The sequence below is a fragment of the Exiguobacterium sp. RIT452 genome (assembly GCF_003598705.1).
GTDB classification, from domain to species: Bacteria; Bacillota; Bacilli; order Exiguobacteriales; family Exiguobacteriaceae; genus Exiguobacterium_A; species Exiguobacterium_A undae.
In genome coordinates, this window is the sequence record NZ_QXJB01000007.1 from 1 (window position 1) to 56,443 (window position 56,443).

Annotated in this window: 59 protein-coding genes and 5 riboswitches (1 of these 64 cut by a window edge); of the genes, 24 read left to right on the forward strand and 35 right to left on the reverse strand. The window is 50.7% G+C overall.

The features are described from left to right. A partial coding sequence (locus D3D03_RS16920; RefSeq protein ID WP_233550713.1) for a hypothetical protein occupies nt 1-321 on the forward strand: 321 nt, incomplete at its 5' end. Here D3D03_RS16920 and D3D03_RS13520 read toward each other — a convergent pair. From D3D03_RS13520 to mtnK, 13 genes are all read right to left on the reverse strand, one after another. Beyond that, nucleotides 310-1,221 (reverse strand): proline dehydrogenase family protein, encoded by a 912-nt coding sequence (locus tag D3D03_RS13520; protein ID WP_119923850.1) that lies wholly within the window; start codon nt 1,219-1,221, stop codon nt 310-312. The two genes, D3D03_RS16920 and D3D03_RS13520, sit on opposite strands and share 12 nt — an antisense overlap. A 92-nt stretch (nt 1,222-1,313) precedes the next feature. Continuing rightward, nucleotides 1,314-2,618 carry an NCS2 family permease gene (locus tag D3D03_RS13525; protein WP_026833976.1) on the reverse strand — a complete coding sequence of 435 codons (1,305 nt, stop codon included), beginning with the start codon at nt 2,616-2,618 and terminating at the stop codon, nt 1,314-1,316. 134 nt (nt 2,619-2,752) lie between these two features. Further along, nucleotides 2,753-2,854: riboswitch (purine riboswitch) on the reverse strand. 120 nt (nt 2,855-2,974) lie between these two features. Next, nucleotides 2,975-3,991 (reverse strand): acyltransferase family protein, encoded by a 1,017-nt coding sequence (locus D3D03_RS13530; RefSeq protein ID WP_119923851.1) that lies wholly within the window; start codon nt 3,989-3,991, stop codon nt 2,975-2,977. Between the two features lie 204 nt (nt 3,992-4,195). Next, nucleotides 4,196-4,732, reverse strand: a complete 537-nt coding sequence (locus tag D3D03_RS13535; protein ID WP_119923852.1) for a hypothetical protein — start codon at nt 4,730-4,732, stop codon at nt 4,196-4,198. Between the two features lie 285 nt (nt 4,733-5,017). Next, nucleotides 5,018-6,538 (reverse strand): glutamine-hydrolyzing GMP synthase, encoded by a 1,521-nt coding sequence (gene guaA, locus D3D03_RS13540; protein ID WP_119923953.1) that lies wholly within the window; start codon nt 6,536-6,538, stop codon nt 5,018-5,020. A gap of 129 nt (nt 6,539-6,667) precedes the next feature. Continuing rightward, nucleotides 6,668-6,769: riboswitch (purine riboswitch) on the reverse strand. 37 nt (nt 6,770-6,806) lie between these two features. Next, nucleotides 6,807-8,879 (reverse strand): transglutaminase TgpA family protein, encoded by a 2,073-nt coding sequence (locus D3D03_RS13545; RefSeq protein ID WP_026833979.1) that lies wholly within the window; start codon nt 8,877-8,879, stop codon nt 6,807-6,809. After that, on the reverse strand, nt 8,876-9,958 hold the full coding sequence (locus D3D03_RS13550) for a DUF58 domain-containing protein (protein ID WP_026833980.1): 1,083 nt from the start codon (nt 9,956-9,958) through the stop codon (nt 8,876-8,878). Before D3D03_RS13550 ends, D3D03_RS13545 begins: the two co-directional genes overlap by 4 nt. Further along, a complete protein-coding gene (locus D3D03_RS13555; protein WP_026833981.1) occupies nt 9,955-10,911 on the reverse strand; it encodes an AAA family ATPase in 957 nt (318 codons plus the stop codon). Before D3D03_RS13555 ends, D3D03_RS13550 begins: the two co-directional genes overlap by 4 nt. Nucleotides 10,912-11,279: 368 nt before the next feature. Then, complete coding sequence (locus tag D3D03_RS13560; RefSeq protein WP_119923853.1) at nt 11,280-12,305, reverse strand: ABC transporter permease; 1,026 nt, start codon at nt 12,303-12,305, stop codon at nt 11,280-11,282. Next, nucleotides 12,302-13,822: a sugar ABC transporter ATP-binding protein gene (locus D3D03_RS13565; RefSeq protein WP_119923854.1), complete on the reverse strand. Its 1,521-nt coding sequence runs from the start codon at nt 13,820-13,822 to the stop codon at nt 12,302-12,304. Before D3D03_RS13565 ends, D3D03_RS13560 begins: the two co-directional genes overlap by 4 nt. Continuing rightward, on the reverse strand, nt 13,819-14,901 hold the full coding sequence (locus D3D03_RS13570; protein ID WP_026833984.1) for a sugar ABC transporter substrate-binding protein: 1,083 nt from the start codon (nt 14,899-14,901) through the stop codon (nt 13,819-13,821). Before D3D03_RS13570 ends, D3D03_RS13565 begins: the two co-directional genes overlap by 4 nt. Nucleotides 14,902-14,920: 19 nt before the next feature. Beyond that, nucleotides 14,921-15,967 carry an S-methyl-5-thioribose-1-phosphate isomerase gene (mtnA, locus tag D3D03_RS13575; protein ID WP_119923855.1) on the reverse strand — a complete coding sequence of 349 codons (1,047 nt, stop codon included), beginning with the start codon at nt 15,965-15,967 and terminating at the stop codon, nt 14,921-14,923. Beyond that, complete coding sequence (mtnK, locus tag D3D03_RS13580) at nt 15,964-17,133, reverse strand: S-methyl-5-thioribose kinase (protein ID WP_119923856.1); 1,170 nt, start codon at nt 17,131-17,133, stop codon at nt 15,964-15,966. The genes mtnA and mtnK overlap by 4 nt, the downstream gene beginning before the upstream one ends. A gap of 78 nt (nt 17,134-17,211) precedes the next feature. Continuing rightward, a riboswitch (SAM riboswitch) is annotated at nt 17,212-17,314 on the reverse strand. Nucleotides 17,315-17,521: 207 nt separating this feature from the next. Continuing rightward, a riboswitch (SAM riboswitch) is annotated at nt 17,522-17,623 on the forward strand. A gap of 80 nt (nt 17,624-17,703) precedes the next feature. On the opposite strand from mtnK, the gene D3D03_RS13585 reads away from it, so the two are divergent. The 6 genes from D3D03_RS13585 (at nt 17,704) to D3D03_RS13610 (ending at nt 22,200) form a co-directional block, all read left to right on the forward strand. Next, nucleotides 17,704-18,894, forward strand: coding sequence for a 2,3-diketo-5-methylthiopentyl-1-phosphate enolase (locus D3D03_RS13585; RefSeq protein WP_119923857.1), 1,191 nt, complete (start codon nt 17,704-17,706; stop codon nt 18,892-18,894). After that, nucleotides 18,891-19,550, forward strand: a complete 660-nt coding sequence (locus D3D03_RS13590; protein ID WP_119923858.1) for a 2-hydroxy-3-keto-5-methylthiopentenyl-1-phosphate phosphatase — start codon at nt 18,891-18,893, stop codon at nt 19,548-19,550. The genes D3D03_RS13585 and D3D03_RS13590 overlap by 4 nt, the downstream gene beginning before the upstream one ends. After that, complete coding sequence (locus tag D3D03_RS13595) at nt 19,547-20,167, forward strand: methylthioribulose 1-phosphate dehydratase (RefSeq protein WP_026833989.1); 621 nt, start codon at nt 19,547-19,549, stop codon at nt 20,165-20,167. Before D3D03_RS13590 ends, D3D03_RS13595 begins: the two co-directional genes overlap by 4 nt. 16 nt (nt 20,168-20,183) lie before the next feature. Continuing rightward, nucleotides 20,184-20,723 carry a 1,2-dihydroxy-3-keto-5-methylthiopentene dioxygenase gene (locus tag D3D03_RS13600; protein ID WP_119923859.1) on the forward strand — a complete coding sequence of 180 codons (540 nt, stop codon included), beginning with the start codon at nt 20,184-20,186 and terminating at the stop codon, nt 20,721-20,723. 142 nt (nt 20,724-20,865) lie between these two features. Next, nucleotides 20,866-21,375 carry an arsinothricin resistance N-acetyltransferase ArsN1 family A gene (locus D3D03_RS13605; protein WP_026833991.1) on the forward strand — a complete coding sequence of 170 codons (510 nt, stop codon included), beginning with the start codon at nt 20,866-20,868 and terminating at the stop codon, nt 21,373-21,375. Between the two features lie 69 nt (nt 21,376-21,444). Further along, on the forward strand, nt 21,445-22,200 hold the full coding sequence (locus D3D03_RS13610; protein WP_026833992.1) for an MBL fold metallo-hydrolase: 756 nt from the start codon (nt 21,445-21,447) through the stop codon (nt 22,198-22,200). A gap of 55 nt (nt 22,201-22,255) precedes the next feature. Here the strand turns inward: D3D03_RS13610 and D3D03_RS13615 are convergent, their stop codons facing one another. Further along, nucleotides 22,256-22,906: a pentapeptide repeat-containing protein gene (locus tag D3D03_RS13615; protein ID WP_119923860.1), complete on the reverse strand. Its 651-nt coding sequence runs from the start codon at nt 22,904-22,906 to the stop codon at nt 22,256-22,258. Nucleotides 22,907-23,111: 205 nt separating this feature from the next. Here D3D03_RS13615 and D3D03_RS13620 point away from each other — a divergent pair, with 205 nt between their 5' ends. The 3 genes from D3D03_RS13620 (at nt 23,112) to D3D03_RS13630 (ending at nt 25,632) form a co-directional block, all read left to right on the forward strand. Then, nucleotides 23,112-24,437: a Y-family DNA polymerase gene (locus D3D03_RS13620; protein WP_119923861.1), complete on the forward strand. Its 1,326-nt coding sequence runs from the start codon at nt 23,112-23,114 to the stop codon at nt 24,435-24,437. Beyond that, a complete protein-coding gene (locus tag D3D03_RS13625) occupies nt 24,421-24,750 on the forward strand; it encodes a YolD-like family protein (RefSeq protein WP_119923862.1) in 330 nt (109 codons plus the stop codon). Before D3D03_RS13620 ends, D3D03_RS13625 begins: the two co-directional genes overlap by 17 nt. A 69-nt stretch (nt 24,751-24,819) precedes the next feature. Then, nucleotides 24,820-25,632 carry a ZIP family metal transporter gene (locus D3D03_RS13630; protein ID WP_035387680.1) on the forward strand — a complete coding sequence of 271 codons (813 nt, stop codon included), beginning with the start codon at nt 24,820-24,822 and terminating at the stop codon, nt 25,630-25,632. A 117-nt stretch (nt 25,633-25,749) separates the two neighbouring features. On the opposite strand, the gene D3D03_RS13635 is transcribed toward D3D03_RS13630, so the two are convergent. Beyond that, the gene (locus tag D3D03_RS13635) at nt 25,750-27,852 is read right to left on the reverse strand and encodes a heavy metal translocating P-type ATPase (protein ID WP_119923863.1); all 2,103 of its coding nucleotides are present in this window, start codon (nt 27,850-27,852) and stop codon (nt 25,750-25,752) included. 171 nt (nt 27,853-28,023) lie between these two features. Here D3D03_RS13635 and D3D03_RS13640 point away from each other — a divergent pair, with 171 nt between their 5' ends. The 5 genes from D3D03_RS13640 (at nt 28,024) to D3D03_RS13660 (ending at nt 31,735) form a co-directional block, all read left to right on the forward strand. Next, nucleotides 28,024-28,860 (forward strand): undecaprenyl-diphosphate phosphatase, encoded by an 837-nt coding sequence (locus tag D3D03_RS13640; RefSeq protein ID WP_026833998.1) that lies wholly within the window; start codon nt 28,024-28,026, stop codon nt 28,858-28,860. A gap of 107 nt (nt 28,861-28,967) precedes the next feature. Then, nucleotides 28,968-29,561: a LemA family protein gene (locus tag D3D03_RS13645; protein ID WP_026833999.1), complete on the forward strand. Its 594-nt coding sequence runs from the start codon at nt 28,968-28,970 to the stop codon at nt 29,559-29,561. Beyond that, nucleotides 29,558-30,295, forward strand: a complete 738-nt coding sequence (locus D3D03_RS13650; RefSeq protein WP_119923864.1) for a TPM domain-containing protein — start codon at nt 29,558-29,560, stop codon at nt 30,293-30,295. Before D3D03_RS13645 ends, D3D03_RS13650 begins: the two co-directional genes overlap by 4 nt. A gap of 48 nt (nt 30,296-30,343) precedes the next feature. Beyond that, a complete protein-coding gene (locus D3D03_RS13655; protein WP_255415538.1) occupies nt 30,344-30,577 on the forward strand; it encodes a DUF1294 domain-containing protein in 234 nt (77 codons plus the stop codon). A 195-nt stretch (nt 30,578-30,772) separates the two neighbouring features. Continuing rightward, complete coding sequence (locus tag D3D03_RS13660; protein ID WP_199700022.1) at nt 30,773-31,735, forward strand: EAL domain-containing protein; 963 nt, start codon at nt 30,773-30,775, stop codon at nt 31,733-31,735. Between the two features lie 50 nt (nt 31,736-31,785). Here the strand turns inward: D3D03_RS13660 and D3D03_RS13665 are convergent, their stop codons facing one another. Then, complete coding sequence (locus tag D3D03_RS13665; RefSeq protein ID WP_119923866.1) at nt 31,786-32,811, reverse strand: iron-containing alcohol dehydrogenase family protein; 1,026 nt, start codon at nt 32,809-32,811, stop codon at nt 31,786-31,788. Between the two features lie 142 nt (nt 32,812-32,953). On the opposite strand from D3D03_RS13665, the gene D3D03_RS13670 reads away from it, so the two are divergent. After that, nucleotides 32,954-33,778: an aldo/keto reductase gene (locus tag D3D03_RS13670; RefSeq protein ID WP_119923867.1), complete on the forward strand. Its 825-nt coding sequence runs from the start codon at nt 32,954-32,956 to the stop codon at nt 33,776-33,778. Between the two features lie 82 nt (nt 33,779-33,860). Here the strand turns inward: D3D03_RS13670 and D3D03_RS13675 are convergent, their stop codons facing one another. The 3 genes from D3D03_RS13675 to D3D03_RS13685 all read right to left on the reverse strand — a co-directional run bounded on the left by D3D03_RS13675 (nt 33,861) and on the right by D3D03_RS13685 (nt 35,382). Continuing rightward, nucleotides 33,861-34,616 (reverse strand): general stress protein, encoded by a 756-nt coding sequence (locus tag D3D03_RS13675; RefSeq protein ID WP_119923868.1) that lies wholly within the window; start codon nt 34,614-34,616, stop codon nt 33,861-33,863. A 122-nt stretch (nt 34,617-34,738) separates the two neighbouring features. Continuing rightward, complete coding sequence (locus D3D03_RS13680; RefSeq protein ID WP_119923869.1) at nt 34,739-35,056, reverse strand: DMT family transporter; 318 nt, start codon at nt 35,054-35,056, stop codon at nt 34,739-34,741. Next, nucleotides 35,053-35,382, reverse strand: a complete 330-nt coding sequence (locus tag D3D03_RS13685; protein ID WP_119923870.1) for a DMT family transporter — start codon at nt 35,380-35,382, stop codon at nt 35,053-35,055. Before D3D03_RS13685 ends, D3D03_RS13680 begins: the two co-directional genes overlap by 4 nt. 266 nt (nt 35,383-35,648) lie before the next feature. Between D3D03_RS13685 and D3D03_RS13690 the strand changes: the two genes are divergently transcribed. Then, nucleotides 35,649-36,206 (forward strand): GNAT family N-acetyltransferase, encoded by a 558-nt coding sequence (locus D3D03_RS13690; RefSeq protein ID WP_119923871.1) that lies wholly within the window; start codon nt 35,649-35,651, stop codon nt 36,204-36,206. Nucleotides 36,207-36,381: 175 nt separating this feature from the next. Further along, complete coding sequence (locus tag D3D03_RS13695) at nt 36,382-38,934, forward strand: C40 family peptidase (protein WP_233550715.1); 2,553 nt, start codon at nt 36,382-36,384, stop codon at nt 38,932-38,934. A gap of 55 nt (nt 38,935-38,989) precedes the next feature. On the opposite strand, the gene D3D03_RS13700 is transcribed toward D3D03_RS13695, so the two are convergent. After that, nucleotides 38,990-39,283, reverse strand: coding sequence for a putative quinol monooxygenase (locus D3D03_RS13700; protein WP_026834010.1), 294 nt, complete (start codon nt 39,281-39,283; stop codon nt 38,990-38,992). Nucleotides 39,284-39,361: 78 nt separating this feature from the next. Between D3D03_RS13700 and D3D03_RS13705 the strand changes: the two genes are divergently transcribed. Further along, entirely contained in the window at nt 39,362-40,534 is a 1,173-nt protein-coding gene (locus D3D03_RS13705) for a M20 metallopeptidase family protein (protein ID WP_026834011.1), read from the forward strand. 71 nt (nt 40,535-40,605) lie between these two features. Next, a riboswitch (SAM riboswitch) is annotated at nt 40,606-40,709 on the forward strand. A gap of 104 nt (nt 40,710-40,813) precedes the next feature. Beyond that, nucleotides 40,814-41,344 carry a peptide-methionine (S)-S-oxide reductase MsrA gene (msrA, locus tag D3D03_RS13710; protein ID WP_026834012.1) on the forward strand — a complete coding sequence of 177 codons (531 nt, stop codon included), beginning with the start codon at nt 40,814-40,816 and terminating at the stop codon, nt 41,342-41,344. A gap of 107 nt (nt 41,345-41,451) precedes the next feature. On the opposite strand, the gene D3D03_RS13715 is transcribed toward msrA, so the two are convergent. The 3 genes from D3D03_RS13715 to D3D03_RS13725 form a co-directional block, all read right to left on the reverse strand. Beyond that, nucleotides 41,452-41,931, reverse strand: a complete 480-nt coding sequence (locus tag D3D03_RS13715) for a DMT family transporter (protein WP_119923872.1) — start codon at nt 41,929-41,931, stop codon at nt 41,452-41,454. 23 nt (nt 41,932-41,954) lie between these two features. Then, a complete protein-coding gene (locus D3D03_RS13720; protein WP_026834014.1) occupies nt 41,955-42,383 on the reverse strand; it encodes a DMT family transporter in 429 nt (142 codons plus the stop codon). Between the two features lie 137 nt (nt 42,384-42,520). Next, a complete protein-coding gene (locus D3D03_RS13725) occupies nt 42,521-43,447 on the reverse strand; it encodes an NAD(P)H-dependent flavin oxidoreductase (protein ID WP_119923873.1) in 927 nt (308 codons plus the stop codon). An 84-nt stretch (nt 43,448-43,531) separates the two neighbouring features. Between D3D03_RS13725 and D3D03_RS13730 the strand changes: the two genes are divergently transcribed. Then, nucleotides 43,532-44,050: a gamma carbonic anhydrase family protein gene (locus tag D3D03_RS13730; protein WP_026834016.1), complete on the forward strand. Its 519-nt coding sequence runs from the start codon at nt 43,532-43,534 to the stop codon at nt 44,048-44,050. Between the two features lie 49 nt (nt 44,051-44,099). Here the strand turns inward: D3D03_RS13730 and paaX are convergent, their stop codons facing one another. From paaX to D3D03_RS13790, 12 genes are all read right to left on the reverse strand, one after another. Next, nucleotides 44,100-44,984, reverse strand: a complete 885-nt coding sequence (paaX, locus tag D3D03_RS13735) for a phenylacetic acid degradation operon negative regulatory protein PaaX (RefSeq protein ID WP_026834017.1) — start codon at nt 44,982-44,984, stop codon at nt 44,100-44,102. A gap of 76 nt (nt 44,985-45,060) precedes the next feature. Continuing rightward, nucleotides 45,061-45,831 carry an enoyl-CoA hydratase-related protein gene (locus D3D03_RS13740; RefSeq protein ID WP_119923874.1) on the reverse strand — a complete coding sequence of 257 codons (771 nt, stop codon included), beginning with the start codon at nt 45,829-45,831 and terminating at the stop codon, nt 45,061-45,063. Further along, the gene (locus D3D03_RS13745; protein ID WP_119923875.1) at nt 45,828-47,036 is read right to left on the reverse strand and encodes an acetyl-CoA C-acyltransferase; all 1,209 of its coding nucleotides are present in this window, start codon (nt 47,034-47,036) and stop codon (nt 45,828-45,830) included. The genes D3D03_RS13740 and D3D03_RS13745 overlap by 4 nt, the downstream gene beginning before the upstream one ends. Then, on the reverse strand, nt 47,033-47,902 hold the full coding sequence (locus D3D03_RS13750; RefSeq protein WP_119923956.1) for a 3-hydroxyacyl-CoA dehydrogenase: 870 nt from the start codon (nt 47,900-47,902) through the stop codon (nt 47,033-47,035). Before D3D03_RS13750 ends, D3D03_RS13745 begins: the two co-directional genes overlap by 4 nt. A gap of 54 nt (nt 47,903-47,956) precedes the next feature. Then, nucleotides 47,957-49,465, reverse strand: coding sequence for an aldehyde dehydrogenase family protein (locus D3D03_RS13755; RefSeq protein ID WP_119923876.1), 1,509 nt, complete (start codon nt 49,463-49,465; stop codon nt 47,957-47,959). 14 nt (nt 49,466-49,479) lie between these two features. Beyond that, entirely contained in the window at nt 49,480-50,256 is a 777-nt protein-coding gene (locus D3D03_RS13760; protein WP_119923877.1) for an enoyl-CoA hydratase/isomerase family protein, read from the reverse strand. Continuing rightward, entirely contained in the window at nt 50,234-50,557 is a 324-nt protein-coding gene (locus D3D03_RS13765; RefSeq protein WP_026834023.1) for an EthD family reductase, read from the reverse strand. Before D3D03_RS13765 ends, D3D03_RS13760 begins: the two co-directional genes overlap by 23 nt. A gap of 15 nt (nt 50,558-50,572) precedes the next feature. Further along, on the reverse strand, nt 50,573-51,067 hold the full coding sequence (gene paaD, locus D3D03_RS13770) for a 1,2-phenylacetyl-CoA epoxidase subunit PaaD (RefSeq protein WP_026834024.1): 495 nt from the start codon (nt 51,065-51,067) through the stop codon (nt 50,573-50,575). A gap of 14 nt (nt 51,068-51,081) precedes the next feature. Beyond that, entirely contained in the window at nt 51,082-51,867 is a 786-nt protein-coding gene (gene paaC, locus D3D03_RS13775) for a 1,2-phenylacetyl-CoA epoxidase subunit PaaC (RefSeq protein WP_026834025.1), read from the reverse strand. Beyond that, nucleotides 51,864-52,208, reverse strand: coding sequence for a 1,2-phenylacetyl-CoA epoxidase subunit PaaB (gene paaB, locus D3D03_RS13780; protein ID WP_026829362.1), 345 nt, complete (start codon nt 52,206-52,208; stop codon nt 51,864-51,866). The genes paaC and paaB overlap by 4 nt, the downstream gene beginning before the upstream one ends. A 13-nt stretch (nt 52,209-52,221) precedes the next feature. After that, the gene (gene paaA, locus D3D03_RS13785) at nt 52,222-53,193 is read right to left on the reverse strand and encodes a 1,2-phenylacetyl-CoA epoxidase subunit PaaA (RefSeq protein ID WP_119923878.1); all 972 of its coding nucleotides are present in this window, start codon (nt 53,191-53,193) and stop codon (nt 52,222-52,224) included. Nucleotides 53,194-53,210: 17 nt separating this feature from the next. After that, nucleotides 53,211-54,506: a phenylacetate--CoA ligase family protein gene (locus D3D03_RS13790; protein WP_119923879.1), complete on the reverse strand. Its 1,296-nt coding sequence runs from the start codon at nt 54,504-54,506 to the stop codon at nt 53,211-53,213. Nucleotides 54,507-54,828: 322 nt separating this feature from the next. Between D3D03_RS13790 and D3D03_RS13795 the strand changes: the two genes are divergently transcribed. The 3 genes in view from D3D03_RS13795 to pdhA are tightly spaced (at most 45 nt apart) and all read left to right on the forward strand, a layout consistent with a single transcriptional unit that may run on beyond the window. Next, nucleotides 54,829-55,224, forward strand: coding sequence for a thioesterase family protein (locus D3D03_RS13795; RefSeq protein WP_119923880.1), 396 nt, complete (start codon nt 54,829-54,831; stop codon nt 55,222-55,224). A 45-nt stretch (nt 55,225-55,269) separates the two neighbouring features. Beyond that, the gene (locus D3D03_RS13800; protein ID WP_119923881.1) at nt 55,270-56,412 is read left to right on the forward strand and encodes a Glu/Leu/Phe/Val family dehydrogenase; all 1,143 of its coding nucleotides are present in this window, start codon (nt 55,270-55,272) and stop codon (nt 56,410-56,412) included. A 14-nt stretch (nt 56,413-56,426) separates the two neighbouring features. Next, on the forward strand, nt 56,427-56,443 hold the 5' portion of the coding sequence (gene pdhA / locus D3D03_RS13805; RefSeq protein ID WP_119923882.1) for a pyruvate dehydrogenase (acetyl-transferring) E1 component subunit alpha. 1,036 nt of this gene lie beyond the right edge of the window; 17 of the gene's 1,053 nt are visible here — the first part of the coding sequence; it begins with the start codon at nt 56,427-56,429; its stop codon lies off the right edge, out of view.

The window sequence follows — 56,443 nt, forward strand, 5'->3', positions numbered from 1 at the left end:
GTTGTGACCGGAGTCACGTTGACGAAGCTTGCGCTTCATTCATTGTTTGTATCCGAAGATACGTTTTTTGCCTCATCGTTCAGTTTTCAAAGTTCGTCATTTCTTTTGCGTCGTGTTAGCGACTTCAATAGATTAACAGGTTCTTTCGATTATGTCAACCATATTTTAGAAAAGATTTTTCAGCCCCAACAAACCGTTTATAAAAGGCGTCTCGCTGGAACATTTATTAATATAACAACAAAATTCGACAAACACAAGCATTATTTCAAAAAAACTTTACAAAGGATCCAAAAACCCTTTGTAAAGCCTTTAAAGTCTTAACATACTGATTGCGGTAAAGACGATGTTTGCCGGTCGTTCCGCCAAACGTTTCATCAGGTACGTATACCAATCGACACCATGCGGCACGTAAATGACAACACGGTATCCCTCATCGACTAATTCCTTTTGACGATTCGGTCGCATTCCTTGCAGCATCTGAAACTCGAATTGATCGAATCCGATCCCCTGTTGATGCACAAAACGAATGATTTCTTGAATCATGTCTTCGTCATGTGTCGCCACCTGCGTATAACATCCTTGCAACAGGTTGTGTTTGACCAGTTGTAAATAGGTCGCGTCCACGGTTTCTTTTCGTTCAATATAAATATCTTCCGGACCGGTATATGCCCCCTTGACGACACGAACGGTGGATTGCAAGCGTTCGAGATCAAAACGTGTCCGGTATAAATTGGCTTGCAAGGCAATCCCGACATTTGAGAACCGCTGTCGCAACTGTTCAAAGACTTGGATGATCGTCTCACAAACAGCCTCTTCTTCCATATTAACTGTCACACGCATCCCAAACTGTTCTGCCTTTTCTAAAATCCGGGTCATTTGTGTAACCGCGATCCGTGGATCGAGTCGTAATCCGACGGATGTGAGTTTCAGCGAGACTTGAGCATTCAGTCCCTCCTCTGAAATTCGATGGATGACTTTAATGCATTCATCAGCGATCGCTGCCGCATCGCGTTCCGATTCAATGAACTCACCCAAACAATCGACCGTTACCGCCCGTCCATCTTCATTAAATGTTCGAACGGTGTCGATGGTTTCTTCCGTCCGTTGCCCACCGACAAAAAACGTTCCACCTAAAGGTAAACCGACTTTACGCGCCACCTGAATCAACCGTTCGTCCTCCGCCAAGTATTCAAAGACGGGACCTGTAATCTTTTCAATCATGGAAACACCTCCTCTTAGTCCCCTTTCCCTTGTGCATAAAAAAAACGCCTTTCTTCTATATAGAAGAAAGACGTCATGACAAACTGAAAGAATTAGTGTAACCAGATGAAGTACGCGAGGAATCCAAGCGACATCACATACATGATCGGATGGACTTCTTTTCCGCGTCCTTTTGCGATCATCGTAATCGGATAGAACAAGAATCCAAAAGCAATCCCGGTCGCGATCGAGTACGTGAGCGGCATCATGATGACCGTCAAGAAAGCCGGAACCGCATATTCGAACTTCTTCCAGTCAATCTGGAGAAGGGACGAAGCCATCAGTACACCGACGATGATCAAGGCCGGCGCTGTGACCGGTGCCGTGATGACGGCAAGTAACGGCGAGAAGAACAAGGCAAGTCCGAAAAATAACCCTGTAACGATTGCCGTCATTCCTGAACGACCACCCGCTGCGACACCTGCACTTGATTCAATGTACGAGACGGTCGTCGATGTTCCGAGGATTGAACCCGCAACTGTTGCTGTCGAGTCAGCGATCAAGGCACGACCGGCACGCGGGACTTTATTTTCTTTAATCAATCCTGCTTGGTTCGCGACGGCAACCAGTGTACCTGCCGTATCAAAGAAATCAACGAAGAAGAACGTCAGGATGACAATCGCCATTTGAACCGTGAAAATTTCGTTGAAGTGTAAGAACGCTTGGCCGAATGTCGGCGCGATGCTTGGTGGTGCTGAGACGATCTCACCAAGACTTGACGGAACCGGAATCAAACCAAAAATCATACCGGCGATCGCCGTCAAAATCATTCCGAAGAAAATCGCACCTTTGACACCACGTGTCATCAAGATGGCCGAAACCACTAAACCGAAGACTGCAAGTAATGTCGTTCCTTGACCAAGGTTACCGAGTGAGACGAGCGTGGCTTCGTTGGCGACGACGATACCACCTGTTTTTAAACCGATGAAAGCAATGAATAAACCGATTCCGGCAGCAACTGCCATTTTAAGCGGTTCAGGAATCGCATTGATGATCGTTTCCCGGATACCAGACGCTGTTAACACCATGAAGACAAGACCGGATACCAAGACACCGGATAAAGCGGTCTCCCACGGAATGCCCATCCCGATGACGACGCTGTAAGCGAAGAACGCGTTGAGTCCCATACCGGGCGCCAAGGCAATTGGATAGTTGGCGAGTAAGCCCATCGTGACCGAACCGATGATCGCAACGAGTGCGGTTGCGCCGAAGACTGCTCCGGCATCCATTCCCGCTTCGGCAAGCGTGTTCGGATTGACGAACAAGATGTACGCCATTGCGAAGAAGGTCGTCATACCGGCGATGAACTCTGTCCGCATATTCGTACCGAGTCCATTAAAATCGAAGTACCGCGCGATCGCGTTCTCCTTTGGTTTGGGTTGCTGCTGTTTCAACTGTGTGCTCATGGTTGCCCTCTTTCCAAATAAGCCGTCTCAAGAAACGAAAAAAACGGCAGTTACCTAAGCGGTAAAAGCCGTTTCGTTAAGCGCACACCAGAATCAGTGCACGCCGTAGTAGGAACCTTTAAGGTGTTCCTGTAGAGACTTCCGGGCCATATCCCCAGAATTATACGGCATTATTTTTTGTTTTTTAGTGGATGATAAAAATAAGAACAGACACATCGTAGCACGCACAAAATAGACGGTCAACCATAAAAGCGAAATTTAGTGGATTAAATAAACCGAACGTTCGGTTTTGGAAGCGTTTTTTTAGACTAACTGACTTTTTCCTTGTTTTTCTTCTCACGGTTAGTTTGCTTTAATATGTAAGGCGATAACTGAAAACGGATGGGCAATCTTCCCAAGACCATCACGAGGACTACCGCTAACATCGGAAGAAAAAGTACTCGTCCGATTGTGAGCTCATCAAAGTAAGACGCGGCGACCAGTCCTTTGACGAGAAAGCCGTGGAGAATATAAATCGTCAATGTCTTCGTTCCAAGATGGGAAAATACGAATGGTTTTCTCGGCAACAACGTAAAGAATGCCATGATCATCAGACACTGAATCATATACAGAACAAGCCGCAAGATTAGTCCAGTTTCATCTAACCCCATCTTGAAATATGAATTCGCTCCACTCAGCAAATCAAACTGAAAAAGGTTTGGCCATGTCCACATCATCAGAGCACTAGCCAGCATGACCACTAAAGCCATCCCGCGGTTCGGGAACACCTGATAGATGATCCATCCACGACGCTTGAAGTAATAGCCGAGCACAAAAAACGGAAAAAAGACGACAATGCGCGATAAGCTCCATGCCCAGCCGATTTGATCGATGTAGCCGGCTCCCAAGGCGGCCAGCATACTGACCAACAAAACGTGTCCGATTCCCATCTTGACGGATCGTCCCAGCCAAAGAACCGCCGGCAGCAGGAGACTCCAGACAAACATCGCAAACAGATACCAATAGATATAAGCCGGTTGTACCGTCAAGAATTGATATTGGTCAATTCCGATCCCTTTCATCACCGCTACAAATACCAGCTGTATCAGGATGAATAACACAAGATAATCCAAAAACAGTTTCAGCCCGGTTTTAAGAGTTAATTCCCCCTTTGTAAAATAACCCGATATGAAAATGAAAGCTGGCATATGGAATAAATAAATAAAATTAAATACACTTTCCAACTCTGGGCTTTTTGAAATAAAGGGCTCGATTATATGACCAAGGACTACTAAAAAAATCAATACTAATTTGGCATGATCGTAAACCCGATCGCGTCCGTTCATTACCTTCCTCCAACTCCTCTTTTCATCTGTTGATTGATATCTCTCTTTTTAAGTTACTAAAGTCTATATTTAAACACACGTTTTTTTGAAGAAAAGAAACAGAAATGTTGTAGACGCATCACGCGAAAAAGAAAGTAACTTACAGTCGCTCTTCCGATTGGAAACAAATTCTTAATTCATATGGAGCTTGTTCCTTATTGAAAGTTAACGTTGACGGAGTACTTCTTTAAAGTATTCTGCCAATAAGCCTTCTCCTTTAAATCGATCTTCTAAAACAGGTTGTATCTGCTTTAATTCATTCTTAAGTGTTCCATAGGTATTCGGGAAAGATCCTAAGTAAGAATATTTATATACAGGTTCCTCAGGATACAATTCATAAGCACGTTTTAACATAGAAATCCCTTTTTCTTCCCACTGTTCATAGTCACCAAAATAATCGGGAAACATGGAAATCATATAACCAAAACACCAGAGAAAATCCTCATTCGTCATAAAATGGGCTAAGCCGAAATGTGTGACTTCCTCCAGTAACGACTCTAATTCATCCATATCTACATCTGCATCTGTAATACCGAGCGGTCCTTGTTCGACTACGACATACCAACAAAAAAAGCCCAGTCGAATCACAGTTTTTAAGTCTGTGGGATTTTGCCGCCAAGAGTTTAGTAGATATGCTTTTGCTTCATTCCATTTCTCTTGTTTCTCTAATTTGTCGACTTCAGTCCATGTCCAATCAATCATAATTGCACCTACCCACTCCGTTTAATTATTCACTTCATATTATAATAGCAAGCACCGGATGCAATCTCGATCTGCTTGAGTTTGCGAGTTCAGTTTAAAGTCATCCAACAGTTCCATGATTTTGGTCACGAAAAAAGCCCCCTTTCATCCACAAGTTGTGAACAAAAGAGAGCTTCATTTTAAAAACGAATTGTTGAAGGTGAAACGAACTTCTTTTCACCTGTCCCCTTTAAAACATTGGTACGAAAGGCTTCATGAGACGATTCCCCTCAGCAAATCTAATTTTTATTCCCACTCAATCGTTGAAGGTGGTTTCGACGTCACATCGTACAGGACGCGGTTAACGTTCTGGACTTCGTTGACGATCCGAACCGAAATCTTCTCGAGCACGTCCCACGGGATGCGTGCCCAGTCCGACGTCATGCCGTCAATCGACGTGACAGCACGGATGCCGACTGCATAGTCGTATGTCCGCTCGTCACCCATGACACCAACTGAACGAAGCGGCGGCAAGACCGTGAAGTACTGCCAAATCTCGCGTTCGAGACCGGCTTTTTTGATTTCATCGCGGAGGATGAAATCGGATTCCCGGACGATTTCGAGCTTCTCGTCTGTGATTTCACCGAGGACACGGATTCCGAGACCTGGTCCCGGGAACGGTTGACGCCAGACGATTTCGTCCGACAATCCAAGTTCTTTTCCGAGTTCGCGGACTTCGTCCTTGAACAACGTGTTGATTGGTTCAATCAACTTGAACTGCATGTCTTCCGGTAATCCACCAACGTTGTGGTGCGATTTGATCGTTTGGGCCGTATCGGTTCCACTTTCGATGATATCCGTATAAAGCGTTCCTTGGGCAAGGAAGTCCATATCCGTTAACTTCGACGCTTCTTCATCGAAGACATACACGAATTCGTTCCCGATGATTTTCCGTTTTTCTTCCGGATCCGCAACGCCTTTTAACTTGTTCAGGAAACGGTCCTGCGCGTCAATCTTGATGACGTTCATGTGGAAGTGATCCGCAAATGTCTTCATGACACTTTCGGCTTCCCCTTTACGCAAGAGACCGTGATCGACGAACATACATGTCAATTGGTCACCGATTGCCGCGTGAATGAGTGCTGCGACAACAGAAGAATCGACGCCGCCTGAAAGCGCACAAAGGACTTTTTTGTCGCCGACTTCTTCTTTGATCTTCGCGATTTCGATTTCGATGAAGTTTTCCATCGACCAGTCGCCTGTACACCGACAGACTTCAAACAGGAAGTTCTTCAAGAGTTCTTTGCCGAACATCGTGTGGTTCACTTCCGGATGATACTGGACACCGTACATTTTCAGTTCTTCGTTCTTGATTGAAGCAATTGGGCACGAGACGTTTGTTCCATCGACGACGAAACCGTTTGGTACCGACGTGACGAGGTCACTGTGGCTCATCCAAACCGTCTGTTCGAGCGGCAGGTTCGCATACATTGGTGATGGATCGTTGAGTGTCAACGTCGCTTTTCCGTACTCGCGGTGTCCGGCACGTTCGACCGTTCCACCAAAGTGTTGCGACATCAATTGCATACCGTAACAAATTCCGAAAATCGGAATGCCGAGGTCAAAGATTTCTGGATCACAGCGGTACGCGTCTTCTGCGTAGACACTCCGTGGTCCACCGGAGAAGATGATACCGGCTGGTGCGATGTCTTTTACTTCCGCTGCAGTGATCTTATGCGAATGCAGTTCACTGTAAACTCCGAGATCACGGATGCGGCGTGTGATCAATTGATTGTACTGACCTCCAAAGTCGAGGACGAGGATCATTTCTTGGTCCAAATGTGCTTCCAAATCTATTCCCGCCTTTCCAATTTCATGCGTACCCCGATGAAAAAAGCCCACTCTTCCCCCATAGATAAAATGGAAAAAGAGCAGGCCGCTTCACAAAAAGTGTATACGAAGGGTCTGCTCCTTCATAGTCAGGTCGTTTAAGGTGACCCGGTAGAGACTCTCACGCCATATTCGCGAGTATATACAAAGGAGATGCATGTATGATTTACGTTGTTCCCATTGTAACTGTATCAATTCGAAAATATCAACCCTCTATCCGTCGAATGATATTTTCGAAATATTCACGTTTTTTGTCAGCGGATAACGATTCCCCTCCGTAGACCATCCGTTCATAGGCATCGGTCAACGGACGCATCGCATAGGTCTCGTAGTAACCGTCGACCTCGTGTGCAAGTTCGGCAAGCGTTCGTCCGTCCTTGTAGTGGAAGCCTTTTTTATCGAGACGGCGTAACAAGTAACGGTACATCCGTCGGTATCCTTCCGGACGATTTACCTGATTGCGGAAGAATAAAATCGCCGCTGTCCGCATCAACGCTTTGCGGAAGAGATAGAGGAACAGCCCTCCAACCACCAGACCGACAATCGGCCAAACCGGAATCGATTGTTGATCGTTTTGTGTCGTTGTCGTCGTCTGTTCTTCGTCCAACAGATTTTCCTGCGGACGTTCTGGTGTAGCGGTTTCCGTATCGGTTTCCGTATCGCGTTGCGGATTCGCCTGCTCGGTTTCATTGTCCGTTTCCTGATTGATCGTATACTGTCCGGCCCCGTCAAAACTGACGGTCGGCTCAAGCGGTACCCAGCCCGGTCCTTCAATATAGACTTCGACCCAGGAATGGGCATTTTTGTTCCGGACGGTGTAACTCGTCACGGCTGACCCGATGACATCGGAATCGCCTCCTGTGAACCCTTTCACCCAGCGTGCCGGAAGACCGGCCGCCCGTAACAGAACAGCTGCTGACGTCGAGAAGTTGTCACAGTAGCCGAGCTTCGTCTCGAATAAGAATTGGTCGACGTAATCTTGATTTTCTTCCGGTACGGCGACTTCTTCCGTATTGTATTCGAAGTTTTCCTGTTCGAAATAATTTTCGATCGCTTTTGCTTGATCCCACGGACTGTCCTCATCCGCGACGATCTCTGTCGCAAGATCACGGACCCGGTCCGGCAGGTTATCCGGTAATTGCAAGTAACGGTCTTGTTCCATCGCGGACAATGAAATCGGCTCGTCCGTCTGGAGCAGTTCTTCCGTGAATAACGGATACGTGTATTGAATCTGATAATTTTGTTGCCGTTCGGCATCGTCGAGATAAGAAATCTTTTGATTTTCCGGATCAATCAACAGGTTTTGCCGTTGCTCGTCTACACTCAAACGGACATTGTCCCCGTTGTAAGGAACAAACGGCAGTTCGCGCGACAGTTCAAAGGTCGCCCGTTCCTGTCGTGTTTCGACGTCATCGCCAAAGTGCGAGAAAAATCCACGGGAATCAATTTCCGGCTCGGATTCCGACAACACCCATCCTTTTCCGGTATAGATGTCTTTGGTCTCAACCCGCCAGTAGCGGCTCCCCTCACTCTCGACCTGGAAAACTTCCCGGTCGTCCATCTGAAACGGACCGCCCAACTGTTCATCGTTGTTGCCGTATCCGACCTTCTGGATTTGGCTGGACGATGTCCCTTCACTTTCAAATCCATCGGTCCAGTCGTACCAACTGTCCTGCCAGGTCGCTGTGATGACCGGGCTTTGAACGGCTGCGACCAGTGTCGCTCCAATGATCAACAACGCACTCATCGGTCGGACATACGACGCCTTTGGCCGTTCGCTGACTTCCGTCGCATAGAGCAACAGCAGCGCCAAGACGATCGGATAGATAATGAACTGTTCACCTGAATAGTCCGTCCACGTGTCGCAATAGGCAATAAAGCCGATCACACCAAGCGCGAGACCAAAGACGAACCCGCGATTCGGAAACGTCCGGCGCGCCAGGTAGCCGATCAAAAAGCTGATCAGTCCAATCGAGAAGGCGAATGCAGGGCGTCCCGGAAGCTCTCCGTTGATGACCCGATTGACGTCCCCTGCGATTTCCCGGAACAGATTCCATGGCGCTTCACCCGGGATCAAAATGAAATAAAACGACAGGAGCAGCGCGAACAGACTGCCCAGTAAAAACCAACTGCGCCGCAGATGTGACAACAACAGCGGTGTCAATAACAGCGGCAGGAAGGGAACAACACTCTCGAACGTCGTCAACTCAAGTAACGGCGGCATGAAGCTCGCAAACAGAAGTCCCGCGAGTAAATTCCAAATCAGTCGTCGTATCATCGGGTTTCCCTCCTCTCGGGTGTATAGACATGAACCGTCGCTTCCTGTCGGACTTTTGAAATCCACAACTCATTGTTGGATTCGAGGTCCGGTGTGATAAACAGGACGTTTCCGTTCAGTCGTAACGCTTTAGAAGAGTACTCCCACGACTCGATGAACGAGCGGGTCCGACTCGGTTGCGCCGTCATTAAATAATGGGTCAGCTTCGCGCCTTCAAGCGGCAACGACAACGACTGGACACCATGTCCGACGAGATGGATCCGGTAATTCAAATGACGTTTGTTCAGTTGATCCGTCGCTGCAGCGAGCATCGAGATGCTTCGTTCGAAGTCATCGTCACTCACCGTTCCTTCATCAAACACAATCGTCGTCTCGCGTTCCTGTTCCCGTTCAAACGTTTTGGTCATCAAGCCTTGCCGCTTTGCGGTTGCTTTCCAGTCAATCTGATTCATCCGGTCCCCGCTGACGTATTCCCGGACACCGACGACCGTGAAGGACGACTGCCGGAGATCAAGCGAGACCGGTGAGATCCCTCCGTCCCCACGGTCGTCCTCATGCGGCAGTTGCACGGCCAAGCGGGCAGGTTCCACCGCCAGATACGTTTCGACAGGATAGAGTTTTTTACGCATAAACAAACCGAACGGATCGCGAATTTCAAGCATACAACCGGGAATCTGATAGAGTCCCCGCCGAATCGACGGAATCATGTAGTCGATGTGTTCGACCTTTCGGTAATGTGCCCGTAACGGATGCCGGATATTGAGTTCTTCTTCACTCAGTTCCTCCGGTACAACTTCCGTCACTTCGACAGCGCCGACAAGAAACGGAAACTTCCGCCGGACTTTCAGAGAGACCGGAATATCCGTCCCGGCAATCAACATCTTGTTCGACACCTCACGCGTCGCAATCGCTTGCGTGACCGGCCAAATCAAAAACAGCGTCCAATAGATCGTCAATCCTGCCATGACATACAACAACAGGGACGCGACGTTTCCGCCGTCAATCCGGGCGTAGACCCAGAGTGCCGTGACCGTGATCAGCAAGACGGCATAACGCCAGCCGATTTGCCATCGTGTCATAAAGACTCCACGTCTTGCTGGATCGGCACGGCAACTTCCTTTTTCACCTGTTCCAAAATACGTTCGGCGGTCTGTCCATGATACCTGGCATCTGCCGTCAAAATCAGACGGTGTGAGAGCACCGGCGTCAACAAATGTTTGACATCATCCGGCAGGACGAAGGTCCGTCCTTCCATATAGGCCCAGGCTTGTGCGACCTTCATCAACGCAATCGAGGAACGCGGACTGGCACCAAGATAAAGTGACGCATGACTGCGTGTCGCTTGGACCAGTTGAACGATATATTTTTTGACCGGTTGCGAGACATGAACGCCCTTTACTTCTTCCTTCATCCGCAACAACTCGTCGCGGGTGATGACCGATTCAAGTGTCTCGATCGGCTCGTCCCGCTCAAACCGCGTCAACAGTTTCATCTCCTGCTGGAAATCCGGATACCCCATTTTGACCTTGATTAAAAACCGGTCAAGTTGGGCTTCCGGGAGTGGATACGTTCCTTCGTGTTCAATCGGATTTTGCGTTGCCATGACAAAAAAGGGATTTGGAAGCGTATGAATCTCTCCATCGACCGTGACATTCGCTTCCGCCATCCCTTCCAGTAACGCCGATTGCGTTTTCGGTGATGTTCGGTTGATTTCATCCGCCAGGACAATGTTTCCCATCAAAGGACCCGGCCGGTATTCAAACTGACTCGTTTTTTGATTATACATGGATACGCCCGTCAAATCGGACGGCAACAGATCGGGTGTAAATTGAACCCGTTTGAACGTCAAACCAATCGAACGGCTGAACGCCCGAACAAGCATCGTTTTCCCGACACCCGGTACGTCTTCCAGTAACACGTGCCCTCCGGCAAGTAATGCTGCTAAGGATTGCGTAATCACATTTTCTTTACCGATGATTACTTTTTCTACGTTGTCGATGATCGCTTGAATCTCCTTTGTATATGTTCGCATTGTCTGGCCCCTTGCTATTTAGTAGTTGAATTTTCTGACTTTTTATATCATCTCATATCCGCTGTTTCTTTTAAAGGAATACGGGTACCTCAATACGCACAAAAGGGGGGTCGCTGTTCGCGACTCCCCCTTCCTGCTTTCAGGAACGATCACATCTCGTAAACCGTTCTTGAGCCGTGCAATCTGCACGTAAAACACGTATCAATCCGTGTCTATTGTCATGTTGCCTTCGTCAAGTCCGGTGATCCTCTTCTCCTCGAAGCGACATGCGATCGTTCCCTATACATTGGTAATCATTCATGTGCATCACCATCCTTTCATATACTGAATATTACCGATTATATTAGAAGTTAAACCTACTTTTTTGATTATTTTTTCTGATAGCGGTAATAGGTCGAAGCTAAGGCCAGTGCCAGGACAGCTCCCTTGATGATGTTCAAGGAATAGTAAGGGACAGATAACATCACCAGTCCGTTTTCGAGCACCCCGACCAAGCAGGCTCCGACGAGTGTACCGACAGCATTTGGTTTCCCTTGTCCGGCAAACGACGAACCGATGAACGCTGCTGCGACCGCCGGCATCAAATAGCCGGATCCGGCGTTAATTTGCGACGAGCCGACTTGTGAAGCGAGGAGAATGCCTCCGACCGCTGCGAGCCCCCCGGCAATTACATAGGCCAGTGCCCGGTAACGTTGCACCGGGATTCCCGTCAAGTGTGCCGCTTCCGGATTTCCGCCAATGATGTATAAGAAGCGGCCGTGTCGTGTATGGTTTAAAAACAGATGCGTTACCGCAACGACGACCAACATGATGAAAATGATCCACGGCGCCTGACTGATTGTCAAAAATCCTTCCGGAATCATCCCGACCGTCGGTGTCCCGTCGAGCCGCGGCATCCCGGCACTGATCGATCCACCGCCGGTATACGTCATCGCTACCCCTTCAAAAATGAACATCGTCGCGAGTGTCGCAAATAAGTCGGGAATCTTGAATTTAACGATCAACAGCACGTTCACCAGCGCAACGCTTAAGGCAATCAAAATCGCCAAGCCAATCGACAAGCCAAGCGGGAGGCTGTACCAGACAAAAAATGATACGACGAGCGAACTGGCAAATGTCGCGGTTGAACCGACCGACAGATCAAAACCGTTGACGGTCAGCGAAACGGTCAAACCGATCGCAATGATCGTCACGATCGAGATGCTGCGCAAAATGTTGATCAGGTTCGCGCTTTGTAAAAAGCTTGGTGCCGTTACGGCAAAAAAGAAGATGAGTGCGAGGATTGCGAGGACGATCCCCCAATCATTCAAAAAGCGTAATATTCGTTTACCGGCCGGTTGCCGGTCCGTTTTTCGTTCCTGTTCCGTGCTTGGTTCGTGCAATACTTCGTTCATGACGTTGTCCCCCCTGTCGCGTATAACAGTAATTGCTCTTCCGTCGTCTCCGAGGTCTTGGTCTCGAACACGATTTTGCCGTCATACATGACATAAATCCGATCCGTCACCGTCAGCAATTCATCGAATTCACTGGAAGCATACAGAATCCCTTTTTGCTGTTCAGCCAGCTGATGAATCACGTGGAAGATTTCCCGTTTCGCCCCGACATCGACGCCTTTCGTCGGTTCGTCGAGCAGCAGGACCGATGCGTCGGCGAGGAGCCACTTACCGATCGCGACCTTCTGTTGATTCCCGCCCGAAAGTCCCGCCACGCGTTGCGTTTCATCCGTTGATTTAATCGCCAATCGTTTGATGATGTCCTTGGCGGCAGTCCGTTCCTGACCGGTCTGGACCCAACCGAACCGATTGACGAATTGTTTGAGACTCGCCGCCGTCATGTTTTGGTAAATCGGATCCGCGACAAGGATACCTTCTTTCCGCCGTTCTTCCGGAACCAGACCAATCCCGCGGCTGACGGCCTCGTGCGGCGACCGGATGTTTGCCGGTTCGCCGGCTACTCGAATCTGTCCTGCCGCAGTCGGAATTACCCCAAAAATCGTCTTACAGAGCTCGGTTTTTCCCGCTCCGACAAGTCCGGCAATTCCAATTACTTCACCTGCATGGACCGTCAAGGACAGCTGATCCAGCTGTCCCGTGACCGATACTTGATCAAGTTCGAGCAACGCTTGTCCAACGGGTCTTGTTTGCCGGTCCGTCTGTTGCAAACGTCTTCCGAGCATCTGTTCCACGATCGTCTCTTTCGTTTGCCCGACCAGTGCTTGGCGGGCGACCAGTTTCCCGTCACGCATGACGGAAATCGACTCACAGATCGTAAACAACTCCTGAAGGCGGTGTGAGATGAAAATCACGCCCAGTTGTTCACGTGTCGCCAGTTCCTTGATGACCCGAAACAGGTGCTCCGTCTCCCGCTGACTGAGTGGAGCCGTCGGTTCATCCAGGATTAAAAAACGGCTGTCTTGGACGAGTGCCCGGGCGATCAAAACCAACTGCTTGTCGGCAAGACGCAGTTCACTGACCCGTTGCCGGACATCGATGGAAGACTGGAGTTTCCCGAGCGCCTCCAGTGCAATCTGTTCAAAACGGCGTTGCCGGATGACCCCTTTGAGCTGTCCGTTCGTCAACAAATCGAGACAAATGTTTTCTGCGACCGTCAAGTACGAAATCAGTGCCGTATCGACCTCTTGGTAGACGATTTCAATCCCCGCTCGTTTGGCGGCACGCGGCGAATCAATCGTCAACGGCACGCCTTCAAACGAAATCGTCCCGTCGTACGAAGTATGCGCTCCCGCCAATACTTTCATCAGCGTCGACTTACCGGCTCCGTTCGCTCCGACGAGCGCATGAATTTCCCCGCGGCGCACGGAAAAATTCACCTCATCCAGCGCTTTGACACCCGGGAATTCAATTGAGATCCCGCGCATCTCGAGCCGGTTGGTCACATCGGACTGTGTCATTTCGAAGCATTCGCTTTCCGCAGTTTTTCCATCCAAGGTTCGTTGAATTTCTCGGACGTGCTCCAGCCTTTGATGATCGTATCGAGATTGTACATCGTCGTATCTGCTTTGAGTGCCTTTTGCTCGACTAATTTAGCATCCAGGTCAAAGCTGTCCGGTGTTTTTTCGCCGGCCAGTTTTTTCGCCAGCAGACGCATGTCCGTCTGTCCGATCAAGTGGGGATCGACGGCACTCGTTGACACCCAGTTGCTTCCTTTCTCACGCATCAAGTTAATGTCTTGGTTCGAGACATCGATTGAAATCAACGGGATTTCCTGACGTTTGTTATCTTTTAAGGATTTATAGGCGCCCTTGGCGACTTCATCCCACGCTCCCCAGACGGCATCGATGCTTCCTTTCGGATATTTGGCGAGAATCGCGTTCATCTTCGTCGCAATATCGCCTTGGACATCCTGGAAGTTCGTTGGTCCAACCGTTTCAAGCGTCTTGATTTTGCCATCGGCTTCGTACGTCTTATAGATTTCCTGACGACGGTCCAGCGGTGCAAATCCCGGACCAAACCATAATTTAATGACCCGGACCGGCTTGTCGTCCTTCACTTTTGTCACTTCATCGAGTGAAAGTTGCGCCAGTTTGTGATCATCTTGGAAGGTCTCTGTGATGCCTTTTAACGTCTGGTCTTTTTTCTTCGTCACCGTATCAAACGTCACGACTTTAATCCCTTTGTCGATTGCCGGTTTGATCATGTCGTAGGCATAATCTTCTTTTCCGTGCGAGATGATCAGTCCGTCATAATCCTGCTGAACGGCTTGTGCCACCAGTTCCTTGAACTTGACGTCATTGCCTTCGGAGATGAACGTGTTGACCTTAAAACCAAGCGCTTCCCCTTCTGACCGGGCACCGTCCAAAAATTGTTTCGTATGATCGTCGGATGCGAGATTGCGGATGACGGCAATCTTGACGTCTCCTTGGACACTTTCCGGGACACCGCTGATTTTTTTCGTCGGTGTCGCTTCACTATTGGCGCAAGCAGCCAGCAAGACCGCCGGTGCAAGTACAGCAAATGCTAATTTTTTCATCTGGATCTCCCCTGTCTGTTTAAATGGTCTGTTGTCCTACCGTCTGTTCGATCGTTTCCACACTCGGTCGTTCGATGACGCCCAGTTCCGTGATGATGGCAGTGATGAGTTCGTGCGGTGTCACGTCAAACGCCGGATTAAAGACCGGTACACCCGCAGGCGCCGTCACCTGTCCGGCAAACTGCGTCACTTCCGTCGCTGCCCGTTCTTCGATCTCAATCTCGTCGCCTGATAAACTCGTTAAGTCAAACGTCGACAGCGGTGCGGCGACGTAAAATGGAATTCCGAAGGCACGTGCGAGTAACGCCAGCTGGAACGTCCCGATTTTATTGGCCGTATCGCCGTTTCGGGTAATCCGGTCCGCTCCAACGATGATGGCGGTGATCTGTTTTTCCTTGATCGTATGCGCGACCATATTGTCCGTGATCAAGGTGACGTCAATCCCTGCCCGTTGCAACTCCCATGTCGTCAAACGCGCACCCTGCAACAAAGGCCGTGTTTCCGACGCATAGACGGATAACGGGATGCCTTGCTCCTTGGCGAGATAAAACGGGGCCAGTGCCGTCCCGTAAGCCGCTGTCGCAATCGATCCGGCATTACAAATCGTCAACACCCGGTCATTGGCCTGAAACAACTCCAAGGCATGCACGCCGATTTGCCGTGACGTCTTGGCATCCGCTTCATAAAGCGCCACCGCTTTTTGTTCCAGACGTTTCGGCAGTTCTGCAAGCGTCGTGGCCGAAACGATGAGCTGATTCAGTTCGTCGAGCACGTTCCGCAAATTGACGGCGGTCGGCCGGGTGGCCAGTAATTGGGCCGACACCGTCAGCAGTTCCTGTTTCACTTCGTCAAGCGATCCTGTTGTCCGAAACGCTTCCTGCACGAGGACGAAACCGCCGAATAAACTGATTGCCGGCGCCCCCCGGACACGCAGTTGTTTAATCGCTTCAATCGCCTGCGCCAAATCGTGAATGACTTCATACCGTTCTTCTTCCGGGAGACGGGTTTGGTCCAAGATCGTCACTGTTCCGTTTTCATAGATGATGCTCTGAACGAATTGACTCATCGGCTGAGTTCCTCCGTTACATCAAAGTTCCGCAGATCCGTAAACGTCTTGCATTCCGTCCGGCGTTTGATCAACGCAGTACCGAGGCGTAACGCATGACGTTTTCGTTCGAGACGAACGGTCGGATCGGTAATCTGTTCCAAGTCCGCGACCGGTGCCAGTCCGATCGTCCGGCGAATCAACTCGCATCCGGCAAACCCAAGCGCATCTTGTAAAATCGTACTGAGGACATCCTCAACGAGACCGTCCGCTGAACGGAACGGCTCCACCGCTTCCCGCTCCCACAACGCCTTGAACGTCGACGCAAACGTCAGCCAAAACGTATCGATGTCCTTGATCCGTTCCTCGCGCAACCGGTCATAGTCCGGATAAGCGGCAAAAAACAGATGGGCGATGAACTGACCGACATCAAACCCAAACGGACCGTAAAACGCGAACTCCGGATCGATGACCTTGGTTTCTTCCGCCGAGGCGAAGATGCTGCCTGTATGTAAGTCGCCGTGCAGCAAGGCATCACCTTTCGTGATGAACAGGGCTTCGAGCTTTGCGACTTCCCGTTTCAGCTCCGCGTCGTTCCAGATCCGGTCGACTTCCGCTTCCAGTCCTGCTTCAATCGTATTCGTTTCCGCATCATAAAACGGGTCCGTGAAAATCAGTTTCTCCGTGATGTCGCACAGATCCGGATTGTAGTACTGACGGGCGATCTGTTTTTTCGCGACCGGTCCGAGGGCAAAATCCGACGTATAAAACAGCGTCCGGGCCAAATACGAACCGATGTGTTCCGCGAGCAACGGATACTTTTCTCCCGCAAGCAATCCAGCCCGGACGATTGTCAGATGAGACAAGTCTTCCATCACCGTGAAGGCTTCTTCTTTGCTGGCATGATACACACGCGGGACAAACGGAATCGCGACTTTCGCGAATTCTTTTAACGCGGACTGTTCGATCCATGCCCGTTCGAGCGACAGCGGCCAGCTTTCACCGACGACCTTCGCATACGGTAACGCTTGTTTTAAAATCAGGTGCTGGTCCCCCGCATGAATCCGAAAGACCAGGTTTAAATTGCCGTCACCGATTTCTTCTGCCGTCACCGGTTCGTTGCCGATCAGACCGAGTGTCCGGACCCGTTCGATGGCGTCCTGTACTGTAAATGCTTGATATCCCATTCTGATTTCCCCCTTGATGATCACACGAAAAAACGCCCCTTTTCGTCAAAGAAAAGAGGCGCAGTAGAATACTCCGTCCTCTTATCTCTCAGACGAATGTCTGTTGGATGTAGCACCGTGCCGGATGGTCGGTTGCTGCGGCGTCTTCGGGCCAATTCCCTCTGCCAACTCACGATAAGAGTCATATGTAGTTGTCGTGTGGTTTGATGTTGATTTGAATACTACGTGCGCCGACCACCCTCTGTCAATTCCAAATTTTAGTGCAATCCGCTCAAAACGGAGACATCTATAGAAGGAGTATTTTCAAAAAAATAAATTTTCAAAATATAGTTTGACAAGTCCGGCATCTCATGTAAAAATTGCAATTAGATTTCACAATTTCATCCAATTCTTATCAAGAGCAGACGGAGGGACGAGCCCTACGATGTCGCAGCAACCGACCACTTGGCACGGTGCTAATTCTTGCAGCTAACACGCTGACAGATAAGAGTCCACGCGCAATTTTTCATGGTCTCTTGTCATTGACGAGGGACCATTTTTGTATTTTTTAACAAGGGAGAGACGACGATCATGGCGTACATTACCGCAACTTACCAACTCGGCGTGACCGATCAGTTACCAAAACGGGCAGAGCAAATCGCCCTCGGTCTGACGGTCGGCTCATGGACCGATTTGAATCATTTGGAACAACAACAGCTTGAATCCTTCAAAGGACAAGTCGTCCATACGGAAGAACACGACGGAAAAGGGTATGTCACGATCCGTTATCCGGAACACAACGTCTCACGGGACTTTTCGGCGATTTTGACGACCGTCTTCGGCAAGCTGTCGCTCGACGGTCAAATCAAACTGACGGATCTCCAGCTTCCCGCTTCGTTCACACCGGATTTTCCCGGTGCTAAATTCGGCATCGAGGGCGTCCGCCAATTGATCCAAGTCCATGACCGCCCCCTGTTGATGAGCATCTTCAAAGGCGTCATCGGACGGGACCTCGTTTTTTTACGGGAACAACTCGAAGCCCAGCTTGCCGGCGGGATTGATCTCGTCAAGGATGACGAGATCTTATACGACAATCCGCTGACACCCGCACTCGACCGGGCGCGGATCGGACGGGAAGTCCTCGATGTGCACTATGAACGGACCGGTAAACGGGCCCTCTATGCGATTACGTTGAGTGGTCCGGTCTTCCGCTTGAAAGAACAGGCGAAACGACTGGTTGAATCCGGAGCGACGGCACTCCTGCTCAACACGTTTACATACGGGCTCGATGTCTTGCGGGAACTGGCAGCCGATCCGGAAATCCCGGTCCCGATCTTTAATCATCCGGCGTTGAGCGGTGCCTTGATCGCCAGTCCCGAGTACGGGATTGCCGCCCCGGTCCTGCTCGGAACGTTGCCGCGGATTGCCGGTGCCGACTTGACACTGTTCCCGTCGCCGTACGGGAATGTCGCCCTCGCCAAAGACTTGGCCCGCGGAATTGCCGTCGAAGCGACCCGAATCGGTGAGACCAAAACGATTCTCCCGGTCCCGTCCGCCGGAATCCACCCGGGTCTCGTCGCCCAGCTTGTTCGTGATTTCGGCGTCGATTCCGTCATCAATGCCGGTGGCGGTGTCCACGGTCATCCGCAAGGTGCTGCGGCCGGAGTCATCGCTTTCCGCCAGGCACTCGACGCAGCACTGGCCGGCGAATCACTGACAAGTGCCGCCCACCGGCACGAGGAATTACGTGTCGCCCTCGATGCTTGGGGGATCACGAAATGACGATCCGGATTTTATGTGACTTTGACGGCACGGTAACGGAGCACGATAATATCATCGCCTTGATGCAGGAGTTCGCTCCGTCGGAAAAATTTGACCCGTTAAAACGAGGTGTGCTCGACCGGTCACTCTCGATCCAGTCCGGCGTCGGACAGATGTTTCAGCTGCTTCCGTCCAGTCAAAAACAGGACTACATTGATTTCTTGATGAAACGGGCGGTCATCCGTCCCGGCTTCGACACCTTGCTCGCCTTTGCCAAATCGAACGAGATTGACTTTTCCATCGTCAGCGGCGGGATCGACTTTTTTGTCCAGCCGATTCTTGCGGATGTACTGACGGACGAAGCGGTTTATTGCAACGGCAGTGACTTCAGCCAGGAGACGGTTCGAATCGAATGGCCGCATGCCTGCGACGCGGCCTGTACAAATCAATGCGGCTGTTGCAAAACCTCGATCGCCCGGAAGCTGAAGCAGGACGGTGACACGATCATCGCGATTGGCGACTCCGTAACAGATTTTGAACTGGCTAAGCAGGCGGATCACGTTTATGCACGGGATTATCTGATCACGCTGTGTGAACAGCACGGCATCCCGTATACGCCGTTCGAAAACTTTCATGACATCTTGAATCATCTCCAGACAAAGGTGGTGTACACATGACCTTCTTAAAACGATATGAAGAATTACGGGCCGTCAAACAGGAACTTGCAGCACGCGACTGGTTCCCAGGCACAAGCGGCAATCTCGCCATCCGGACAGCCGATCAACCGACTGAATTTCTCGTGACGGCAAGCGGGAAGGACAAACGGCAGGATACACCGGACGACTTCGTCCATGTCGACGCGTCCGGTCAACTGATCGGCGAACAGACGGGGCGTCCCTCTGCTGAAACGTTGCTCCACGTCGAGGTCTTCAACCGGACGACTGCCGGCTGTTCCCTTCACGTCCATACGGTCGACAATAATGTCATTTCGGAACTGTACGGCGACCAAGGCGAGATTCGGTTTGCCGGTCAGGAAATCATCAAGGCACTCGGCCGTTGGGAAGAAGATGCGGAAGTCCGTGTACCGATCATCCCGAACCATGCCGACATTCCGACACTTGCCGCTGCCTTTGCAGCGCATGTTCATGCCGAGAGCGGCGCCGTCCTGATTCGTAATCATGGCATCACCGTCTGGGCACCGACTGCCTTTGAAGCCAAAAAACAGTTGGAAGCATTCGAGTTTTTGTTCAGTTACACCTTAAAACTACAAACGTGCCGACAGGCGATTCATTAAAAAGGAGGAATTTACAATGGCAACAGTACTTTTCCAACAGACAAACGAACGGTATACGGATCAAAACGAGGTGTCTTCATTCCTTACCTCACGCGGTGTACTCTACGAACAATGGGACGTCTCGAAACTGCCGGCGGAGCTGGTTGAAAACTATACATTGACGGATCAAGACAAACAAACGATTCTCGATACGTTCCAAGCTGAAATCACGGATGTGTCAGAACGCCGCGGCTATCAGACGGCAGATATCATTTCGTTGTCGGATGCGACACCAAACTTGGACGAGTTGCTCGTCAACTTCCAGAAGGAACATCACCATACGGATGATGAAGTCCGTTTCATCGTCAGCGGTCATGGCGTCTTCGCAATCCAGGATGACGAAGTCGGTTATTACAACATCGAGCTGAACCCGGGCGATTTGATTTCCGTCCCGGTCAACACTCGCCATTACTTCACGCTCCAGGACGACCGTCAAGTCGTTGCCGTACGGATTTTCGTGACGACGGACGGCTGGGTGCCGATTTATGAAAAAGACGCACTCGAGACGACCAACTAAAAAGGATTTCTCAGGACAGACTGCTCCGCGGCTTCAAGCCCGGCAGTCTGTTTTTTTGCAATTCCTATCCTACAAACATGCCGCTTGTTTTCGTTTCCTCCTATATAATGAAGAAAAGACTCTCGAACAGGAGGACACGTTCATGATGATTCGACCCGTCCAGGAAGCTGACTTACCGCATATCCTCGCCATCTATAACGAAGGAATCGAAGACCGGATCGCGACGCTTGAAACGGATACCAAGGACCTGTCCTTCATGAAAGACTGGTATCAGGAACGGACGACACGTTACGCCGGTTTCGTCGCGTATGAAGGGACGACGATTCTTGGCTTCATCTCGCTTGATCCCTACAATCCGCGTCCGGTCTATCAATCCGTCGGTGAACTGTCTGTCTACATCACAAGAACCCACCGCGGTCAAGGCATCGGACGACAGCTCTTACGGATCATCGAGGAACACGCGATTACGCACGGATTCCATAAATTAATCCTGTTTACCTTCCCGTTTAATAAGCTGGGTCAAAAACTCTACATCCGGTCCGGATTCCGGATCGTCGGGACGTTTAAGGAGCAAGGCATGCTCAACGGATACTATGTCGATGTTCTGGCGATGGAAAAGCTGCTTCCGAAGACGATTGACGATCAGATATGATTAGTCCGGCTTCCGAATGGGAAATGAACGAACAGTGAAGCATTCCCAGACAGGAAAGGAAGACTGCCCATGGACATTCAACAAATCCGTAACGCCACACTCGTCGTCACCTATGCCAACCAAGTATTTTTAATCGATCCGTTTCTCGGCGAAAAAGGAACCTTACCGCCGTTTGGTCAAACGCCAAACGCCGTCCCGAATCCGCTCGTCGACTTACCGGTCGACGTCTCAACGTTACTTGATCCCGATGCGATTTTCGTGACGCATCTGCATGCCGACCACTTTGATGAAGCGGCGAAGGAGCTTTTGCCAAAACAGATTCCGCTTTACGCTCAAAACGAGGCGGACGCAGCGACGATCCGCGAAGCCGGATTCACGAACGTCTCGTCGTTTGAGAATGGATTGACGCTTGGCGACATCCGCGTCTCTCACACATCAGGGCAACACGGGGTCGGTGAAATCGGTCAACGGATGGGAACGGTCTCCGGCATCGTCTTGACGCACCCCGACGAGCCGACACTCTATATCACCGGCGATACGATTTGGTGTGATGAGGTCGAAACCGCCATCGAACAGTATGCGCCTGACATCATCGTCGTCAACAGTGGTGCCGCTCAATTCCTGACCGGTGAACCGATTACGATGTCCCAGCGCGATTTACTCGCTGTTCATCAAGCCGCCGCTGAGGCGACGATCATCGTCTCACACCTCGAATCCGTCAATCATTGTTTGCTGCGCCGTGACATGATTGCTGATTTCCTGGCTGCCCATCATCTGTCCGCTCATTTCCTCATTCCGGATGACGGCGAAACGATTTCCTTCTAAAATAAAAACGAAGTCCACCATTCCGGTCTGATCCCGGAAAGTGGACTTCGTTTTTTTAGTCGTGGCTTGGAATGACGAGTCCCAGTAATCGTGCGAACGTAATCGCCTGACTTTCCGTGACGATCGCCCCCGGCAGAAACCGCGGGTCGATTGTCAGACCGGACAGGTCGGCGTGCCGCAGATCAAGTCCCTGCAACGCAGTCTCCACCCATTGACTCTCCGTCAAATCGACCTCATCGAACCGTAAATCGATCGGTTTCATCTCGAAAAAATGACTCTCCCGCATCGTCGTCTGTTCAATCGCGACATGACGTAATGCCGTGCGGATGATTTGCGCATAATTTGCCTGACATCCTTTGATTGTCACATGGTCAATCGTGTTCGTTTCAAATTGGACGCCGGTCAAACGACAATCCTCAAAGACGACACGATGGAAACGGCTGTCCTGAAATTGACACCCCGTCAAATCACACTGTTCAAATCGAACGTTTTCAAACGTCGCCCGTTCAAAGACGAGACCCGCGAACGAAACATTCCGAAAGCAGACTTGGTTGGCATCCAACCGGTCCGTCAACTCAGTCGGCAACGTCTCTTTTTCATAAATCGTTTGGTACAGGTACGGGTCATCGATTTCGACGTCCGCGAATCTTTCCGACGTCAAACGAGTCGGTAACTCCGGTAACTGAATCAGCTGTTGCTTTTTCATTCATGTCCCCTTCTTCCTTTTACACTGGTTCTGCCTTTACCAGTGTATCAAAGATTGGCGAACAAGTGGTCGTCTATTTGCCCTGTTTTCTTCTCTGCCACATTGACTCTTTTTTAGATTTTTGATTTGAGACCCATTGAGACCATGGTATAGTCAAATCAAAAATAAGAACAAACGTTCTTTTAATGAAAGAGGAGTGTTTGCTGTGTATCCTGAAATCCCATTTCCGGATCGACGCATTTTCTGCATCGACAGTGTCTCATTTTATGCCAGTTGTGAATGCCGGTATCGGAACTTACCTCCACTTACAACAAAACTGGCTGTCGTCTCTGACTTAAAACGTTCCGGATCCGTCGTCTTAGCAGCCAGTCCGGCTTTAAAAAAACTTGGAATCAAGACGGCCAGCCGCCTTTATCAGATCGAACAATTGCCGGTCCGGGAGCGGAAGCAGATCCTGCTCGTCGAGCCGCAAATGCTGGCCTATATGAAAACATCAATCGAAGTGCTTGATGTGTTGCATCAATTCGCTCCGCCCGATGCCATCCGCATCTATTCCATCGACGAGAACTTTATCGACATGAGCGGAACGGAACGTCTTTTCGGGACAGACGATGAAGCCGCCAAGGCCATTCAAAGCGCCATTTGGGAGCAAACCGGCATTCCGGTCCGCATCGGCATCGGTCCAAACAATGTCGTCGCGAAACTAGTCCTCGATTTACTCGGAAAACGCGAAGGCATCGCACGGTGCGGCTATGCAGATGTCTCGAGGTTGCTACACGACTTTCCGATTCGAAAGATGTGGGGCGTCGGTCAAAAGATGGAACAGCACTTGTTGGCACTCGGCATCGAAACGATCGGCGATTTGGCGGCCTCCCGCGTCGAAGACCTTCATGAACGGTTTGGTGTGCTCGGAGCCGAACTGTGGCATCACGCATGGGGCATTGACAGTTCACCGACGACGATCGATCCGACGGCATTGTTTCAGACTTCACCTGCTGTGCAGCGAACAATCGGACATGGTGTGACATTGATGCGTGACTACTACCAGTATGAGCAAATCCGTTTGGTTCTGGCTGAACTGGCGGGTGACGTCGCGGCCCGGGTGCGCTTCTCCAATCAAGTCGGTTGGACGGTTCATCTGGGTGTCCGCTATTCTCGGCATGTTTTACGATCCGGTTTTTCCAAACAACTCCGGCTCCCCTATCCGACCGCTGATGAACGGCTTCTGTTGCGTCATCTGCTCCAACTGTTCGAACCGAACTGGATGGAAGGCGAGCCGATTCGTTTTTTGTCGGTTGCACTTGGTCAGCTCACAGCAGATCAGGGGACACTGCAACTGTCGCTGTTTGAAGACAACCGAAAAGTCTGGCGCAGAAAACGATTGTTAAAAGCGATGGATCGTGTCAATCTGCGGTATGGCAAAGGAACGATCCGTCTCGCCGTGTCATTCCTTGATACGAGTGTCGCCAAACGCCGGCTCCGGTTCGTCGGCGGTCACCCGGGAGGTGACCTGCATGACACGTTACCGTGACCGCGGAAATCTCAAATGGATTCCGTTTCTGATGCCGGAACACGTTCAACTGCTCAAAGCGTATTATCTCGAAAAACACCGGATTGATTTTCCGGTCATCGATGAACAATTGCAGTATCCATGGCAGTTCCTGCTTGAAGAAGCCTTAATAGAAGGAAACGAGTTGGAAATCACGTATTATAGTGAAAGAGGTTACGTCACGACATCCGGTTTCATCGAACATATTCATCGTGAACACACGTATGTCGTTCTGCGTGGAGCTTCACGGATTCAAATTCCGTTTGCGGGAATTGTTCGGATTGAAAACGGGTAGAAGAGACAGGAGGCATCGTACCTCACGCACTTATTTTACGAATCGTGATTGAAAGAAGGAATGATGTAAATGATGGATTGGTTCATCGGACTCCCCGTCGTCCTGCAGGCGTTACTTGCCGGTATGATGACTTGGGGATTGACTGCACTTGGTGCAGCACTTGTATTTGTTTTTACGACCATTGAAAAACGCGTCATGAACATGATGCTTGGTTTTGCCGCCGGCGTCATGATTGCCGCTTCCTTTTGGTCCCTGCTCGCCCCAGCGATTGAGTTTACGGAAAAAGATGGCGGGATTGCCTGGTTGCCGGCGGCGCTCGGCTTTCTGGCGGGTGGCTTCTTCGTCCGGCTGCTTGACTTCGTCACCCCCCATCTCCATCTGTCTGCTCCGCTTGAAACAGCCGAAGGTCCGTCGACCGGTTTAAAAAAGACGACCTTATTGTTTCTCGCGATTACTTTACACAACATCCCGGAAGGTTTAGCGATTGGTGTTGCCTTTGGTGCAGCCGCGCTCAACATGGACGGGGCGACAGTCGCCGGCGCATTGACACTCGCGCTTGGAATCGGGATTCAAAACATGCCGGAAGGGGCGGCCTTGTCGATTCCGCTTCGTGGTGAAGGCATGTCACGCCGGCGTGCCTTCAATTATGGACAGTTGTCCGCAATCGTCGAACCGATTGCCGCCATGATCGGTGCAGCTGCCGTCTTCTTCATTCAACCGCTGTTACCGTATGCGTTGGCTTTCGCTGCCGGTGCGATGATCTTTGTCGTTGTCGAAGAATTGATTCCTGAATCACAGGCGGAAAACGGCTCAGACTTGGCCACACTCGGGTTAATGGTCGGATTCACCGTGATGATGATTCTTGACGTCGCATTAGGCTGATCTCTTTTGCTGATTGTTTTCTACGCATTAAAATAAGACGCTGACTCAAAAGTCAGCGTCTACAAAGACAAGGGTGGCAGATTACAATTCTGCCACCCTTGTCTTATTTAAAAAACATCACTTCCGTAAAATCCGCATCGCATTCAAGACCGCAAGAACAGTCACACCGACGTCTGCAAATACCGCTTCCCACATCGTCGCAATCCCGAAGGCCCCGAGGAGTAAGAAAACTCCTTTGACACCGAGCGCAAAGATGATGTTCTGATAGACGATTTTCCGGGTGGCACGCGCGACGTGGATTGCTTCCACCAGTTGCTTCGGTTCATCCGTCATTAAGACGACGTCTGCCGCTTCAATCGCGACGTCACTGCCGAGTCCGCCCATCGCGATGCCGACATCGGCCCGCGTCAGAACCGGTGCGTCGTTGATGCCGTCCCCGACGAACGCAACTTTCCCTTTTGCTTGTCGCAAGATTGCTTCCAACTGGTCGACTTTTTGATCCGGCAACAGTTCCGCTTCGATCTGATCGATGCCAACCTGTCGACCGATTCGTTGTGCCGTCTCCTGCCGGTCGCCGGTCAACATGACCGTTCGACGGACACCCAGTTTTTTTAGATCCTGTAAGGCGTCGACCGTGCTGGATTTAATCCGGTCCGCAATCCGGATAAACCCGAGGTACGTTCCATTTTTGGCAACATGGACATACGTCCCGTCTTCCGTCTGATCAAGCGGCGTAAAGCCCAGTTCCTTGAACCAACGGGCGTTCCCCGCCTCCAGCTGATCCGTTCCAAACCGTCCGGTGACACCGGAACCGGCTACTTCCCGGTAATCTTGTCCCGTCACCGTGACGACACCACGCGTCGCGTACAGGCATTGGATCGATTTCGCAATCGGATGATTCGAGTGTTGTTCGACCGTCGCAGCTGCCTGCAACAGTTCTTCATCCGATCCACTTGCCGGACGCAGTTCGACGACTTCAAACACCCCTTCTGTCAAAGTCCCGGTTTTATCGAACACGACCGTATCCAACTGTTGCAACGCTTCAAGGTGATTGCCTCCTTTAACGAGAATCCCCCGTTTTGAAGCAGCACCAATCCCGCTGAAGAATCCTAACGGAATCGAAATGACAAGCGCACACGGACAGCTGATGACCAGGAAGACAAGTGACCGGTAAATCCAGTCCCCCCATGTCGCCCCACTGATCAGGAGTGGTGGCACGACCGCGAGCAAGGTTGCAATCACAACGACGACAGGTGTGTAGACACGCGCGAAGCGGGTGATGAATTTTTCTGTTGGTGCTTTATGACGCGACGCGTTTTCCACTAAATCAAGAATTTTAGCAACCGTTGACTCGCCATACCGGCGGTCGACTTGAATCAACAGATGTCCATCCGTATTGATCGTCCCGGCTAAAATCGGATCGGACGGTCGGACCCGTCGCGGGACCGACTCGCCGGTCAGGGCGGTTGTGTCGATGAAGGCTTCCCCTTCAAGGACGGTCCCGTCCAAAGGGATTTTTTCGCCTGCCCGGACCAGAATCTGCTGACCAATCGTCACCTGGTCCGGCCGGACTTGTCGTCCGTCTGCAAGCGTTGCTACATCCGGGCGGATGTCCATCAGTTCAGCAATCGATTTCCGGGATTGATCCACCGCACGATGTTGGAAAAACTCACCGATTTGATAAAACAGCATCACGGCGACGGCTTCCGGATATTCGCCAATCAAAAACGCACCGATTGTCGCAATGAACATCAGGAAGTTCTCGTCAAACACCTGTCCGTGTCGTATGTTCCGGACGGCCGTTCGCAAGACATCCCATCCGATCAATAAGTACGCAATCGCAAAAAATAGAAGGTCAATTGATCCCGGGACGAGATACGCCCCGGCGAAGGACAGCAGACCCATACCATATTGAATTTTTTTCGTCCGAGTCAAAAACGGTCCGTGGTCATGATGATGACCGTGATCGTCCTCGCCGTCTGATGCATCCGGTCGCGTGAGCACAACATTGGGTTCCAGTTCCTGGACTCGATTAACAACCGCGCGATAAGTATCGTCGAGTATTGCCTCTTTTTCGTACGTCAGATACAGTTTTTGCCCGGCAAAATCCAAATTGGCTTGCTCGATGCCGTTGACGTTCGAAACACCGCGTTCGACTTTGGCTGCACAGTTGGCACAATCAATTCCGGTCACGTGAAGTCGTTCTGTTTTGGTTTCCATCTTCTCACCTCATTCAAACGATTGTTTGATTATAAAATCAGTGTACTCCCTTTTCTTGTCTGCGACAAGTCATATTTGCCTCAGACCTGCGCCCGATATTTCGATTAGTTCTATCTCAGAAGAATAAAACATGATATGTTTTTAATTAGAAAAATATAGAAGGAGAATAACATGACTATCATTGAATTACTTAAAGCACTTTTACTCGGTTTCGTCGAAGGGATGACGGAATTCGCCCCTGTTTCCTCAACCGGACATATGATCATCGTTGACGATATGTGGCTCCAGACATCAGAATTTTTAGGTCAGTATTCTGCGAATACGTTTAAGATCGTCATTCAGCTGGGATCGATCCTCGCCGTCATCGTCGTCTTTTGGAAACGGTTGTTCAGCCTGATTGGTCTCTATAAGATCGAAGGCGAACATGACGCAACAGGTACACACAAACTGAAATTGCGTCACGTTCTGATCGGTTTACTCCCGGCAGCCGTTCTTGGTCTGTTGTTTGAAGACTTCATCGATGAGAACCTCTTCTCGATCGACACCGTCATCATCGGTCTTGCAGCCGGAGCGATCTTGATGATCGCAGCCGATAAATTCGGACCAAAAGAACCGAAAACCACGACGCTTGATCAAATTTCTTACCGTCAAGCAGCACTCGTCGGTCTGTTCCAATGTATCTCACTCTGGCCCGGTTTCTCCCGGTCCGGTTCAACGATTTCCGGAGGGGTGTTCCTCGGGATGAACCACCGGACGGCAGCAGACTTTACCTTCATCATGGCTGTTCCGATCATGTTCGGCGCAAGTTTCCTCTCACTCGTCAAGAACTGGGAGTACATCGAAATGGCACACCTCAGTTTCTATGCAGTCGGGTTCGTTGCTTCCTTCGGATTTGCGTTACTGTCGATCCGTTTCTTCTTGAAGCTGATCAACAAGATCAAACTTGTTCCGTTTGCGATCTACCGTCTCGTCTTGGCAGCAATTCTTGCCGTCATCGTCTATCTGTAATTTTCAAACTACCAGTGAATCGCTGGTAGTTTTTCATTTTCATGAAACTAATTAAGAGTGATTAGGGTATATATAGTTGAGATACAGAAAAAGGAGTGAACGTAGTTATGGCACGCAGAAATCGTGGAGGGTCCAAGTTACCTCTCATCATCGGGATTGCCGTCGTCGTCCTCATCGCATTTTTGGCGATTGGACAGTACAACAGTCTCGTCAACGTCGAAGAAGACGTTTCAAACAAATGGTCACAAGTCGACAATCAGATTAAACGCCGGGCGGATTTGATTCCGAACCTGGTTGAAACGGTTAAAGGTGTTGCCGGTCAGGAAGAAAAAGTCTACGGTGATATCGCCGAGGCACAAGCGGGTCTTGCCCGTGCCGCTTCGACAGAACAACGGATTGAAGCCGATCAGCAGGTCACCTCTTCGCTTCGCGGATTGATTGCCTTGCAAACGACGTATCCGGAACTCAAATCAAGCGAACGGTTCCAATCGTTGATGGATACACTGGAAGGAACAGAAAACCGTCTTGGTATCGCACGAAAAGATTACAATGATGCCGTGACTGTCTACAACAAAAAACGTCGCAGTTTCCCAACTTCGCTTTATGCTTCGGCGTTTGGTTTTGAGAAAAAACCATATTATGAAATCTCAGAAAGTGACCGTGAAAATCCAACGGTTGACTTCAATAGTGATTCGAAATGATTTGGCGAAGAACGCGACTGCTTTTCACCGCGTTCCTCGTCTTCTTCCTTCTGACTCCGACTGCCGAAGCCGTGTCAGAACGCACGGGCGCAGCATTCTTCATCCAAGATGATGCCCAGCTGCTGTCTGCGTCGGAAGAAGCGGAACTCGCTCGTCTCGGTCAGGAACTCGAACAGTACACGACGGCACAAGTCGTCCTGAAGACCGTCCCTGATTTAAAAGGACAGGATTTAAGCACGTATGCCAATGAGACATTCCGGACGCAGGGCATCGGTCAAGCCGGAAAAGATAACGGAGTGCTCGTCGTCGTTGCTCCAAACGAACAAGACCGAAATTTCCGAATCGAAGTCGGTTACAAGCTGGAAGGCATCTTGACGGATATTACCGCCGGACGGATTCTCGACAAGTACGCGGTTCCCTACCGCGATCAAGATGAGTATGGCAAAGCGGCTTCCGAAACGTACAAAGCCGTCGTCAGTGTCATCTCAAAAGAACAATCGCTCGAATCACAAGATCCGGTTAAACAAACTAACGACAGCGGGTTGAGCACGTGGGCAAAAGTCTTGATCGGTGCCGGTCTCGTCTTGTTGCTGTTTCTTGATATGAAGTTCACCGGCGGCATGTTCTTCTTTGCGATCATCAACCTGTTCTCTGCCATCATGCGCGGCGGTGGTGGTGGCGGTGGCAGTCGTGGTGGCGGCGGCAGTTCCGGCGGCGGTGGCGCAGAAAGGTAAGGATTTGGCATGACAGTTTACTTGAGTATCCTTCTATTTTACGGTGTGATGACCGTGATCGGATTTGTTTCAATGTGGCGGGATAAACGCCAAGCGAAACAACGGGCCTGGCGGACACCGGAAGCCACCTTGTTGACGATCGCTTTTCTTGGTGGGGCACTCGGGACATTGCTTGCGATGCAACTTGTCCGTCATAAAACACGGACCGCTAAGTTTCAATTGTTCGTCCCACTTGCGATTTTACTCCATGCGACCGTCTGGATTTTATGGCTTCGGTCGTGATGCTTTAGATTATGTACTAATCAACCGATAAAAGAGAGAGACGAATTCGTCTCTCTTTTTTTAGTTTGGTCAATAGAGGTTCAAATAGTTGATATCAGGTTTATGAATAGATTATCTTCGGGTAAAGAGTTTAACCAATTTAATAAATACATCTTTTTCATGTGTATTTGAAATAAGAGAGGTGGACATCCATTCATGTGGCATCCTTGCGCCGAGTGTACAACGACAATCCGTTTTATCGAGACTGGCTCTCTACATATCCAGTCCCCTGCATCCGAAGTGTTTTCCTACGCTTCCTTTGAAGAACTGGAACAATTACTGACAGCGACTTTACGGATCGCTGACTTCCCGGTCTCCTGCCGGGCAGTTGGATCACGTCTCGCCACACCGGTTCTCGCTGCTTCTGTTTTACTGGAGCAGTTACACAACCGGCAGACGATCGATTTCATTCAAAATGGAATCATGACCAGTCATCTGCAACCGATTTTTAACATTCAGGACAACACCCTGTTTGCCAATGAAGCGTTGCTTCGGGCAGCAGACGAAAACGTCTCGATGTCGCCTGGTCTGCTCTTCTCGACCGCTTCGAAGATGGGACTTCATTCAAGACTCGACCAGCGGGCACGTGAGGAAGCGATCCGTGCGACCCATTTAGTCGGCGGGACGGAGAAGACGTTCATCAACTTCCTGCCCTCAACGATCTACAATCCGGAGTATTGTCTGCGCCATACGTTCGAAATCGTCGAACGATACAATGTCGACCCTAGCCGATTGGTATTCGAAGTTGTTGAGACGGAAAAAATCGAAGACGTCAATCATTTGAAACACGTTTTTGAACAGTATAAAAAACAAGGTATCCAAGTCGCGCTTGACGATGTCGGTGCCGGATTCTCGACGCTCGATATGTTGTCGCTCCTGCAACCGGATTACATTAAAATTGACCGCGCCTTCATCTCCCACTGTGATACGGTCGCGGAAAATGAAGCCTTCTTGCGAAAAGCACGCCATTTAACAAAAGAGATGGGCATTCAAATTCTTGCAGAAGGCATCGAACGCCAAGAAGAACTCGACCTCTGCCGGGAACTTGGCTTTGACTTCGGACAAGGATACCTGCTTGGTCGTCCTGCCCCGTATCAACAACTTGCCAAAGCCCAATAAAAAAATCCTGCCTCCGGATGTTCGGGGACAGGATTTTTTTTAACATGTACTCAATGCGAACGAACGGCTTGTTGATCATTTTTCATTAAAGTTGCCAAAATCGTACGCGGAGACAGGTCGGTCTCGATCAATTGACAGAGGGGTTCTTGACCAATTCGTTCCGCCAAGTTTTCTCGCTCCGTCTCCGTCAAACCGAGCTCTGTACTTGTCGTCGGTTGCTGATTGTCTCTTAAATAGTGCTGCAACTCTTCGTAAGACTGTGTTTCACCAAGCAATGATTCCTGAACCAGCAAGCCATACCCGACTTTGCTTCCATGGAGGATTGTTTTGGTTGAAGGGAACGGTGACAATGCATTGTGGACACCGTGTCCAATCGCTCCGCGCGTCGCTTCGTCACCAAATCCACCGACACTTCCAGCAAGCGGAATGACCGTCTCCACCAAATGTTGGATGGATGACGGATAGACTTTAAATTGTTCCGGACTGATCGGCGTCCGTAAAATCAGCGCTTTACAGTGTTCGGCCATCCGCAACGCGGACTCGACAACCGGATCGTCTGCCGATGTGCCGCTGAGGGCGCGTGCCTCATACCACTTGGCTAACGTATCAACGAGTCCGGCAACGAAATAATCATAGGGACTATTGGCAAGAATCCGGTGATCGAGCAACAAAGCCTCGATGACGACCGGAATCGTATCAAACCGCACGTACTGCCCCTGCTGATCATACATGACACTGAGCGGTGTCCACGGGGCACAATTTGAAACAAGCGTCGGAATGACGATTAAGGGACGGTTTTGTTTGACGGCGACCTGCTTTGCCGTATCAATCAATGACCCTCCGCCAACGGCGACGATGATTTCGTACGTCGCACATTCTTCTGCCAACCGTTCAACTTGTTGGTCCGTACAGTGTCCGCTGAACTCGATTTTTGGTAGTTCCGGAAGATAGCCTCGGGCGGCTTCGAGCGCCTGTTTCCCGTGCAGCATGACGGCTTTTCGATCCGCTAACAGTGTTGTGAGCCGATCAACCGCCCGTTCTTCATGTATGTATTGCAAAACTGCTTGACGAATCATCGTTATCCCTCATTCCATTATTTGTTAACGCTCAGTATACGGAAGTCCCCCGCTGAGTTCAACCCTTCGTTTGATTCGATTTTCAGCAACAGAAGGCGTACACTAAATAAGCAGAACATTGCTGAACTAAGGGGGATTCAAAATGGAATTCATCACATTAAACAACGGACTTGTCATGCCGCAACTCGGGTACGGTGTTTTTAAAGTACCGGAACAAGAGGTTTATGAAGCGGTACGGGAAGCACTACAGGCCGGTTACCGGTCCATCGATACGGCGATGATTTATGAGAACGAAGCCGGTGTCGGACGCGCTTTGCGGGATTCGGGAATTCCCCGGGAAGACATCTTTTTGACGACGAAAGTCTGGAACAAGGATCAAGGTTATGATCAGACGCTTGCTGCGTTTCAAACGAGCCTCGACAAACTGGGTGTCGACTATGTCGATCTTTATTTAATCCACTGGCCGATGCCGGATGAGGATTTATACATGGACACATGGCGCGCGCTCGAGCACCTTTATGCAGAAGGAAAAACCAAAGCCATCGGTGTCTCGAACTTCCACATCCCGCACCTCAAACGGATTCTCGAAGAAGGAACGATTGTGCCCGCCGTCAACCAAATCGAACTGCATCCGTTCCTGAGCCAGGAAGCGATCCGTTCGTTTTGCCGGGAACACGGTATCTTCGTCGAAGCATGGAGTCCACTGATGAAGGGACGCGATGCCTTGACAGAACCGGTCATCGTGGACATCGCAGCGCGACACGACAAGACGCCGGCCCAAGTCATTTTGCGCTGGCACCTTCAACACGAGATCGTCGCCATTCCAAAATCCGTCACCCCAAGCCGGATCCGGGAAAACCTGAACGTATTTGACTTTGTGTTGTCGGCGGAAGAGATGAACCACATCGACCAATTGAACCGCAATGAACGGACCGGTTCCAATCCGGATGACATGCATAAAAAATAAGACAAAAAAATCAAGGTGGCAGATTTGAAATCTGCCACCTTGATCTGTATTAAAAACGAGTTTTCAACTCATCACTTTTTGATTAACGATCCAAATTATTTCCGTGGTCTTGTTTCGCCAAATCGTCTGTGCGGTCGGCGGAACGGTTTGGACGATGAATATCCTCTTTGTCATCTGTCTTCTCGTCTTCGTGACGGGCTTTTTGTTCTTCCCACTCCGGACGCTTGAAGTCATCATCACGACGCATCGCTACGTTCGGTTCGCGATCTCCGGCCGGTCTTGCGTTTTCAATTGCTTCTTCATCTTGCGGCATTTTATCTGTCCCCGCCCGGTGCAAATCAATTTCCGCATGTTCTTCTTTTGAATCCTTGTCGACATCAAGCGGATTCCCTGACCCCAATTGTGCGTTGGAGTTCGCATCGTCTGATGTATGCGTCTCTTCATAGCTGCCGTAACGTACTTTGACGTCCGGATGTGTATTGTCTGTATTCAGATGGGGATCAAACTGAATGTCCTGGACTTCGAGCAACAGGACGAATCCGCCGCCTTCGACTTCCGTTTTATGGACTTCGACTTGATCTGCCGGTAAATCGAGTGAACCAAACAAATTATCCACTTCTTGGTCACGCCCTTGATTGCCGCGGATCCGATCGATCCATGACGGTTTCGTCGTCGCAATCTCTGCGTCCATTTGACTGCGGACGAGTTGCAGATTCGATTTCTCTTTGACGATGATATAAAAATCTTCTTCGCGATGACCTTGCTGATGCAACTCATCCATTTTCGAGATTAATTCTTCTTCTTTATAAAACGTTCCGATATACTGTTTTGTCTTCATACCGATCCATCCCCTTATGCACGATTTTAATGACGTACTGTCTTATAAGGAGTATTTCCTTTTTCCGACTAAAATATGCCACCAAGTCGGCTCGGATGAGAAAAGTAATCTAAATGATATGTTTATTCCCCAATCAGCTTTAATCCGATGGTCGCACTGATGATCAAACCGATACAGACCAACCGTTTCCAGTCTTTCGCTTCCTTGTAAAAGATCATACTGAGAATCGTACCACCGGCTGCCCCGATTCCGGTCCAGACCGCGTATGCCGTTCCCATCGGCAGTTCATTCATCGCCAAGGTCAGGAATAAAAAACTGAACCCGAAACCGGCAAACATCAAAATCAGGTTTTTCGGGTTTTTCTGCTGATTAAACGTATTAATCAAGACGACACCTAACATTTCAAATAAACCCGCCAAAATCAAATAGAACCAACTCATTGTTTTTCACCCTCCCCACTGACTAACTTCAGACCGATGACACCAACAAGTAAAACGGCAATCAACATCAACTTGATGAGCGACGCGGATTGACCAAACAGCAGAATGTCGGTCAACACCGTACCGGCTGTTCCCAGTCCGACAAAGACGGCATAGACGGTCCCGACCGGCAGATGATTACTGACTTTAATCAAAACGCTGAAACTGACGATGATGCTGATGATCGTCGCCCCCCACTCGAGCGGTGTCGCTGCGTGTTTTAATCCGATGACCCAGCCGACTTCAAAAAAAGACGCCAGGACGATACTTAACCAATATTTTGTCATGTTATTTCCTCCTCATAGATGTTGGTTCAAACAAAAAAGCCCGGGAGCAAGCGTAAAAAACGCTTTACTCCCGGGCTTTTATCCCTCCGTTGCATGAGGTGTCCCTCATGTTCCTCCCTTGGTCCAGCCGAACGGAACCCTAGAGGATTACTCTTCTTTTCATTCGATACCCCGACTTTAGCACGCTTGATTTTACCTGTCAAACAGGAAAATCGCCGAAAGTGGCTAATAGGTATAGAGAGTCAACTATAGAGGAGGAGTCCATCATGCGCTACAAAATCAATGACCAACTGCGAATCCGCCGTTTCACGCCAGAAGACTTGGAAGCCGTCCATGCCTATGCCTCACAACCCATCGTGAGTCAGTATCAGTCGTGGGGACCCAACTCCGAAAGTGATAGCAAACAGTTCATTCACGACGCTCTCGAAAGTGAGCTCGAGAGTCCACGCCGCCGCTATGTCTTTGCGGTTACCTTTCCAGATGATCACGTGATCGGAGCCGGCGAACTCGTCATCACCGATACCGAACATAAAACGGCTGAGATTGGTTACATCTTGTCTCCCGACGAATGGGGAAACGGCTATGCTACCTTCATCGCCAACTTTTTACTTGAATTCGGTTTTGAGAAACTGGAACTGCACCGGATTACAGCGACATGTGACCCGCGAAATGTCGCCTCCGAACGTGTCCTCCAAAAAGTCGGGATGACAAAAGAAGGACAACTTCGCGAAACGGTGTATCTGGAAGACCACTGGCGCGATTCCCTCATTTACGGCATGCTCGATTGGGAATGGCAGGTTGATCATGAAGACAATCAAAAATAACTCAAACCGGTGCCTCGAAGGAGGCATCGGTTTTTTTGTATCTGACTACCCCTGTTTAATTTGGTGGATGATTGACTTTTTTTGATATCTTTTTACACTATAAAAATCGAACATGGTAAACTTAGTTTTAGCTGGATTAAAATTAATTTTCTATGAGAAATGGAGTTTACATACGATGCCTCTTTCGAAAAAATGGTTCACCTCACTGGCCGCCTCCGTCATGCTGTTCAGTTCGTTTCCGGTCCAGGGACTTGCGGAAGGTGACGCCGCTCCGGCAGTCGCCGAGCAACAGACGGACGTCGCGACCGGCAAACAATTCACCCAAGCAGAAACACCGGTCTTTGAAACAACGGACAGTACGGACGCCCTTCAAACTTTACCTGCTGCGACGGAAGTCGAGACGTTCGGGACAGAAGGTCTGTTTACACGCATCCTGCTCGACGGTGTCCACCGATTCGTTAAGACCGACCAATTAGCCGCCGCTCCAACTTATTCAAAAATCGACAGCCGTTATACGAATAAATCGACACCGCTTTATACGACAGCTGCTTCAGAGACGGTGACAACCGATGCGTTGGCACTGAATACGGCAGTCGATACATACGGACAAGAAGGACTTTTTACACGCATTAAGCAAGGCACAGTGTATCAGTTCGTGTTGACGGCGGATCTCAGTGCGACTCCTGTCTATGCAACGACCGGAGGACGTTTTGTGCAACAGAAAACAGCCGTCTACCCGACAGCTGATACCAATGGAACCGCCCTTGCAGAATACGCCGTCAATCAATCCGTTGAAACATTCGGAACGTCAGGCACGTTTACCCGGATCAAGTTGAATGGTCGTTATGCTTTCATTTTGACAGCTCATCTCGGAACAACAAAAGTCACCTCGCATTCGGTGACCGGCAAAAAATACAGCCAACGACTCACGCCTGTCTATCCGACCGCTTCTGCAACCGGAAAACCGCTTGGCACACTGGCACAAAACCAACACATCGACATCTACGGTGTCTCCGGTGACTATACGCGTGTCCGGTTGAAGGATACATATGGTTTTGTCTTGACGGCACACCTTGGGGATCTTGCATTTTTTGAACAGACTGCCCGCCTGTATGTGCAAAGTCCGACGCCGGTCCGTCAAGCAGCCAGCAGTACGAGCCCGGTTCTCGCCCAACATCAGACGAATACACTGCTGACGGTCTACGGAACGAGCGGCGCTTACAGCCGGATTTTATTCCGCGGTCAGCATGCCTTCGTCTTGACGAGTGCTTTGGCACCCTTAAAAGCATACGCCAAAACGGACCGCCTGTACGTTCAGGCATCGACCCCGATTCGTCAGGCAGCCAACAGTTCCAGTCCGATTTTAAAAAATCATCAAACGAATACGTTATTGACCGTCTATGGCACAAGTGGCGCCTACAGCCGGATTCTGTTCCGCGGTCAGTATGCCTTCGTCTTGACGAGTGCCCTTGCGAAAACAAAAGTCTTCGCAAAGACCGGACTTCGGTATGCGGCTAAAAACACATCAATCTTCAAAGACACGACCGCGAAAACCGTTCTCCGCTCGATCAAACGGGCGGAACCAATCGAGATTTACGGGACAAGCGGTTCGTTCACACGGGTCAAGGTCGGTTCCGTGTACGGTTATCTCAAGACGACGGATCTCGTCACGAAAAAACCGGATTTGTATGATGTCACCGGAACCCGTTATGTGCTCGAGGATAAACTGGTTGTGCATCCAAAAGCCAGTCTGACGGGAAAAATCGGAACACTCAAAAAAAATACCGCCCTGTCGATTTACGGCAAGAGCGGCTACTACACCCGCGTCAAAGTCGGGACGACGTTTGGTTTCGTCGACTCGAGTAAACTCGGCTTAAATAAACCGACCGCGCGTCCAAAAGTCGGAACGGTCTTTTATGTACATTTTGATCAGACACCGCTGTTTTCAGCAGATGTCGCGTACAGCCGTCCTGCCGCCTATCTCACGAAAGGCACGAAGCTGATTGGTCTGAAAGCGATTGACGACGACTTCTGGCAAGTCCGGTTACCAAACGGAACGACCGGTTACGTCATCAATCCCTATATCGGGACGACGAAACCGGATATGCGTTACACCCAACAAGCGGTCAATCGGTTAAAAACGTATACCGTCAAAGCGACGACGTCTTATTTCGCAACACCGGCCAGCCCGAAAAGCACCGGTTTGATTGAACAAGGCAAACGTGTTTATCCCCGGTATCGTGTCGGAAATTTCTACGTCATTCAATCCGGCTGGTCCCCTGTCTATCTGCCGGTCAGTGCCGTCACCGTCACGAGCGACACACGGATTGCCCAGAAAAATACGTCCCGCGGTGAAAAATTGATTCAAGCAGCGGCCAAACATTTGGGAACACCGTATACGTGGGGATCGCAAACGTCAGCCAACGGCGGCTTTGACTGTTCTGGTTTAATCCATTACGCAACGAACCAAGCCGGAAAATACGGGGGACGGACAAACGTCAGCGGCTATTGGTACGGCGCCTTCTTTACGAACCGCCGGACGACAATCAGCAGTGGAAAACGCTCGGATATCGTCTTCTTCGAGAATACGTATACCGATGGTCCGTCGCATATCGGCATCATGCTCGACAATGAATATTTCATTCATGCCGGCGGCTCGCAACTGCAGATCAATTCCATCTATGAACCGCGTTGGCGCGAACATTTCCTTGGCTTTAAATCGATGTAACATCACAAACAAAAAAGAGGGTCTGACTTTAAAGTCAGCCCTCTTCGCTTATCGTTCAGAACGTCATCTCGACGTATTTCGTGACTTGACGGTCTTCGAGATACAACTCGATTTGTTCGCGGTATGCTTTATAATGGTCCGATGCGATATGCGCTTCGAGTGCAGCCTCATCTTGGTAGACTTCATAGAGCATGAACTCATGTTCATTTTCAATCGATTGATGTAACGTATAGCGTAAGCAGCCCGGCTCGTTTTGTGTGGCTTTGTAAACCGTACTTAAAATGGGAAAGACTTGATCCGCTAATCCTGCTTTGACTGTAAGAACGGCATTGACGATGATTTCACCCATGTGTTGATTCCTCCTCTGAATTGATTACCTCTACCTGTACCCGTTTTTCCTAAAGACATACCGTAAAGGATGATTTTGATGTTAGAAACCCTGTTTATCCATCTCGCACAACAAGAAGCCGAGATGATTCGTTTACGCCGCGATTTTCACCGGCATCCGGAATTGTCGTTTCAAGAAGTCCGGACACCGGCCAAAATCATCGAATATTATGAAGCACTCGGTATCCCGTATCAAAAAAATGTCGGTGGTAACGGTATCGTCGCGACATTACAAGGGGCACGTCCCGGAAAAACGATTGCTGTCCGTGCCGATTTTGATGCATTACCGCTTCAGGAAGAAACCGAACTGTCGTTTCGCTCAATCCGTCCCGGTGTGATGCATGCCTGCGGACATGATGGACACACGGCAATCGTCCTCGGACTGGCCGCCGCCTTTCAACCGTTGCAGGAGGAACTCGAGGGCACAATCCTCTTCATTCATCAACACGGTGAAGAAGTGTTTCCGGGTGGTGCCATTCAAATGATCGAAGATGGCTGCCTCGACGGAGTCGATGCGATTTTTGGTACCCACCTCGAAAACGATCTTCCGGTTGGGACGATCGGTTACCACAGCGGACATACGTTATGTGCCATCGATGAATTTGAAATCGTCGTCCACGGTCAAGGTGGTCATGCCCAAGCCCCCCACCGGACGCAGGATGCACTCGTCGCCGGCGCACAGCTCGTCTGTAATCTTCAGCATCTCGTCAGTCGACGGGTCGATCCGTTTGAGCCGGCGATTGTCGCCATCGGTTCGTTTCACGCCGGAACGGCTCCGAACATCGTAACCGGCGAGGCGCGGATTGTCGGAGAAATCCGGACGTTTAATGAACAACTCCGGCATCAGTTGCGCCAGCAGGTGGATCTGGTCGCCCGGACGACGTGTGCCGGAATTGGCGCTACGTATTCCATCGATTTCACGACCGGTTATCCGTCGCTTTGGAATCATCCGAATGAAACGAAGCTCGTTCAGGAAGCGGCCGGCTTTTTACCGGAAGGACACGTTCGTGAAGTCAAACCGATGATGGCTGCCGACGATTTCGCCTACTACCTGGAGCAGGTCCCGGGCAGTTACTTCTTTACCGGTTCTGCGAAGACGGACGGTCGAACGATTTATCCGCAACACCATCCAAAGTATGAAATCGACGAGCAGGCCTTGCTGATCGGAGCCAAAACGTTAGGGGCCACGGTTCTCCGCGCCTTACAAACATAAGGATTGACTTTCCACTTTTGTGAATGGTATTATCATCCCAACGATAACGAACTTACATCAACTTCATATAACACTTATCAAGAGTGGACCGAGAGATCTGGATCGATGACGTCCCAGCAACCTGCGTACAGCAAGGTGCTACGACCAGCAAAGCGAAAGCTTTGGTTGATAAAAAGCGGCGACTCCTTTTGCAACCAAGCAAAGGAGTCGTTTTCGTTTTCTCGCTGTCAGAAATGAGAGCATTACGGTTCAAGGAACCAAGGGAAAGGGAGAGATGACATGGAAAAAGCAACATTTGCAGGAGGATGTTTCTGGTGCATGGTGACACCATTTGAGGAACTACCGGGTATTCACAGTATCGTGTCCGGTTATACAGGAGGACATGTCGACAACCCGACATATGAGCAGGTCAAAACAGGAACGACCGGGCATTCCGAAGTCGTCGAGATTACATTTGATCCGGCACTGTTTTCGTACGAACGGTTACTCGAACTGTACTGGCCGCAGACGGATCCGACCGATGCCGGCGGACAATTCCAGGACCGTGGCACACAGTATGCACCGGCAATTTTTTATCATACGGAAGAACAACGTCTCGCAGCGATTGCGTCGCGTGACGCGTTAGCAGCAACAAACCGCTTTAAGCAACCGATTGTCACACGGATTGAACCGGCGCACGCTTTTTATCCGGCGGAAGAGTATCATCAGGACTTCCACAAAAAAAATCCGGCGCACTACAAAAAAGACCGGAAAGCGTCCGGTCGTGATGCCTTTATCGACGTCGCCTGGAAAGAAGAAGCAACGGTTTAAACAAAATGCCAAAAAGGGATTGTCATCTCAGACGGATGAGCAATCCCTTTTTTCATTTTTCCAGCCGAGATCTTGCGGTCCAACGTGACGTATCTGTTGTCGTCCACTCAGGAAATCGCTTTGACGTCCTCTGTTTGTTCCGTTTCATCCACAACTTGATACCGTTTTAAAACAAAAATTCCGGTCAGCATCACGGCGAGACCGGCTATCTGCCCAAGCGATAAATCAACCTGCGGCAGACCAAACCAACCGAAAACATCGACGCATAACGCGAAACTCAATTGTGAAATCAAGACGACCGAAATTGCGATCGAAGGACCGAGCAGTTGAATCCCTCGCATGACACAAAAAACAACCCCGACGCCGACTAATCCGCCAAACAAATACAATGGTTCAACTTCGCGGACCGCCGAGAGCGTTCCTCCTCGAAATAAGAGTAAGGCAAGCAACGAGCCGAGCAATCCGACAAGAAAGACTAACGTCGTCGTCGCCCATGCGCCGAAGGCATGACTCATCCGCGCATTCAACACGGTTTGTAAACTGATCATCATCCCGGCAACGACGGCACAAAACATTCCTAATCCCATTTGGTTTCCTCCTTTGATTCACTTCAGGCGAGCGAAAAAATCAAGACGCCGGTCAACATCAACCCGACACCGACCCATTGCCCCCGGTTGCTGCTTTTTTTGATGACACCGAACCAGCCGTTCAAATCAATGACAAAAGCACATAGAATCTGTGCGACGAGTAACAACGACATCGCCCACGTCATTCCAAGCAGTTGAATCGACGTCAGTTCCGTAACGACGACTAACACGCCGAGCAATCCGCCGCTGGCATAAATCAACGGCAACTTTCGAAAACCACCGATTTTCCGGTCACGGACAAACCCGTAAATCAACAAGCAACCCATCAAACCGACAAAGTGAACGATGGTCACGGATAACCATGGACCGACCGCGTCACCCAGCCGGGCATTAAAAATGCCTTGCAAGGCAATAAACAATCCACTGAATAAGGCAAACACGATTCCTTGCATCTTCATCCTCCTTTTTCTCCAATTATGAGTAGACCGCATTCCACCCGGCTTTGAAAAGGACAAATGTCCTAAACTGCCAAAAACACAAAAAAAGAGCAGACCAACTGGCCTCCTCCTGAAATTAATCCGTTATGCGTTTACGGAAATGGTCGAGAGATCCGTTCCTGCGCCTCGTCCATCATCCGGTCAAATAATACCTGAACGGTCGGAATATCCTCAATCAAGCCGGAAACAAGACCGGCGTTGACATATCCTGCTGTCTCGTCGCCCTCAAGTGCCCCTTTGATATGAAACGATTCGTTCGTTTTTTCTTGGAATTCAGCGAGCGACGCCGGACGTAACCCGTCCACATACGCCCCATTCAAGACACGCCGGACTTGTCCGACCTCACGCCCGATGATCCGTGTCTCGAGATCATCCGCCTGCACAAGATGATCTTTATACTGCGGGTGCACACAGGACTCTTGTGTCGCAATCAACCGGGTTCCCAGTTGAACGCCTTCCGCCCCGAGCATCCAGGCAGCTGCAAGACCACGACCGTCGCCGATTCCTCCGGCTGCAAGTACCGGAATCGTGACCTGATCGGTGATTTGCGGAATCAATGTCATCGTCGTCAGTTCGAGCGGTGAGTTGATCCCGGCCGCTTCGACTCCTTCCGCCACCAGTAAATCAATCCCGGCCCGTTCCGCTTTAACCGCCTGTTTGACGGACGCGACGACACCAATCGTCCGGATGCCTGCCTCCTGTAAACGTCCCAGAAAAGGCGCCGGGTTTCCGGCGGATAACGAGACGACCGGAATTTGTTCCTCGATTGCTAACGTGATCAAGTCTTCCGTATATGGGGAAACACGAATCGCGATGTTCAAGGCAAACGGACGTGACGTCAGGCGTCGTGTGGCTTCAATCAACCGTTTGACTTCAATGGGCGACATCGTTCCGCAGCCAATCGTGCCCAGTCCCCCTGCGTTCGAAACCGCGGCCGTCAATTCAGCATGGCTGATGTTTCCCATTCCCCCTTGAATAATCGGGATTTCAATCTGTAAGCTGGTACATACACGAGACATGGTCTCCCTCCGTTTCCGTCACTAAGAATGGTATACTATGTAAGACTGAATTTTAATTCATTTTTAGAAAAGAGGCGTTGTTTGATGAACATTCCCTACCGCGATCTGTCTCCTGCCCTTGCGGCAAACGTGTTTGTCGCTCCCGGTGCTTTTTTGATCGGTGACGTGACGATTGGAGAAGAATCGACGATCTGGTTTAATGCCGTCCTCCGCGGGGACGAAGGACCGATTACAATCGGTAAACGGTGCAGTATCCAGGACAATGCAACGATTCACCTGTACGAGGGTGCTCCGGTCATCGTCGAGGACGAAGTCACCGTCGGACATAATGCGATCCTGCACGGTTGTAAAATCGGACGGCGTTCCATCGTCGGGATGGGCGCGACGGTTCTCGATCATGCTGAAATCGGCGAAGAGTGTATCATCGGAGCCAATACATTGATTCCGTCCGGCAAAAAATTCCCGCCCCGCTCCTTGATCATCGGGTCGCCCGGCAAAGTCGTCCGTGAACTGACACCGGCCGACTTGGAAATGATTCAAGAATCGATCGATTCCTATGTCGATAAAGGATATGCCTTTCGGAAGCAACTGGCCGAAGGCTGAACGTCATCAAGAAAACGCTCATCTCGTTACGTCGGGATGAGCGTTTTTTTTACCGTTCAGCAAACAACGGATGTTCCGACGCATCATAGTCGGCACTTTTTTGTGTGACGTCATGCGTTTCCTGAAACACCGCTTCAAAGAACCGGCTTGCCGGTTCGGCGAGCAACCGGTAATACTGTTCAAACAATAATGCGGCGTGGTGGCCACTCCATTCGTCCGGCAACAACTCTTGCGGCAGACCGGGATCGGTAAACAAAAACTTCCGGTATTCATGGACAAGTGTCGTCCGTTCGACGAAACACTGTTCTTCATCCATCTCGCCGAGTTGAATCCGACTTTGATGGACGATGTAGCGCCGGCTGTATTCGGCGATGAACCGTTCGTACCGTTCTTGCAACTCATCCAGCGGAAAAGCCCGTTCGACCAGTGATTGATCCGGTTGTGGTCCATGATATTCGCCGACGAAAAAGTCCACATACTCGGTGATGCCATAAGCGTCAATCAACCGCTCCGCTTCTTTTTCGAGCGGATTCGGTGAAATCCAGACGCCGTTTGATAAGTTTCCGAACCCGCTCCATGACAATTCTTTCCGCAGTTCGTCCCGGATTTGCCGTTTGTCTTCCGGAATCGTATACATCAATGTCCGCCATTTCCCGTCCCAGACGTGAGGCGTTGATTTGTAGATCCGTCTCGCTGCCTCTTCCATCCGTTCGACCCCACGCGGTGTCAACGAATAAAAACTTTTGGTGCCTTGTTTTTGTGACGTCAACCACCCTTGCTTGACCATCCGCGAAACGGCGACCCGGACCGCCTGTTCATTATGACCAAATTCTTTGAGCAGACGAATTAAGCTGCCGACCCAGATTTGATTGCCGTAATGCCGGATGTAATCCCCGTATACTGTAAAAATCATCGATTGTGTATTCGCACTCATGTCATTCACTCTCTCTTTGATATAACGTTTTTTTGTGTACCGTTAGTATACGTGTTATTTCAGGTGACGACCATCCTCATTTGCCTTGAAACTGCGGGGTCCGTTTTTCGGCAAACGCACGTAAGGCTTCCATCCGGTCTTCTGTCGGGATGACGGCTTCATAGGCGGCGGTCTCGATTTTCAGCCCGTCTGAGATCGGGTGGTCGAGTCCCTGATCAATCGCCTGTTTGGCTTGGCGGATTGCCACCGGTCCATTTCGCAACATTTCGCCGGCGAAGGCGAAACAAACTGGCAGCAACTCCTCCACCGTCGGAACGACGCGAGAGACGATACCGTATCGTTCCGCAGTCGCCGCATCAATCTTCTTAGCCGTGAAAATCAGTTCCTTCGCCCGCGTCTCTCCAATTAACCGCGGCAATCGTTGCGTCCCGCCGGCACCGGGAATGATGCCGAAACTCGTTTCCGTCAATCCTACCAATGCCCCTTCGACGATGATCCGGAAGTCGCAAGCGAGCATCCACTCGAACCCGCCGCCGAGTGCATGTCCGTTGACGGCAGCAATCGTCGGTTGCGGCAGATCGGCGATGTTCGTAAAGACGTCCCGAATCGCCTCGACGTTCCGCCGGACTTCACGTTCCGTCAACGTCGTCCGCTCTTTTAAATCTGCCCCGGCACTAAAGGCTTTGCCGGTTCCCGTGAAGATGACGACACGAATCGTCGCATCCTGCCGGACCGTTTCGACCAGTTGTTGAAGTTCCACCAGTGTCGGGTAATCCAAACAGTTCATCCGCTCCGGTCGATCGAGCCGAATCAATCCGATCTGGTCCATCCGTTCAAAATGAATCATACAAGTCCCTCCCGTTCGACAATTAACGCGATGCCCTGACCAACACCTACACACATCGTCGCCAAGCCGTAGGTCTGGTTCGTCCGGCACATTTCGTGCAACAAGGTCGTCAGGATGCGGGCACCGCTTGCGCCAAGCGGATGACCAAAGGCAATCGCCCCCCCATTGACGTTCACTTTCTCCACCGGTAATCCGAGTTCCTGAATACACGCGACACTTTGTGCCGCAAAGGCTTCGTTTAATTCAATCAGATCCAACTGGTCAATCGTCAATCCTGCCCGGTCCAAGGCTTTACGCGTCGCATCAACCGGTCCGATACCCATGACGGACGGTTCAACCCCGGCGACCGCACTTGCCCGGTAATACGCAAGCGGCGTTAAACCAAGCTGTTTGGCCGTTTCTTCACTCATCAACAATAAGGCTGCTGCTCCGTCATTTACACCAGAAGCGTTGCCTGCCGTGACGGTCCCGTCCGCAAACAAACTGTTGAGCGTTCCGAGTTTGTCCCGACTCGTCTCCGGACGGGGATGTTCGTCGACAGTGACTTCGACGACTTGTCCTTTTCGTGTCGTATACTGCACCGGAACCAATTCTGCTTGAAAACGGTCCGCTTCCATCGCCTGTTTGGCCCGCTGTTGACTCATGAATGCAAAATCATCCTGGACTTCGCGTGTAATGTTGTACCGTACAGCCACATGTTCGGCCGTTTCCGGCATCGAATCCGTGCCGTATTTCGCATCCAATTTATCGTTGACGAACCGCCATCCGATCGTCGTATCGTAGACGGCCGGGTTGCCGCGGGCAAATCCGGTTTCCGGTTTCGCCATGACGAGTGGTGCCCGCGTCATGCTTTCCGTCCCTCCGGCAATGTAGATATCGCCTTCATTCAGCGCAATCGCGCGTGCCGCGGCAATGACGGCATCCAGTCCCGAACCGCACAGGCGGTTGACGGTCGTCCCGGCGACTTCGACCGGCAGACCGGCGAGTAAGCCGGACATCCGGGCGACGTTCCGGTTATCTTCGCCCGCCTGATTCGCATTGCCGAAGATGACCTCTTCGATCGTTTTCGGATCAACACGCGGATTCCGTTGGACGAGGGCCTCGATGACACAGGCGCCCAAGTCGTCCGCCCGGACCGCTTTGAGGGCTCCGTTATACCGCCCGATTGGTGTTCGGACGGCATCAATGATTGCGACGCGTCTCATGGTGTCTTCACCCCGCTGTCCGAATAATCATAGACACCGCGTCCGGTTTTCCGTCCGAGCCGTCCGGCTTTGACGTATTGTTCGAGCAGCGGCGCCGGACGATATTTTTCCCCGAGTTTTTCATGGAGGTACCGTAAGTTGTTCAACCGGGTGTCGAGTCCGACCAAATCCCCGAGTTCAAACGGTCCCATCGGATAGTTCAACCCGAGTTTAATCGCCTTATCGATTTCTTCCGGTGTCCCGAGTCCTTCTTGTAACATATAAAACGCTTCGTTGCCGACGAGGGCACTGATCCGGGACGTGACAAACCCAGGGAACTCCTGAATGACGACGGTCTCTTTGCCCATCCGCCGTGCGACATCCTCACAAATCGACACGGTCTCTTCTGACGTTTCAAGACCCCGGGCAAGTTCGACGAGCGGCATCCGGTGAACCGGATTAAAGAAATGCATCGCCATGACACGCTCCGGACGGTTTGTAAACGAAGCGATTTCCGTCGGACTCATCGTCGAGGTGTTGGTCGCGAAAACACAACCGTCCGGTGCATAGCGGTCAAGTGTCTCAAAGACCGTCCGTTTGATGTCGAGCCGTTCCGGAACGGCCTCAATCACGAGATCCGCCCGTCCGACAGTCCCGACGAGATCCGTCGAATAGCTTAGTCGGTTGAACAGATGGTCGACCTCTTCCGCAGTTAATTTTCCGCGGATGATTGCTTTATCGGCAATCGCTTCTAATTCGTGCTGGGCTGATGTGAGCAGGTGTTGCTCGATGTCGACGAGCGCCACCTCGAACCCGTTTGCGGCTGCGACATAGGCAATGCCCCTTCCCATCACACCGGATCCTACGACCACTAGTTGCTGAACCATCATCTGATTTCCCCCTTTAAAAAAGCGTCCGGACGAACGTCCGCACGCTTGGTTTTACAGTCCGAACGGATTGAGTGGACGACTTCCGTAATACGACAGGATACTTTTCGTTTCCGTATATAAATCCAGTGTCTCGATACACAGTTCACGTCCGAAACCGGATTGTTTGTAACCGCCAAACGGTGTCCCCGGGAAAGCCGAGAACGGGCAGTTGATCATGACGATGCCGGCTTTGATCTGATTGGCAATTCGTGTCGCCCGTGCCCCGTCCTTCGTCCAGATGGCGGAACCGAGTCCGAATTCTGTATCGTTTGCCAGACGGACCGCTTCTTTTTCATCCTTGAACTTCATCACGACGACGACCGGTCCGAAGATTTCTTCCTGGACGGCTTTCATGTCGTGTGTCACATCGGTGATGATGGTCGGCGCATACCAGAAACCTTTTTCAAATCCGGCCACCTGCTCGACTTGACCACCCGTTAAGATTGTCGCCCCGTCTGCTTTGGCTGATTGAACGTATCCGTCGATGACGTCGAGTTGTTGTTGGTCAATGATTGCCCCGACATGTGTCCCTTTATCAAGCGGATTGCCGAGAACAAGTTGTTTCGTCTTCGCGACGAACTGTTCCATGAACGTTTCGTAAATGTCTTCGTGCACATAAAGGCGTGACCGCGCTTCACACGACTGACCGCTGTTATAGAAAATCCCGAACAGCGATCCGTCAACGGCTGCCGTGATGTCCGCATCCTCAAATACAAGGTTCGGCGACTTGCCGCCGAGTTCCAACGTGACCCGTTTTAAGCTTTCCGACGCCCGACCCATGATGTCTTTTCCGACCGGTGTCGAACCGGTGAAGGCGACTTTATCAACAGCTTGGTGTTCGACCAGATGGTTGCCGATTTCCCGGCCTGATCCCGGAATGACGTTGACGACACCCGCCGGCACACCGGCTTCGAGGCAAATTTCACCGAGGATGATCGCTGTCAATGGTGTCAGGGTCGCCGGTTTCACAACGACCGAACAGCCGACGGCGATGGCCGGCGCGACTTTCCAGGCTGCCATCATCAACGGATAATTCCACGGGATGATTTGGGCACAGACACCAACCGGTTCCTTTTCCGTATAGTTGTGGAACTGTCCCGGCACATTATTGACGGCACCGCGGTGACCGACGATCGCACCGGCATAAAATTCAAAGTCTTCAATCGCTTGCGTGATCTGTCCTTGTGCGGCTGCTAATGACTTCCCGGTATCTAAAATCTCGAGTTCCACCAGTTCATTGAACCGGGCACGCATGATGCCGGCGATTTTATTGAGCACTTGCGCCCGGCGGCCGACCGGCCACATCTTCCACTTTCCGTGATCAAATGCTTCGCGTGCTGCTTGCACCGCCCGATCCGCGTCTTCTTTTGACGCTTTGGCGACTTCGGCGATGACTTCCCCTGTTGCCGGATTGTAGGTCTTAAACGTTTCGCCGGTTGTCCCTTCGACTTGTTCGCCGTTAATCAGCAAGTGATAGACGGACCGTTTCATCTCGATTGTTTTTTCATGTACCATTGACATAGCTTCCACTCCTTTTAGTTTCCTTTGAATGTCGGTTGACGTTTCTCTAAAAAGGCTTGCATGCCTTCCGTCTGGTCGGCTGTTCCAAACAATAAGTAGAAATTTCTCCGTTCATGGTCCATCCCGTCCTGTAACGACAAGTCTCCCGCCTTATCGACGGCATCTTTGATCAGACGAACGGAGACCGGAGGTTGGGCAGCGATTTGGTGTGCACGCGTCATGACGTCATGTTCGAATTGTTCCGATGCGAACACGCGGTTGATGATGCCAAGGCGTTCCGCTTCCTTTGCCGTCATCCGTTCCCCCGTCCATAACCATTCAAGCGCCCGTGTCCGACCGATTCGTCTCGTCAATCGTTGGGTTCCGCCGGCTCCCGGCATGACCCCCAGTCCAACTTCCGGAAAACCAAACTGCGTCTCGGGCGTCGCGTAAATCAAATCACATGCCAGTGCCAATTCAAAACCACCGCCGAGGACAAATCCGTGGACCGCCGCGATCAACGGTTTATGCAGACGGCTGATGCGGTCCCAGTCGGCAAAGGGGTCGAGCAACTCCATCGAAACCGGTGTCGCGTCGACCATCTCGTCGATATCAGCACCTGCTGAAAACGACTTTCCTTCCCCGCTCAACACGATGACAGCCACCGTCTCATCCTGATCAAATTGTTCCATCACCTCGACGATTTCCCGGATCATCGTCCGGTTCAAGGCATTGTAACGTTCCGGTCGATTGAGCCGGATCCGGCCGATCTGACCGTCGACGTCCGCTTTAACGTACTGTCGTGTCAGCATGGACTTCTTCACCAATCATCAGCGTCACGAGATCTCCCGCAAAGCCCATCAAGTCTTTGCCGGACGCTTTTCCCTCGAGCGAACGCATGCCGGCCTGCATCGTTTCATGGCTTTCATAGACCATCTCGCACATCAAATAGTATTTTCCGTCCCCACCCATCGGTGAACCGACGATTTTCGTGACCGTCATTTCCTGTAACCCCGGAATTTTTGCCGTCAGTGGACCGTGGACATTGAAGTAATGCTCATCAAACTGTTCCTTGTTCTCCGGGTGTGTATAAAGCGCGATTAGTTTTACCATAATGATTACCTTCCTTCACATGAGAGTAGAGACGGGTTTCATCGCCTCGAATGGATTTTTGCATGATTTACAGTACAGAATACTCCGGCAAGCCGTCGGACCAAACAGATTCTCGATCGAAACGAACGTCGATCCGCAATACGGACAGTCGATTTCCCAGTGACCGTCGATGACACGGGGTGGTGCAATCCCAAAGGACTTCAGTCCGGTCATGCCGCGGTCGGTGATCCGGTCCGACGTCCACGGTGGATCAAAGAGAAACACGACGTCGACCGTCTGGACCTGCGGGACTTGTAACAACGCAGCTTCCGTATTTTTTTGAATGATTTCAAGCGCAGGACATCCTAAAAATGTCGGAAGCAGCGTGACGCGGACAGCATATCCGTCAGACGTCTCCGTCCACTCCATCGTTTCGAACATCCCGAGATCGAGAATGCTGACGGCATCAATTTCCGGATCCTTGACCGTGTCGAGCGCCTGTCGGATTTCTTGTTCCAGTCCTGTCGTCATCTGCCGTTCCTCCTTCACCATACTGCTGACTGATCGAGCAGATATACTTCACCGAGTGTCGATAAGGCATCGTTTAAGTCAGGCGAATGTTCCCCGTTTCGTCCGTTATAAGTCATCTTCATTTCCGGCAGCGTGACGTTTAAATCCACAAGGACCGGTGTCAAGGCTTGGTACCAGCGGTCAATTAAGATCCCTTGTCCTTCGATCAACCGCATCTCGTCAATGATTTCCGTCGCTTCGCCGTAATCAAACAGATCCCCGAAGTCAGCGAGGACCCGTTCAAGGGCCGCATCCATCTTCTGACGGGCGGTTTCCGTCGATTGATACAACTGTGTGAACCATGTTTGCCAGTGCAACAGGTGATAATACAATTCCATGTTGACCTTGACGGCGAGTGCTGCGAGCGGCGCATAACTGCTTTTTTTCAACGAATCGATGCGGACCTTTTTCGCGAGCGTGTAGCAGTAATTACGAACGACAGCATACGCCCAGTCATACTCCGGATTTTCCATATAGTAACCGGGACCGTTGACCCGTTCGACGAGGACGGAATTTTTCCGTTCGTGCGCCAGACGGACATGAGCAAGTGCATCTGCTTTTCCTTCACCGATGTCCTCGAGCAACTGATAATACATCGCCGCATGTCCCATCGAATCCTGGGCAATCGAGGAGGACGCGACATCTTCTTCGATATGCGGTGCCAGACCCAGCCACTCCGATCCGCGGTAGGCATAAAGGAAATCGTCATCCGCCAGTTGATACATCAGGGAGGCTAAAGCCAACCGTTCTGCTTCCGTCATTTCGAATCGCCTCCCTGCCATGACATGATCTCTTTCTCATCGAGCATCTGTTGCTCGTAATGCCGCCATTTTTTCTTGAGATACCCGTATCCTTTTGTCGTCCGGTAATCCTTGTTGTCGAGCCGTTGCAACATCTGCTTTTCATCCGGTGTCATCCCCCGGATATCTTCCCGCTTGACGACCCAGATATCGACGACCGGCTCGCGGCGCATGAAATTTTCCTGCGCCATCATTAAGGCCATCTCTTTATTCGGTGCGAGTAAACTGAACTGATGCGTAAAGGCTGCATTCGGCGTCCTTTTACTGAACACCTCGAACTCTTGGTAAAACGTTTCCGTCATGGTGGTTCCTCCTTCAGCCGATTGTCTCAGCAAGTGCCTCGCGCACCCACGCATTGTTTTGATACGAAGTTTGACGTAAGGCCAGTCGTTCCTTCGAACGGGGACCGCCGCCCTGAATGATTTTCTTGAATTCCGTCCAGTCCGGCTGGGCATAGATCCATTGTCCCGTTTCCTCATCAAACCGTAATGTCGGATCCGGAATGACGAGACCAAGCGAACGGATGCGGGGCACATATTTCGTAAAGAAGTTTTGACGCAATTCTTCGTTTGTCTTCGTCCGGATTTTATAAGCAATCGTCACGTCCTGTTTTGACGTACCGGTCGTCTCTTTTGACGCCGGTCCGAAGAACATCAGCAGGGATTCCCACCACTCATCGAGGGATTCCTGAATCATCGTTTTTTGTTCCGGTGTTCCCTCGGCTAGTGCCATGATGATTGACTCACCGTGTTGGGCATGGAACACTTCTTCCGCACAAATCCGTTGTAATGCACGTGCATAAGGACCATAGGAAGCCCCGAGCATATTCGTCTGGGTAATAATTGCGGCTCCGTCGACGAGCCAACCAATCGTCCCGGCGTCTGCCCAGGAACGGGTCGGCATGTGGAAGACGTTGTGGAATTTAAGGCGGCCCGTAAACAAATCGTCCATCAAGTCGGCCCGCGTTTTTCCATACGGTTTCATCAAGTCCTCGACGACCCGCAGTAGGAGTTGCCCGTGCCCCATCTCATCTTGGACTTTTGCCATGATACCGAGTTTCCGGCGTAAGGACGGTGCTTTCGGTACCCACTCTTTTTCTGGTAAGGCACCCATGATTTCACTGATTCCATGCATCGAAATCAACTTGATCAGCGTGTCCCGGTAGAAATCAGGCATCCAGTCGTCGGCTTCGATTTTTTCCCCGTTATCGATCCGTTCCTTGAACCGTGCCAGCTTTTCTTCTTCCGTCATGACCGGCGGTTCGAATAGATGTGTCGCATCATACATCTTGTTTCCTCCTCTGCTTAAACAAACTTCTTCTCCGGCTCCATCCGTCGATCGATGATCCGGACTGCTTTTCCTTCTGAACGGGGAAGACCGTATGGCGGATGACAGACCAGATTGACGGAGATCAGACATTCCGTTTTTATGGCGTGACAGACAGCTCGTTTGAGGTCTTCCGGGCTCGCTTCATTGTCTGCTTCAATATGCAGCTCCAATGCCTCAAGACCCCCGCGTTGAATCCGGTGAATTTGATAATGCGGACTGACACCTGTTTGTTGCAACAGGACCCGTTCGATTTCCGACGGGAAGACGTTGACGCCACGGATGATCAGCATATCGTCCGTTCTGCCTTTGACCCGTGACATCCGGGTGGTCGTCCGCCCGCATGCACATGGTTCTGTCGTCACGGATGCCAAATCACCGGTCCGATACCGAATAATTGGAAGCGCTTTCTTTTTTAAACTTGTAAAAACGAGTTCCCCGACTTGTCCTTCCGGCATCGGTTCCCCCGTCACGGGATCAATCACTTCTGTGATGAACAAATCGTCCATCAGGTGCAATCCATCTTGTTTCTGACATTCCATTGCGACGCCCGGTCCCATGATTTCACTGAGACCATAGATGTCGAAGGCGCGAATGCCCCATTTTTCTTCGAGTGTCTGCCGCAATTCCTCCGACCACGGTTCGGCTCCGAAAATGCCGTAGCGGAGACTGCTCGTTCGTGGATCGAGACCACGTTCTTCCATCCGTTCTGCGAGATGCATCATATAAGACGGCGTCCCGCAAATGCCGCGCGGCTGAAAATCTTCAATCAAGGTAATCTGCCGATCCGTATTTCCTCCGGATACAGGAACGACCACCATTCCGAGCTGTTCTGCCCCTGCGTGCAACCCGAGTCCGCCTGTGAACAATCCGTACCCGTAGGCATTGTGCAACAGGTCGGTTTTGTCCGCCCCGATTGCAATCAGACCACGCGCCACGGCAGTCGACCAGTCCGCAAGATCTTCTTCGGTATAACCGACGACAGTCGGTTTTCCACTCGTACCGGATGAAGCATGAATCCGGGCTGCTGCTTGCGGGGGAACAGCGAACAATCCGAATGGATAGTGTTCACGCAGATCACTTTTCCGGGTGAACGGCAATTTTTGCAGATCCGCCAACGTCTCCAAGGAGTCCGCATCGAGTCCGCGGTCCGCAAACTGTGTTCTGTAGAAGGGTACATGCGCTGTCACATAACGTACGGTCTCGCGCAAGCGTTCCAACTGTAAGCTTGTCCTGACTTCCGCCGTCATCGTTTCGAGAATCTTGTTATACAAATTGCACCTCCTCGACTTTTCCGACACAATAAATAAACGTCCGTTTTAAAATGGTTATATCATAAAACTACGATACGTTCACATTATTGTCAATCCTCCATTTTGTTAAAAGCTCCCAAATCAACTTTTTTCTGACGCCATTTAAATCAAAATAACCCGTAAAGGCGTTTCCTATAGAGAAAACACAAAAATGATATTTCTTTTTGGAAAATATTTCTGAAAATGTTTGCTCATTTCGTAACTGATTGATAAAATATCGTGTGACAAGTGTTATACTATTTTTGGTAAGACCAGCTGTGGTCGGAATCAAGGGGGAATCACGTTGAGAAATGGTTTGTCGCTTGGAGATACAGCCGTCGTTGAAGCAATTGTGACCGAAGAAATGTTCGCTCAATTTGAAGGTGTGATCGTCCATCCGGCCTATTCAACCGTGTCGATGGTCTATCACATGGAATGGGCGGCCCGAAAACTAATCCTCCCTTACCTCGAAGAACAGGAAGAAGGAGTCGGTGGTGCCGTTTCCTTGAAGCACTTGGGGATGGCCACACTGGGATCAAATATCCGGATTGAAGCCACTGTCATCGAACTCACACCCGACCGCGTCTTGGCAAAAGTCGAAGTCAGACACGGCGAGCGTGTCATCGGTCTGGGTGAGGTGAAACAAATCATCTTAACGAAGCAGCTGATTCAGGAAAAGTTGACGCCGCGTGTTTTGTAAATCCCAAAATGAAAGCGCTTACTATAAGTCAGGAGGATGTTTCTTATGAATATGTTGAACCCGTCTACGAATCCCTCACCGTCCATCATGGAAAAAATCTCCGGTCATGAACAGGTCGTTTTTTGCAACGATCCCGTGTCCGGTCTGCAAGCCATCATCGCCATTCATGATACGACGCTCGGCCCCGCACTCGGCGGATGCCGGATGGCGCCGTATTCAACCGTCGATGAAGCACTCGATGATGTCTTACGCCTGTCGCGCGGCATGACGTATAAATGCGCAGCGGCTGACGTTGATTTTGGCGGCGGCAAGGCCGTCATCATCGGTGATCCTGCAACCGATAAGACGCCGGAACTATTCCGGGCCTTCGGACGATTCGTCGATTCGCTCGGCGGTCGTTTCTATACCGGGACGGACATGGGAACGACGATGGACGATTTCGTCCACGCCAGTCGGGAAACCTCCCGGATCGTCGGCATTCCGGAAGCCTTTGGCGGCAGCGGGGATTCGTCGATCCCGACAGCGGAAGGTGTCATCTATGGTCTGCGCGCAACCGTCGAAACCTTGTATGGATCAGACGATTTAAGCCGGGCGAGTTACGCGGTCCAGGGTCTTGGAAAAGTCGGCTATAAAGTCGCGGAACAGCTGTTGGACGCAGGCGCTAACTTATACGCCTCCGATCTCAATGAAGCGGTTCTGGCTATGCTCGTTGAACGGGCAGAACAAACACCGGGGACAGTCCGCGTCATCGCCGCCCATGAAATCCATCTGACGGATGCGGATATTTTTGTTCCTTGTGCTTACGGGGGCGTCATCCAAGCAACGAACATCCACTTGTTGCAATGTAAGGCCATCTGCGGATCTGCCAACAACCAGCTGGCAGTGGATGCGCTCGCACTCGAATTAAAGCAACGCGGCATTTTATATGCACCGGACTACATCGTCAACGGCGGCGGATTGATTCAAGTCGCTGATGAATTATACGGGGCGAACCATGAACGGGTCTTGCTGAAAACCAAGCACATCTATGATGCGGTTCTCGAAGTGTTCCACGAGTCCCATGCGGAATCGATCACGACACTTGAAGCAGCGGACCGGATGTGCACTAAACGCATTCAAATCCGGTCACGTCATAACAACATCTTTACGAATACGATCAAACCAAAATGGAACATCCGTAACGACTAATGGAGGTGACACCGATGGAAACCCAATTTCC

What these genes read in the sequence shown, in the direction of transcription:
- D3D03_RS13675 (WP_119923868.1), bottom strand. Translation starts at nt 34,616, where the DNA reads ATGAAGACAAAACAGTATATCGGAACGTTTTATAAAGAAGAAGAATTA.
- paaC (WP_026834025.1), bottom strand. Translation starts at nt 51,867, where the DNA reads ATGACGGAAGCAGAACGGTTGGCTTTAGCCTCCCTGATGTATCAACTG.
- D3D03_RS13555 (WP_026833981.1), bottom strand. Translation starts at nt 10,911, where the DNA reads ATGCGAACATATACAAAGGAGATTCAAGCGATCATCGACAACGTAGAA.
- D3D03_RS13520 (WP_119923850.1), bottom strand. Translation starts at nt 1,221, where the DNA reads ATGATTGAAAAGATTACAGGTCCCGTCTTTGAATACTTGGCGGAGGAC.
- D3D03_RS13650 (WP_119923864.1), top strand. Translation starts at nt 29,558, where the DNA reads ATGATTTGGCGAAGAACGCGACTGCTTTTCACCGCGTTCCTCGTCTTC.
- paaB (WP_026829362.1), bottom strand. Translation starts at nt 52,208, where the DNA reads ATGACGGAAACGTTTTACCAAGAGTTCGAGGTGTTCAGTAAAAGGACG.
- D3D03_RS13550 (WP_026833980.1), bottom strand. Translation starts at nt 9,958, where the DNA reads ATGACACGATGGCAAATCGGCTGGCGTTATGCCGTCTTGCTGATCACG.
- D3D03_RS13720 (WP_026834014.1), bottom strand. Translation starts at nt 42,383, where the DNA reads ATGCAAGGAATCGTGTTTGCCTTATTCAGTGGATTGTTTATTGCCTTG.
- D3D03_RS13595 (WP_026833989.1), top strand. Translation starts at nt 19,547, where the DNA reads ATGACCTTCTTAAAACGATATGAAGAATTACGGGCCGTCAAACAGGAA.
- D3D03_RS13610 (WP_026833992.1), top strand. Translation starts at nt 21,445, where the DNA reads ATGGACATTCAACAAATCCGTAACGCCACACTCGTCGTCACCTATGCC.
- D3D03_RS13695 (WP_233550715.1), top strand. Translation starts at nt 36,382, where the DNA reads ATGCCTCTTTCGAAAAAATGGTTCACCTCACTGGCCGCCTCCGTCATG.
- D3D03_RS13605 (WP_026833991.1), top strand. Translation starts at nt 20,866, where the DNA reads ATGATGATTCGACCCGTCCAGGAAGCTGACTTACCGCATATCCTCGCC.
- D3D03_RS13615 (WP_119923860.1), bottom strand. Translation starts at nt 22,906, where the DNA reads ATGAAAAAGCAACAGCTGATTCAGTTACCGGAGTTACCGACTCGTTTG.
- D3D03_RS13655 (WP_255415538.1), top strand. Translation starts at nt 30,344, where the DNA reads ATGACCGTGATCGGATTTGTTTCAATGTGGCGGGATAAACGCCAAGCG.
- D3D03_RS13755 (WP_119923876.1), bottom strand. Translation starts at nt 49,465, where the DNA reads ATGTCAATGGTACATGAAAAAACAATCGAGATGAAACGGTCCGTCTAT.
- paaX (WP_026834017.1), bottom strand. Translation starts at nt 44,984, where the DNA reads ATGAGTGCGAATACACAATCGATGATTTTTACAGTATACGGGGATTAC.
- D3D03_RS13730 (WP_026834016.1), top strand. Translation starts at nt 43,532, where the DNA reads ATGAACATTCCCTACCGCGATCTGTCTCCTGCCCTTGCGGCAAACGTG.
- D3D03_RS13530 (WP_119923851.1), bottom strand. Translation starts at nt 3,991, where the DNA reads ATGAACGGACGCGATCGGGTTTACGATCATGCCAAATTAGTATTGATT.
- paaA (WP_119923878.1), bottom strand. Translation starts at nt 53,193, where the DNA reads ATGTATGATGCGACACATCTATTCGAACCGCCGGTCATGACGGAAGAA.
- mtnA (WP_119923855.1), bottom strand. Translation starts at nt 15,967, where the DNA reads ATGAGTCAATTCGTTCAGAGCATCATCTATGAAAACGGAACAGTGACG.
- D3D03_RS13625 (WP_119923862.1), top strand. Translation starts at nt 24,421, where the DNA reads ATGACACGTTACCGTGACCGCGGAAATCTCAAATGGATTCCGTTTCTG.
- D3D03_RS13760 (WP_119923877.1), bottom strand. Translation starts at nt 50,256, where the DNA reads ATGCTGACACGACAGTACGTTAAAGCGGACGTCGACGGTCAGATCGGC.
- D3D03_RS13600 (WP_119923859.1), top strand. Translation starts at nt 20,184, where the DNA reads ATGGCAACAGTACTTTTCCAACAGACAAACGAACGGTATACGGATCAA.
- D3D03_RS13560 (WP_119923853.1), bottom strand. Translation starts at nt 12,305, where the DNA reads ATGAACGAAGTATTGCACGAACCAAGCACGGAACAGGAACGAAAAACG.
- D3D03_RS13800 (WP_119923881.1), top strand. Translation starts at nt 55,270, where the DNA reads ATGAATATGTTGAACCCGTCTACGAATCCCTCACCGTCCATCATGGAA.
- D3D03_RS13700 (WP_026834010.1), bottom strand. Translation starts at nt 39,283, where the DNA reads ATGGGTGAAATCATCGTCAATGCCGTTCTTACAGTCAAAGCAGGATTA.
- D3D03_RS13765 (WP_026834023.1), bottom strand. Translation starts at nt 50,557, where the DNA reads ATGGTAAAACTAATCGCGCTTTATACACACCCGGAGAACAAGGAACAG.
- msrA (WP_026834012.1), top strand. Translation starts at nt 40,814, where the DNA reads ATGGAAAAAGCAACATTTGCAGGAGGATGTTTCTGGTGCATGGTGACA.
- D3D03_RS13645 (WP_026833999.1), top strand. Translation starts at nt 28,968, where the DNA reads ATGGCACGCAGAAATCGTGGAGGGTCCAAGTTACCTCTCATCATCGGG.
- D3D03_RS13690 (WP_119923871.1), top strand. Translation starts at nt 35,649, where the DNA reads ATGCGCTACAAAATCAATGACCAACTGCGAATCCGCCGTTTCACGCCA.
- D3D03_RS13630 (WP_035387680.1), top strand. Translation starts at nt 24,820, where the DNA reads ATGATGGATTGGTTCATCGGACTCCCCGTCGTCCTGCAGGCGTTACTT.
- D3D03_RS13535 (WP_119923852.1), bottom strand. Translation starts at nt 4,732, where the DNA reads ATGATTGATTGGACATGGACTGAAGTCGACAAATTAGAGAAACAAGAG.
- D3D03_RS13635 (WP_119923863.1), bottom strand. Translation starts at nt 27,852, where the DNA reads ATGGAAACCAAAACAGAACGACTTCACGTGACCGGAATTGATTGTGCC.
- D3D03_RS13640 (WP_026833998.1), top strand. Translation starts at nt 28,024, where the DNA reads ATGACTATCATTGAATTACTTAAAGCACTTTTACTCGGTTTCGTCGAA.
- D3D03_RS13670 (WP_119923867.1), top strand. Translation starts at nt 32,954, where the DNA reads ATGGAATTCATCACATTAAACAACGGACTTGTCATGCCGCAACTCGGG.
- D3D03_RS13745 (WP_119923875.1), bottom strand. Translation starts at nt 47,036, where the DNA reads ATGAGACGCGTCGCAATCATTGATGCCGTCCGAACACCAATCGGGCGG.
- D3D03_RS13665 (WP_119923866.1), bottom strand. Translation starts at nt 32,811, where the DNA reads ATGATTCGTCAAGCAGTTTTGCAATACATACATGAAGAACGGGCGGTT.
- D3D03_RS13545 (WP_026833979.1), bottom strand. Translation starts at nt 8,879, where the DNA reads ATGATACGACGACTGATTTGGAATTTACTCGCGGGACTTCTGTTTGCG.
- D3D03_RS13660 (WP_199700022.1), top strand. Translation starts at nt 30,773, where the DNA reads ATGTGGCATCCTTGCGCCGAGTGTACAACGACAATCCGTTTTATCGAG.
- D3D03_RS13680 (WP_119923869.1), bottom strand. Translation starts at nt 35,056, where the DNA reads ATGAGTTGGTTCTATTTGATTTTGGCGGGTTTATTTGAAATGTTAGGT.
- D3D03_RS13585 (WP_119923857.1), top strand. Translation starts at nt 17,704, where the DNA reads ATGGCGTACATTACCGCAACTTACCAACTCGGCGTGACCGATCAGTTA.
- D3D03_RS13685 (WP_119923870.1), bottom strand. Translation starts at nt 35,382, where the DNA reads ATGACAAAATATTGGTTAAGTATCGTCCTGGCGTCTTTTTTTGAAGTC.
- mtnK (WP_119923856.1), bottom strand. Translation starts at nt 17,133, where the DNA reads ATGGGATATCAAGCATTTACAGTACAGGACGCCATCGAACGGGTCCGG.
- D3D03_RS13725 (WP_119923873.1), bottom strand. Translation starts at nt 43,447, where the DNA reads ATGTCTCGTGTATGTACCAGCTTACAGATTGAAATCCCGATTATTCAA.
- D3D03_RS13590 (WP_119923858.1), top strand. Translation starts at nt 18,891, where the DNA reads ATGACGATCCGGATTTTATGTGACTTTGACGGCACGGTAACGGAGCAC.
- D3D03_RS13565 (WP_119923854.1), bottom strand. Translation starts at nt 13,822, where the DNA reads ATGACACAGTCCGATGTGACCAACCGGCTCGAGATGCGCGGGATCTCA.
- D3D03_RS13570 (WP_026833984.1), bottom strand. Translation starts at nt 14,901, where the DNA reads ATGAAAAAATTAGCATTTGCTGTACTTGCACCGGCGGTCTTGCTGGCT.
- D3D03_RS13715 (WP_119923872.1), bottom strand. Translation starts at nt 41,931, where the DNA reads ATGGGATTAGGAATGTTTTGTGCCGTCGTTGCCGGGATGATGATCAGT.
- guaA (WP_119923953.1), bottom strand. Translation starts at nt 6,538, where the DNA reads ATGATCCTCGTCCTCGACTTTGGAGGTCAGTACAATCAATTGATCACA.
- D3D03_RS13740 (WP_119923874.1), bottom strand. Translation starts at nt 45,831, where the DNA reads ATGATTCATTTTGAACGGATGGACCAGATCGGATTGATTCGGCTCGAT.
- D3D03_RS13750 (WP_119923956.1), bottom strand. Translation starts at nt 47,902, where the DNA reads ATGGTTCAGCAACTAGTGGTCGTAGGATCCGGTGTGATGGGAAGGGGC.
- paaD (WP_026834024.1), bottom strand. Translation starts at nt 51,067, where the DNA reads ATGACGACAGGACTGGAACAAGAAATCCGACAGGCGCTCGACACGGTC.
- D3D03_RS13705 (WP_026834011.1), top strand. Translation starts at nt 39,362, where the DNA reads ATGTTAGAAACCCTGTTTATCCATCTCGCACAACAAGAAGCCGAGATG.